We start from the raw sequence: 43,290 nt of genomic DNA, 5'->3' as shown, positions 1-43,290 counted from the left end.
CCGCGTTAGCGACCCCGCCCAAGCCGCTTTGAGCGGCTCACACAACTAAAGCCCCCGGCTTTGCCGGGGGATACTTACCCGGCGCCCAGGCGACCTTGGGTTTCGTAGTGCCCAACGGGTCGATGCATGCCAGCACCGTCAGCGCGCCTTGCGGCTCCGGCTGCGGCCAACCCAACACCGCGGCCACGTTCGACAGCAACGGCTATGTGGCCTCGACCACCGACTTCAACGGCAACGTCACGACGATGGTTCATGACGCCAATGGCTTGCTGGATCAGCAGGTTGACGGTTCGGGAAGCGCGGATCAACGCACCACCAACATTACCTGGAACACCACGCTGCGCGTTCCGCTGATCCGCACGGTGCTCGATGCCAAGGGCAACACGGTCGGCAAAACTGCCTGGGTCTATAACACCGTCGGCCAGCCATTGGCCCGTTGCGAGATCGATCCGGCCCAAGCCAGTAGTTACACCTGCGCCACTACCGGTACGCCACCGGCCGGCGTGCGCCGCTGGACCTACAGCTACTGCACGGCCGTCGACACCACCCAGTGTCCGATCGTGGGTTTGCTGCTTTCCGTGGACGGTCCGCGCACCGAGGTGGCCGACGTCAGCACCTATGCCTATTACCTGGCCGACATCGCCACCGCGCATCACGGCGACCTGCAATCGGTGACCGATGCTCTGGGCCACACCACCAGCTATCTGACGTATGACGGTGCCGGCCGCGTCACCAGCCTGCGGGACGCCAACGGCGTGGTTACTAACCTGACTTATACGCCTCGTGGTTGGCTCGCCTCGCGCAGCGTCGGTGGTGCCACCACGACCCTTAGCTACACGGCGTACGGTGCGGTCGCCTCGATCACCGATCCGGACGGCATCACGACCCGTTATGCCTACGACGCGGCCCACTGCTTGACCGACATCACCGATGCGCAAGGCAACGTCATCCATTACACGCTGGATAACGCCGGCAACAAGACCGGCGAGCAGATCCGTACTGCTACCGGCACTGTCGTGCACAGCCTGTCGCGCACCTTCAACATCCTGGGTCAGCTCACGGCAGTGGTCGATGGCCTGAACCACGCCGTCTTCAACGCCGGCACCAGTGGCAGCTACGATGGCAATGGCAATCTGGTGCAGTCCACGGATGCGCTGGGCATCCAGCGTCAGCAAGGCTTTGATGCCCTCAACCGGCTGCAAAGCACGATCGCCAACTACAACGGTCCCGACCCGGCCACCAAGAACACCCAGAGCGTGTTCGCCTACGATGCCCGCGACAACTTGGAGGGCGTCGGTGATCCGGACGGCCTCAGCACCACCTACGACTACGATGGCCTCGGCAACCGCACGGTGCTGCATAGCCCGGACACGGGCACCAGCAGCGATACCTACGATGCCGCCGGCAATCGCCTGACGCACACCGACGCGAAGGGCATCGTCAGCACGTCGACTTATGACGCGAACAATCGCCTGATCAGCACCGGCTACACCGACACCACTCTCAATGTCAGCTACGCCTACGACGAGGCCAATGCGGTGACCGGCTGCAGCGCATCCCTTCCGATCGGACGACTGACGCGCGTGGTGGAGGCCGGCGTCACTACCGTGTTCTGTTATGACGGGCGGGGCAACGTCATCCAGAAGCAGCAGGTGACATTGAGCCAGACGGACACCACGCGCTACGCGTATACCGCGGGAAATCGACTGAGCAGCGTGAGTACGCCCGACCAGACGGCGATCAGCTACGCGTATGACAGCGACGGCCGTGTCAGCAGCGTGCAGGTGGCCCCCGCAGGGGCGAGCGTGGTGTCACCGACCGTGGTCAGCAGCATCAACTACCTGCCGTTTGGGCCGATCAGCAGCTACACGCTGGGCAATGGCCAGGTCGTGACACGCACGTACGACGCGAACTACCGGTTGACCGACCTGACCAGCCCAGCGCTCAACCTGCACTTCAATCGTGATGCGTTGGGCAATATTACGGCCTTGGGCAATGCCTCGGGAGCCAATCCCGCCACGGAAACCTACAGCTACGATCCGCTGTATCGACTCACCGGTATCGCCGACAACGGTGCCGCACTGGAAAGCTACACCTACAGCCCGACCGGCGATCGACGGAGCAAGACGGCACTGGGCCTGGCTACCGGTGCCTATCTCTACACCGGCGGCACGCACCAGCTTGCCAGCATCAACGGTATTGCGCGCGCCAACGACGCCAACGGCAACACCACCGGCAGTGTGATCGGCGGCAACACCTATGGATTCGGCTACAACGGACGCAACCGCCTGACGATGGCACAGCTCAACGGCGCGACCGTAGGCATCTACACCTACAACGCGATGGGGCAGCGTATTGGTAAGGTAGTCACGTTCCTACAGGCGACGACTGAACGTTTCGCTTACAACGAAGCTGGCCAGCTGATCGGCGAATACGAGACAAGCAGCGCTGCGCTGGCAAAAGGCAAGGGAAAACACCGCGGCAGGTACCACCACCACGCTGGCACAGTGGCCACAAACAACCGAGACTACGTCTGGTTGGGTGACATTCCGGTGGTGGTGATCGACAACAGCATCAATGGTAGCGTCACCACCAGCGTGGTCAACTACGTGCACGCCGATGGCCTAGGCACGCCGCGGGCCGTCACTGACGGCGCTGGCACGATAATCTGGTCGTGGCCCTATGTAGGCAACCCCTTCGGAGAGCAAGCGCCAACGTCGACGACGGGCTATGTACTCAACCTGCGCTATCCGGGACAGTACTTTGATGCCGAGTCAAACACGGTTTACAACATCCATCGCACCTATGAGCCCTCGACCGGAAGATTTTTGCAGAGTGATCCGGCAGGATTGGCTGGGGGTATCAGTACCTATGCCTATGTCAACAACGCCCCTCTGGACCGAGTCGACCCCGATGGTTTGCGCGACATTTTTGTGGGTGGCTTCGGTGATGCCACCTCAGGGATTGTGCGGAGCTATTACAACAATTATCACCAGAACAATCCGGACTCCGCCTACTACTCGTGGACCGATCTCAATGGAATTTTGCAGGACATTGCCAATGCCAAACCAGGCGACCCAATCAATCTGATCGGCCACAGTTATGGTGGCGACACCGCGGCGAAGGCGGCCATGCAGTCATGCAAGAAGGTCAATCTCCTGATCACCATCGACCCTGTCAGCCGCCATTCGCCAGACTTGAATGCCCTCGCTGGTAAGGTGGGAACATGGGTGGACGTGGACGCCGAAGGCAATAAGGTCTTTCAACCTTCTAACTTCATCGCCGGCATCGGCGGTGGCTGGAATGACGAACCCAATGGCATCGCGGACTCTTACATCCAAGACAACCGTGTGAACCATGAAGACTTCGAGTCAATGATGAATGCCTCAGGTGCAGGTGTGAACAGCCCTGCCCAGGTTCTCGGGGGAGCGCCCCTTGCCAACCCGCCATTCTTGCCGAGGTATTGAACAATGACTCGACAGAGAAGCCTGATCACAGCCCTTGCTATCGCTTCATGCGGAATTCCCGTGGCCGCTTGTACGACTTGGCCATTCAGCGATGGCCCAAAGGACGTCCGAGTTACGTCCGTCACCGGCGTTGATTTCAAGGATCAACCGCAGCTCAAATGGGTTAGCCTGAAACCGCGCCCATCAAAAATCATCTTGCGCATCGAATTCACGACCGACACAGACCTGTTGGCGCTTGCTAAGAAGAAGGATTACAACGTGTCCTTTGCACTTGGCCCATGCAGCAAGGAGGGCGTGAAAGACATGGGCGTGGGGTATGGCTACGTCTACTGGAACACGCTGCGCATCTATTCGGATGCAAAGGAAACTTCAGACTACGCCACGGCCATCGCCAAAGGGCCGCCGTATAGCTATCAAGTATTTGCAACCCCGTGGCAGCCAGGCACAGTGCAAGGCCCGATGTGCTTCACCCTTGCCGGGGGCAACATGATCGGTGGCAAGCTGCGGTCCAATGACGCCATGATTCCGAATCAGGCGTTTTGATGGGCTTGTCACGTCTGCAGTACAATTCCGGCCAGACCTGAGCAGGAACCGCTGTGTCATTAGGTAATCCCCCCACTTTTAGTTGACAGCACAAGTGGAGCTAGGCGGCGAGGATCAGTTTCTGCATCGGCGTGATGCCGCCGAGCGCCATGTTCGGGCGCTCATGGTTGTAAGTCCATAGCCAGCGGGTGGCCATGTCCTGTACCTGTTCGATCGAGTCGAACAGGGTTCGGCCCAGCCAGGCGTAACGCACGGTTCGGTTGTAGCGCTCGACATAGGCGTCCTGCTGCGGCTTGCCCGGTTGGATGTGTTCGATCCGGATGCCCTGCTGCTCGGCCCAGGTCAGCAACACGCCACTGATGTACTCCGGACCATTGTCGCAACGGATCGCCCTTGGCTTGCCACGCCACTCGATGATCTGCTCCAGCGCCCGGATCACGCGACCCGAGGGCAGCGACAGGTCGACCTCGATCCCCAGTCCTTCGCGGTTGAAGTCGTCCAGCACATTGAACAACCGGAAGCTGCGCCCGTCGCTGAGCTGGTCGTGCATGAAGTCCATCGACCAGACCTGGTTGATCGACTCGCGCACGAGGCGCTTCCTCGGCTTGATCCGCAGGTTCAATTCCAGCTCCCGGTAGATGCGGTAGACCCGCTTGTGATTCCAGCCGAAGCCCTTCAAGGTTCTACCATTTTGCTGGCGTAAGCACGATTTCCCCGCCATAACTCCAAGAACGTGACGATGTCACGATTCAGGCGGTCGTGAAATGAAAAAATGTGAACAGCTTCACCCCTGTGTAGCTAATCCGCCGCAGTGAGGCGATTGTCCCGGCCATCCCCCGGCATAGATGGATCCAAGCCCGCTCTGGCGGGCTTTTCCATACTTGAACCCTGGTCTGCCGACCTCACCCAAGCTTCCACGACGCCCACAAAAGGACGCCAGCATGGTCAAGGAAAGCGGAATGCAATATCCGCTGCAGGCATGGATCGAAGGCCATTACGCACGCGATTGTGGCGAGCCGCAGGAAAAATGCCCGTATCCGAATGATTCCGCGATGGCGCTAGCTTGGCACGGGGGCTGGCGCAGCCGCGGGCAACTGGACGCTGGGAAAGACCCGGCAGCCAAGCTCGGCGACTGATCTTGCGCAGACCGTACCTCCCGCTGCATCCGGTTCCCCCGCCCACTATTGAAATGAAGCACACGAAGGGGGGGGGAGCGTCCGGCGGCGGTCGCTGGCGGGAAGTCACGTATGACGGGCTCTGACAACGTCGTTGCTGAAGTGGCGCTCTTGCGGGCGAAACGAGACGCGGCCCTCCCGCGAGCAACGCCGCCCCATACCAACCGTATGCAAGACCTTGTTTGCAAGGCCAAACTTGGCAAGGGCCCTCGGCGGCAAGCTGACACTTCGTAGGCGTGCAGGCTAGCGGACAAATTATGCTTTACGTACGCGGCCGCTACCACGACCGGTCATGGCTGAACCAGCAAACTATGCTTACGAGAAACCATAGTTCGCTCTTTCCGCTCAAACTATGGCTTCCCGAACACATGAACTGCGTGCCGCGGATGTCTGGTGGGCCCACCAGGACTCGAACCTGGAACCAAAGGATTATGAGTCCTCTGCTCTGACCATTGAGCTATAGGCCCGCAGGCGACGAATGGTAGAGGAGTTGCCGGGGGCGTGCCAGCACGGGCTTCTACGGAGGCGCATACGAAGAAACCCCACGTCGGCGGGGCTTCTTCGTCATGCCGGCGTCGCCGCTTACTCCACGTCGAGGAACGAGCGCAGCTGTTCCGAACGGCTCGGGTGGCGCAGCTTGCGCAGTGCCTTGGCCTCGATCTGGCGGATGCGCTCGCGGGTGACATCGAACTGCTTGCCGACTTCTTCCAGGGTGTGGTCGGTGTTCATGTCGATGCCGAAGCGCATGCGCAGCACCTTCGCCTCCCGCGGGGTGAGCCCGGCGAGCACATCGCGCACGGTTTCCATCAGGCCAGTCTCGGTCGCCGAGTCGATCGGCGAGCTGGCGTTGCCGTCCTCGATGAAGTCGCCCAGGTGGGAATCCTCGTCGTCGCCGATCGGGGTTTCCATCGAGATCGGTTCCTTGGCGATCTTCAGCACCTTGCGGATCTTGTCCTCGGGCATCTCCATTTCCTTGGCCAGCTCTTCCGGCGTCGCCTCGCGGCCGAACTGCTGCAGCATCTGGCGGGAAATGCGGTTCAACTTGTTGATCGTCTCGATCATGTGCACCGGGATGCGGATGGTGCGGGCCTGGTCGGCGATCGAGCGGGTGATCGCCTGGCGAATCCACCAGGTAGCGTAGGTCGAGAACTTGTAGCCGCGACGGTACTCGAACTTGTCCACCGCCTTCATCAGGCCAATGTTGCCCTCCTGGATCAGGTCGAGGAACTGCAGGCCGCGGTTGGTGTACTTCTTGGCGATCGAGATCACCAGGCGCAGGTTCGCCTCGACCATTTCCTTCTTGGCGCGGCGGGCTTTCGCCTCGCCCGAAGCCATGGCGCGGTTGATGTCCTTGATGTCGATCAGCGGCAGGAATAGCTTGCGCTCGATCGCGGCGAGCTTTTCCTGCTCGGCGTCGATCGCCTCGCGGTGGGTCTTGATGTTCGGCGACCACTTCTGGCGCTTGCGGCTGAGCTCGGCCACCCACTCGGGGTTGCCCTCGTTGCTGGGGAAGGCCTTGATGAACTCGGCCTTGGGCATCTTCACCTGCTTGACGAAGATGTCCATCAGCACGCGCTCGTGGTGACGGATGTCGTTGACCACCTCGCGCAGCTTGCGCACGAAGCCGTCGATCAGCGCGGATGGCAGCTTGAGCTTGAGGAATTCCTCGGCCATCTGGTCGCGCAGCTTGACGATCTTCTTGTCGGTGATGCTGGCGGCCCTCGGCGCGGCCTTCTGAAACTTGGCGTAGTGCTCGCGCAGCAGCTCCATGCGGCGCTTGACCTCTTCCGGGTCGGGACCGCTGGGGCCGGCTTCTTCCTCGTCCTCGGTGGCGGTCTCGTCGTCGTCCTCGTCGCCTTCCTCGCTGTCTTCGACTTCCGGGGCCAGCAGCGCGGCGGCTTCCTTCTCCTTGCGGGCGAGGTCGGCGGCTTCCTCCAGATCGAGGAAGCCGGCCAGGATCTCGCTGAGGCGGCGCTTGCCGTCCAGGTGCTGGTCGTATTCCTCCAGCAGCAGCTCGATGGTCAGCGGGAAGCTGGCCAGCGCGGTCTGCACCTGGCCCAGGCCTTCCTCGATGCGCTTGGCGATGGCGATCTCGCCCTCGCGGGTGAGCAGCTCGACTGTGCCCATCTCGCGCATGTACATGCGCACCGGGTCGGTGGTGCGGCCCACCTCGGAATCCACCGCGGAGAGCAGCGCCACGGCTTCCTCGGCGGCGGCTTCGTCGTCGGTGCTGCTGCCGGCCTTGTCGGCCAGCGGGTCGGTATCCGGCGCGGCGTCGTGCACTTCGATGCCGACGCCCTTGAGCACCGCCATGATGTCTTCGATCTGCTCGGGGTCGACGATGTCGTCGGGCAGGTGGTCGTTGATCTCGGCGTAGGTCAGGTAGCCCTGCTCCAGGCCCTTGGAGATGAGCGCCTTGATTTCAGACTGTTGCTCGTGGGGAGCTTTGCTATTCATTCACCGACCGCCGCAAGGTTCAAGAACCGGACATTATAGCGATGTGCTGCTTTTTTGACCAGTTTTCAAGTGGAAAAAGGCTGCGATGGGGTACGCAAAAATCGCGCCAAATCGCGGTGTTGCCGTGTCTTTGCCCGCACCGGGCCGTGCATCGCGCGCCGGCGTCCGTTCAGCCGGTGTCGAGCCAGAAAGTCACCGGGCCATCGTTCACCAGCCGGATCACCATATGGGCGCCGAAGCGCCCGGTTTCCACCCCCGGATGCGCGGCGCGGGCCAGCTCCAGCAGCCGCTCGAACCAGCGCCGGCCATGCTCGGGCGGCGCCGCGCTGGTGAAGCTGGGGCGCATGCCGGAACGGGTGTCGGCGGCCAGGGTGAACTGGCTGACCAGCAGCAGGGCGCCGCCGGTGTCGGCGAGCGAGCGGTTCATCTTGCCGTTGGCATCGGCGAACACGCGGTAGCCGAGCAGGCGCTCCAGCATGCGTTTCGCCTGCGCCTCGCCGTCGTCGGGCTGCACCGCCACCAGCGCCAGCAGGCCGGGGCCGATCGCGCCGACCGTTTCATCGCCGACACTGACGCTGGCGGACAGTACGCGCTGGATCAGGGCAATCATGGATTCGGGATTCGGGATTCGGGATTCGGGATTCGGGATTCGCATGAGCATAAGCGAAGGAGGGCTGGCGGCGGTGCGTGTCCTCTACACTTTCGGCCATGCGCCCGGACATCTACCTGATCTATCTGCTGCTGCGACTGCTGGCGCTGCTGCCGCTGCGCATGCTGCATGGCCTGGGTGCCGCCCTGGGCCGGCTGCTGCTGTGGTGCGGCGGCCGCACGGTGCACAACACCGCAGCGAACCTGGCAATCGCGCGCCCGCAGCTGGATGACAAGGCGCAGGCCGCGCTGCTGCGCGAGGTGCTGGCCGAGAGCGGCAAGTCGGCCTGCGAGATCGTCAAGGTCTGGGGCGCCGGCGCCGGGCGCGCGCTGGCGCTGGTGCGCGAGGTGCGTGGCGAGGCGCTGCTGGATGCTGCGCTGGCTGCCGGCAAGGGGGTGATCATCGCCGCGCCGCACCTGGGCTGCTGGGAGCTGCTCAACTACTGGCTGTGTGGCAAGACGCCGATGGCGATCCTGTACCGGCCGCCGCGGATCGCCGCGGTCGAGGGCCTGCTGCGCAAGGTGCGCGGCGCGCTGGCGCCGGAGCAGGTGCGCGCCGACGGTGCCGGCGTGCGCACGCTGTACAAGCGGCTGGCCGCCGGCGGCACGGTGGGCATCCTGCCGGACCAGAAGCCACGCGCGGGCGAGGGCCAGATCGCGCCGTTCTTCGGCCGCGAGGCGCTGACCATGGTGCTGCTGCCGCGGCTGGCCGCGCGCACCGGCGCGACCGTGCTGTATGCGTTCGCCGAGCGGCTGCCGCGTGGCACCGGCTACCGCATCCATCTGTTGCCGGCGCCGCCGGAGCTGACCGACCCCGCGCTGGAGGTGGCCTGCGCGGCACTCAATCGAGGCGTGCAGGCATGCGTGGAGCTGGCTTTCACGCAGTACCAGTGGCAATACAAGCGCTTTTCTGCCGACGGCCTGGTCAGCCCGTACGACCGCCAGCACGGCTAGCCGTGCATCGGACTGGCGCTCCGGCGCCGCGCCAGGCTGCGCGGCGCCGCTCATACCGACAACGTGCGACCGCCGTCCACGCGGATGATCTGCCCGGTGACGTACCGCGCATCGCGCAGCAGCCACAGCACGGTGCCGGCGACGTCGTCCGGCGTGCCGGCGTGCTGCAGCGGCGTGCGTGCCAGCATCGCCTGCTGGTCGGCGTAGGGCTTGCTGTCGCTGGGCCACAGCACCGCACCGGGCGCCACGCCGTTGACGCGCACCTCGGGCGCCAGTTCCAGCGCCAGCGAGCGGGTCATCGCAGCCAGCGCGGCCTTCGCCATGCAGTACACCGCGTGTTCCGCCAGCGGCCGTTCGGCGTAGATGTCGACCATGTTGACGATGCCGCCACGCGCTTCGCGCAGCGCCGGGATCGCCGCCTGGCTGAGGAAGAACGGCGCCTGCGCGTTGGAGGCAAACAGCGCGTTCCACTGTTGCGGCGTCGTCGTGCCGAGCGGGGTGGGAAAGAATGCCGAGGCGTTGTTCACCAGCGCGTCGAGCCGGCCGTAGTGCGCCAGCAATTGTTCGATCAGCGTCGGCAGGGCCGGCAGCTCGGCCAGTTCGGCCTGCAGCAGCAGGGTGCTGCCGTTGCGTTGCCGCTCCAGTTCGTCAGCCAGCGCGCGGGCGTCGTCGGCGGAATGGCGGTAGTGCAGCGCCAGGTCGTAGCCGGCCGCATGCAGCGTGCGTGCGGTCACCGCGCCGACACGGCGACCGGCGCCGGTGATCAGCGCAACGGGACGATCGCGGCGTGGCGACATGTGCTGGCTCCGGCAGGGATGCAGCGCACAGCTTGCCGCAAAGCGACGATGACGTCATGAGTCGTCGCCGTCGTCATGGTGTTTTCGGCTTGCGCGGTCGGCGGGTTGCCTTGCGCGCGGCAGCGGCCAGCGTGCGTGCAGCGCCGGTCACGGCCTTGCCGGCCAGCCGGTCCGTCGCGCGGCGCGTGGGCGTCGCCATTGCCGTGGGCGTGGGTTGCGGGCCGCTGCTGTCGGCGGTGTCTTCCACCGCGATCTCCCCTTCGAACAGCTCGATTGCGGTGCCGGCGACTTGCCCGGTGTCGTAGTAGGCATACGCGCCGACGCCCAGCGCGCCGATCAGCGGCAGCCAGCGCGAGACGCCCTTGCCGAGGGTGCGCCCGGTCAGTTTGATGCCGACCTGTTTCGCTACGCGTTCGAGCACGGTGTAGGACATGCGCCGGAACAGCAGCCGGTCGCCCATGCGCACCACCAGGTCGCGGAATGCCTGCGCCGCGGTGTGGCGGAACAGGCACCACATCATCTGCTCGCGCCCGAGGCTGGCGTGGCGGCCGTAGGCGGCGGCGATGTCGCTGACCATCTGCGCCTGGATCTTCCAGATCGCGATCATTTCCGGCAGCAAGGTCAGCCAGCCCAGCGGCCCCGGCGGCAGCGCCAGTGAGCCGGCGGCGAGCGCGGCGCGCTGGGCCGCGCGGCTGGCCAGCCGGCGGGCCTCGCTGGCGGGGTCCGGGGTGTTGCCGATCCTGCTGTCGGGCACCTGGCTGACGAAATCCAGGATCGCCTCGGCGATCCGGCCGTGGTCGGCCGGCGCGATGACAGCGGGTACCTGCTGGCTGCGCTGGGTCATGCGTGGCTCCGTGGGATGTCGCCGGTCGCGACATGCGTCCTTGCAGTCTAGAGACGTTGCATGAAGCGGGGATCAATGATTTCGCCGGAAGGCATGACTTCTGGCGCAGGCCGGGCGGAAAATTTATCAGTAATGTTATAACATTACAAAATAAGCGCCCTCATCTACCTCTGCCGGAATTGCCGATGAAACCTTCCCTGCTTGCCGTGAGTCTTGCCGTTGCCCTGGGTACGAGCATCGCGCATGCCGCCGACACGGCGTCGGCAATGGCTGCCCCCGCCGTCACTGCGATCGGGGGCGGTCCGACCGACGACGGCAGCCGCAACAAGCAGCCGGTCGAGGTGCAGAATCTGGGCGAGATCTCGGTCTCCGGCGCGCTCGACCAGGCACGCAACGCGCTGTCGCCGGATACCGGCAGCAGCCAGTACGTGATCGATCACAAGGCGATCGCACGGCTGCCGCTCGGAGCGTCCACGCCGCTGAACCAGGTGCTGCTGCAGGCGCCCGGCGTGGTGCAGGACTCCTACGGCGGCGTGCACGTGCGCGGCGACCACGCGAACCTGCAGTACCGCATCAACGGCGTGATCATTCCTGAGTCGATCGGCGGCTTCGGCCAAAGTCTGGACGCGCGCACGATCGACAGCGTGAAACTGCTCGACGGTGCGCTGCCGGCGCAGTACGGCCTGCGCACGGCGGCGGTGGTCGACATCACCACGAAGAGCGGCCACGACCTCGGCAACGGTGGCAGCGTCGGCCTCACCGGCGGCAGTAACGGCACGCTCAACCCGAACGCGTCGGTGTGGGGCAGCAACGATCGCTGGAGCTGGTTCTTCACCGGCAACTACATGAAGAACGACGCCGGCATCGAGAATCCCACGCCGAGCAAAAAGCCGATCCACGACCACACCAACCAGGTGAAGGGCTTCGGCGACATCAGCTACCTGATCGACAACGACACCCGCCTGAGCTTCCTGTTCGGCGTCGCCAACAACCGCTACCAGATTCCCAATAACTCCGGGCAGGTACCCGCCTTCGGCTACCACGACACGGTCGATTTCAACTCCGCCGACCTCGACGGACGCCAGCGCGAGAACACCCGCTTCGGCGTGCTGGCGCTGCAGGGCAAGCTGGGCGCGACCGACTACCAGGTGTCGGTGGGCCAGCGCTACAGCAGCCTCGCCTATGCGCCGGACCGGATCGGCGAGCTGATGTTCAACGGGGTCGCCTCCGACGTCAGCCGCAGCAACCGCGCCAGCACCCTGCAGGCCGACTTCGCCACCCCGCTGGGCGACCGCCACACGTTGCGCTACGGCGTCTACGGCAGCTTCGAGCGTGCGGTCAGTGGCAACGACGCATGGGTGTTCCCCGCCGACGCCGACGGCAACCAGACCAGCACCATGCCGATCAATATCCTCGACGGCAGCCGCCTCGTCGCGAAGACCTGGTCGGCCTACGTGCAGGACGAATGGGGCATCGGCGAGAACTGGACGCTGAACTACGGCCTGCGCGGCGACCGCTACCAGCTGGTGCGCGCGGAGAGCCAGCTGAGCCCGCGCCTGGGCCTGGTCTGGCAGGCCACCGGCAGCACCACCGTGCACGCCGGCTATTCGCGCTACTTCACTCCGCCGGCGACCGAGATGATCGCGAGCAGCAACATCGCGAAGTTCGAAGGCACCACCAACGCGGTGGCGGACAGCGGCAACAACACGCCACTGGCCGAGCGCTCGGACTACTTCGACGTCGGCGTCTCGCAGAACATCGGTTCGGCCTGGACCGTGGGCGTGGACGCCTACTACCGCAAGGTGCAGCGCCTGCAGGACGAGGGCCAGTTCGGCTCCGCGCTGGTCTACTCCACCTTCAACTACGCCGCCGGCCGGGTGAAGGGCCTGGAATTCACCGTCAACTACGAGCAGGGGCCGCTGTCGGCGTACTTCAATGCATCGCTGGGCAAGGCGATCGGCAAGCGCATCATCACCAGCCAGTACAACTTCGCGCCGGACGACCTGGCCTGGGTCAACCGCCACTGGATCTTCCTCGACCACGACCAGAAGCTCACCTCGTCCGGCGGCGTCAGCTATGCGCTGGACGCCACCACCCGGGTCGGCGCCGACTACCTGTTCGGCAGCGGCCTGCGCAAGGACGGCGCGGTGCCGAACGGTGCGTCGCTGCCGGCGTACTTCCAGCTCAACCTCAACGTCGCGCACGACTTCGCCTTCGATCGCTTCGGCAAGCTGCACGCGCAGCTGGCCTTGATCAACGCGCTGGACCGCACCTATGAACTGCGCGACGGCAGCGGCATCGGCGTCGGCGCACCGCAGTTCGGCCCGCGCCGCGGCGTATACCTGAGCCTGCAGAAGGATTTCTGAGGGACGGGAATAGGGAATGGGGAATAGGAACGGCAAGAGCGGCGAGTGGCGTCCCCAGCCCTTGAGTCGCAACCCTGAACTTGCAACGGCGTAGGGCGGGCACTGCCCGCCAGCTTTTGATCTTGCAACGCACAGCGGCGGGCAGTGCCCGCCCTACAATTGCAGGCTGTGAGCTGCGGCCCATCCGCTATGCTTGCCGCGTTTTCATGACCGGCAACCGCCATGCCCTCCCGCCTCCCCGAACCCAGCGCCGACGAGCGCGCCCATTCCGACCGCCTGCTGCAGCTGCTGCGCGAGCAGATCGTCTCGCACGGGCCGATGCCGTTCTCGCAGTACATGGAGCGCTGCCTGTACGCGCCGGGACTGGGCTACTACAGCGCCGGGCGCACCAAGTTCGGCGCGGCCGGCGACTTTGTCACCGCACCGGAACTGGGTGAGCTGTTCGCCGGCTGCGTAGTCAACGCGGTGCAGCCGGTGCTGGCGATGCTGGGCGAGCAGGCGGATTTTCTCGAACTGGGCGGCGGCAGCGGTGCATTTGCCGAGGAGGCGCTGAAGGCGCTGGCGGCTGGCGGCACGCTGCCGCGGCAGTATCTGATCCTGGAGCCCAGCGCCGACCTGCGCGAACGCCAGCGCGAACGCCTCGTCGCGAAGCTGCCGGGTGAACTGCATGCCCGCGTGCAGTGGCTGGACCGTCCGCCCGAACAGGACTGGCGCGGGGTGCTGTTCGCCAACGAAGTGGTCGACGCGTTGCCGGCCACCCGCTTCGCGATGCGCCAGGGCGAGGTATACGAGGAGTACGTGGCGCTGGACGGCGAGGGCCGCCTGATCCGCGTCGACCGCCCCGCCGACGCGCTGGTGGCCGGTGCGGTACGCCATGTCGAGCGCGACCTCGGCGTCGAGTTCGTCGACGGCTACCGCTCGGAAATCCTGCCGCAGCTGCCGTACTGGATCCAGGCGGTGGCCGGCGCGCTCAGCGCCGGGCTGTTGTTGTTCGTCGACTACGGCTACGTGCGCCGCGAGTACTACCTGCCCGAGCGCGACGACGGCACGTTGATGGCGCATTACCGCCACCACACGCACAGCGATCCGCTGTACCTGCCCGGGTTGAACGACCTCACTGCCTCGGTCGATTTCACCGCGTTGGCCGAGGCCGGCAACAGCGCCGGCTTCGGCGTGGCTGGCTACCTGCCGCAGGCCCAGTTCCTGATCGGCGCCGGCTTGCAGCAGGTGTTCGAGCGCGAGCACGCGGCGACCGCCGACGAGCACGGCCGCTACCGGCTGGCGCAGCAGGCCAAGCGGTTGATGCTGCCCGAGCAGATGGGCGAGCGCTTCCAGGCCATGCTGCTGGCGCGCGGCCTCGACGCGCTGCCATTGCCGGCCGAACTGCTCGCCGCCGACCAAAGCCGGCGGCTCTGACGCCATGGACGTCCAGACGTCCACCCCGCTGCGCTGGCATCGCGCCTGGGTCACCCTGGGCGGTGCGATCATGCTGTGGGTGCTGTGGATGGCGCTGACGCCGGACCCAGGCATCACGCTGGAGTTTCCGTATGGCGACAAGCTGCTGCACGCCATCACCTTCACCTGCCTGATGGGCTGGTGGGGCAACGTCTACCGCGCTCGCCGCCCGCGTGGCTGGGCCGCGCTGGGATGCCTGGCCTTCGGCGTGTTCATCGAGTTCGCGCAGTGGCTGGACCCGCCGCGCGACGCCGATGTGCTGGACGTGCTGGCCGACGGCGTGGGCATCGCCATCGCGCTACTGCTGTTGCGCACGCCGCTCGCCAGCGTCCTGGCTGGCGTGGAGGCGTGGTCAGTGCGCCGGCGCGGCGGCTGAAGCGGCCGCTGCCGGTGCCGCGGTCGAGCCGGCCGGCGCGAGCGCCGAACTGGCTGCGGCAGGCACCGCGGACGCTGCTGCCGGCAGCGGCTCCACTGCCGTCGCGTCGGTCGGCCGGCGCACCAGCTGGCCGCGCTTGAACAGCTCGCTGGCGACCTGGTAGTAGGCCACCGTCTGCGCAATCTCCTCCTCGTCCTGCGGCTGCAGCGGCACCGCGTCGTCGGTGGCGTAGTCCGGCTTCATCTGCTCCAGCTTGCGGCCGGGTTCCAGCACGGTGAGCACGTCGCGGTGCAGGTAGCCGAGCTTCTCGTAGGTGGCCGGGAACGCGCGTTCGCGGCCGGGTTCGAGCTGGAACAGGTCGTAGCCGAAGAAGCGCGAGCGGTAGCTGAAGTTGAGCAGGCCGAGCAGGGTCGGCGCGATGTCGACCTGGCCCATCAGGCGGTCCACCCGCCGCGGCGCGACGTGCTTCGGCGCGTAGATCCACAGCGGCACGTGATAGCGGTTCACCGGCACGCTGGTCTTGCCCGCGCTGGAGGCGCAATGGTCGGCGGTGATCACGAACACGGTGTCGTCGAAGTACGGCTTCTGGCGCGCGCGCCGGATGAAGTCGCCGATCGCCCAGTCGGTGTACGCCACCGCACCCTGGCGGGCGCCATTGGCCTGCTTCACGCGGCCTTCCGGGAAGGTGTACGGGCGGTGGTTGGAGGTGGTCATGACGTGCAGGAAGAACGGTTTTCCTTCCGCATGGATCTGGTCCATCTGGCCCATCGCCAGCGTGTACAGGTCTTCGTCGGCCACGCCCCACACGTTCTCGCTGTGGATGGTGGCGCTCTTGGGGATGTCGCGCCGGTCGACCGCGCGGTAGCCGTTGTGGCCGAAGAAATAGTTCATGTTGTCGAACTCGCCGTAGCCGCCGTAGACGAAGTCCGACTGGTAGCCGCGGTCGTTGAACACGCTGGCCAGCGAGAACAGGTTCTCGTTGTTGCGCTCCTTCAGCAGCGAATCGCCGGGCGTGGGCGGCACCGACAGCGCCAGCGCCTCCAGCCCGCGCACGGTACGCGTGCCGTTGGCGTACAGCTGGTCGAAGAACAGGCTCTGGTCGACCAGCGAGTCGAGGTACGGCGTGAGGTGGTTCGGGTTGCCGAAGGTGCCCAGGTAGTCGCCGGACAGGCTCTCCACGCTGATCAGCACCACGTTGAGGCGCTGCTCCGGACCGACCCGGCGGATCGCGCGGGTGAGGTCGCGCGGGTCGTCGCTGACGTAGCTGGCCTCGGGCGTCTTCAACATCTCGCGCACGCGGCGGAATGCCTCGTCGTCCGGCAGCGTGCGGTAGAACTTCGCGTAGTCGAGGTGGCTGCTGCGGAACGCGTTGAAGAACTGGTAGATGCCGTTGCCGGCCAGCTCGTTGACGTAGTTGTTGTCGACGCGGTCCTTCATGCCACCGTTCACCGCGGCCACCGAGATCACCGTCAGCACCAGCCACAGCAGCGCCACCTTGCTGCGCTGCCAGAAGCGGCTGCCGTCGTCGCGCACGCGCAGCGCGCGCCGGCCGAGCGCAAACAGCACCAGCGTGATCGCCGCCAGCAGCGCCAGCCACAGGCCGATCGGGTAGGACTCGCGGATGTTGCCGATCACCTCGGTGGTGTAGACGAGGTAGTCCACCGCGATGAAGTTGAAGCGCACGCTGAACTCGTTCCAGAACACCAGCTCGGACGCCGCCACGAACAGCAGCCCGTACAGCAGCAGCAGGGCGAAGCCGTACAGCACCCACTGGCCGGCACGCGAGGTGTAGGTGAACGCGGTCAGCGGCAGTATGAACAGGAACGGCAGCAGCGCCGGCCAGGTGGTCTTGAGTGTGGCGTGGTACATCAGGTGCAGCGCGACCAGGCCGAGCGCACAGGTCAGCAGCAGCGCGACGGCAGACAACAGCCAGCGCCACAGTCCGGACAGGCGCCCGGATCGCGTCGGCACGATCCACAGCAACAGCACCAGCGGCCATGCCACATAGACGCAGGTGACCAGGTCGTAGCCCAGCCCCACGCCGAACGCGTACAGCAGGTTCAGCGGCGTGTGTGGCACCTCGCTGCCGGACATCACCAGCAGCACCACGCGGGTGGCAAGCGAGATGAGCAGGAAGGTGACTACCAGCCACCACAACGGGCGGAAACGCTGACGCAAGGGAGAGGTCGGGGTGAACGCGCTCGACACGGGCAACTCCAGAAAGGGGATCGACGGGTGCCCGGGCGGGCGTTGTCATACGGGCTTTATACCGCGGATCCGCTTGGCGAAGGCTGAGTTCTCAGCGCGGCGATGGCGTGGATCCGCGCCGCCTCCATCGCCTGGCCGATCGCCGGGCCGGCCAGGCCGCGGGCGATGAAGTCGGCGGATTCGACCGCGGCGGCGGCGGTGCGTGCCGCGCGCAGGTAATCCGCCTGGGGGTAGGCGTCGTACTCGTGGCCGCGCCGGCCGCGCTGGTCCGCCTCGCAGGCGGCGAGGAAAAGCTCCAGCCGCGCCGGCCGGCGCAGGGCATCCAGTGCGCCCAGCAGCTTCAGCACGGTGGTGGGTTTCAGCTCGAGTGCGCGATGCACGTTCAAGTGCTCCCGGCAGACCAGCTCGGCCAGCGTGGCGTGCTCGGTGGGTACCTTCAGTCGTGCCGCCAGCGCGCGCAGCGGCGCCACGCCGCGATGCTCGTGGCCGATGTGGCGCGGCAGCTCGGCGACCGGGGTCAGCGCCTTGCCGAGATCGTGGGTCAACGCGCAGAAGCCCACCACGTCGTTGTCCGGCGCCAGCCGCGCCGCCGCGTCCAGCACCAGCTCCATGTGCACACCGGTGTCGATCTCCGGATGGAACTCGGCGCGCTGTGGCACGCCGTACAGCGCATCGACCTCGGGAAACAGCACGGCCAGCGCGCCGCACTCGCGCAGCACGCGCAGGAACATCGACGGCTGCGGCTCGCCCAGCGCCTTGCGTGTTTCCGCCCACACCCGTTCCGGCACCAGGTGGTCGACCTCGCCGTCGGCCACCATCTGCCGCATCAGCGCCATGGTTTCCGCGGCCACCGTGAAACCCAGCGGTGCAAATCGCGCGGCGAAACGCGCCACCCGCAGCACCCGCACCGGATCCTCGACGAACGCCGGCGACGCGTGGCGCAGCAGGCGCGCCTCGAGGTCGCGCACGCCACCGAACGGGTCGGTCAGCACGCCGTGCTCGTCCTCGGCGATCGCGTTGATGGTGAGGTCGCGGCGGGCCAGGTCCTGCTCCAGCGTGATCGTCGGGTCGGCCTGGAACACGAAGCCGTGGTAACCGCGCCCGTTCTTGCGCTCGGTGCGCGCCAGCGCGTATTCCTCGTTGGTCGCGGGATGCAGGAACACCGGGAAATCCTTGCCCACCGGCTTGTAGCCCAGCGCCAGCAGCTGCTCCGGTGTCGCGCCGACCACCACGTGATCGCGGTCGACCACCGGGCGCTTCAACAGCTTGTCGCGGACCGCGCCGCCGACCAGGAAGATTTGCATGCGGGGATTCTGCCATGCGTGGCCGGATCGGGAGCGAGGTCGCTTTATGCCGCCGCAGCGCTCACGTAAGCTGGGGAACCGGAATCCACGGGCGGGCAGGGGGCCTCCGACGATGGTGGCAAGGCAGGCGCATCCGCTGCTGCGCAACCGTACCGTGGGTCTGCCGGCGGAGGCGGTGCGGCGGCTCGACGAAGCCAGCGGCGCGATGGCCGGCGGCGACCTGGTGAGTGCCGAAGCGGCCCTGGCCGCGGCCCTGGCGCTGGTGCCCGGCAATGTCGAGGCGTTGCGCCTGTCGGCCCAGCTGCAGCAGTTGCACGGCGAGCACGCGCAGGCGGTGGCGATCCTGCGCCAGGCGCTGGCGAAGGATCCGCGCGATGCCCTGCTGCACATCGGCCTGGGCGTTTCGCTGCAGGCCCGGGGCGAGAACGAGGCGGCGCTGTCGGCGCTGCAACGGGCCTGCGAGTTGGCGCCGGACTTCGCCCCGGCGTGGTTCAACCTGGGCCGGATGTTCCAGCTGCTGGGGCGCCCGGCGGGGGCGATCACCGCGCTGCACCGCGCGCTGGATCTCGACCCGGAGCATCTGGCGGCGCGCCTGCTGCTGGCCGCGGCGCAGGCCAGCCTCGGCGCCGAGGTACAGGCGGCAGCGAACTACCGCGAGGTACTGCGGCGCGAACCCGGCCATCCGGAAGCCTGGAGCGGGCTGTCCGCGCTGGACGCCGAGCGTTTCGGCAAGGACGACGTGGCCCGGCTGCAGCAGGTGCTGCAGATGCCGCAGCCGACGCCGCATGCGCGTATCCAGCTCGGCTTCGCGCTGGCCCGCGCGCTGGAGGACCAGGCCGATTACCGTGCCGCCTTCCGCGCCTTGCGCAAGGCCAATGCATGGCGACACCGGCAGCTGAACTGGAACGCGGCACGCATGCGGGCGCATGTCGACGCCGTGCTCGCGGCGTTCGCCGAACCGTTGGCCGGGGCCGCAGACGCCGCGCTGGGCGAGCAGGTGGTCTTCCTGATGGCGCTGCCGCATGCCGGCGCCAGGCTCACCGGGCAGGTCCTGGCCGCGCATCCGTACGTGGGCGGCGTTGACGAGTCGGCCCACCTGCAGCGGGTGGTCAGCGAGGAGTCGGCCCGGCGCGGGAAGCCGTTGCTGCAGTGGCTGGGCGCGGCCACGCCGGCGGACTGGGCGCGCCTGGGCGCCGACTACCTGGCACGCATCGGGCCGGTGGCCCGCGGCCGGCCGCGTCTCGTCGATGCGCACCGGTTGAACTGGCGCCTGGTTGGCGTGGCGATGGCGATGTTGCCCGGCGCGCGAGTGGTGCACTGCCGGCGCGACGCGCTGGAAACCTGCTTCGCCTGCTATCGCGAGCTGTTCGCCAGCGGCCACGACTTCAGCTACGACCTGGACGACCTCGCCAGCTACTGGAGCGACCACGAACGGCTCGGCTGGCATTGGCAGCAGCTGTTCCCGCAACGCTTGCTGGTGCACGACCACGAGGCGCTGCTGGCCGAACCCGACGCCACGGTGCGCCGCCTGCTGACGTTCTGCGGACTCGACTACGACGAGGCTTGCGTCGGCTTCCAGCACGAGCCGGCGGATACGCGCATGGCGCTGCGCACGCGCCAGTCCTGGTCGCGCGAGCCGGCAATGGCAGCACGCTACGGCGCCGAGCTGGATCGCTTGCGCCTCCTGTTAGGCGCGCGCTGATCCGCCGGCCTCTCCCTCAGCGCCGCAGTGAACGCGCCGCGGCCTGCCGGCGGTGCCGCGGCGGCTCGCCCGGCCAGCTCGACAGCCAGCGCGTGAGCGCCTGCGGCACGATGCCCAGCGCGGCGTAGCCGTCCACCGTGCCGACCGAGTCGGTCAGCAGCGAGCGGAAGTTGTCCAGCGAAAAAGGCTTGCCGGGCAGCAGCCCCGCAAACTGCGCCTGCAGCCGGCCGAGACTGTCGGGCAGCGCGATGATCGGCGTGCGCAGGCCGGCGGCGGCGCGGATCGCGCGCACGATCTCGCCCAGCGTGAGCACCTCGGGGCCGTACAGCTCGAAGCTGCGCCGTACGCCGAGCTTCGCGTCGCCGACACAGCGGGCGATCACCTCGGCCACGTCGCCGACGAAGGTGGGCGCCATCCGCGACGGCGCGCGCGCCAGCGGCAGGGCCGGCAGCTGCCGCAGCAGCTTGGCGAAGCGGCTGACCAGGCCGTCGCCGCGGCCGAAGATCACGCTGGGCTGGTAGATGGTCCAGTCCAGTGCGGAGGCCCTGACCAGCGCCTCGGCCTCGCCGCGGCTCTTCAGGTATTGCGACAGGCCCTGGCCCGCCTTCAGCGAGCTCATCTGGTGCAGGCGATGCACGCCGCCAGCCTCGCACGCAGCGAGCAGCCGGCGGGTGAGTTCCACGTGCACGCGCTGGAAGCTGTCGCGGCCGCGCGGGTTGAGGATGCCGACCAGGTTGATCACCGTGTCGGCCCCGGCCAGTTGCCGGCGCAATACGGCGTCGTCGTGGACGTCGGCGCTGCGCACGCTCACCCCGGGCAGCACGCCGAACTCGCGGTGCCGCTCGCGGTTGCGGCTGAGCAGCACGATGCGGTGGCCATCGGCGACCAGCCGCGGCACCAGGTGGCTGCCGACGAAGCCGGTGCCGCCGAGGATGACGAGTTGCTGTGCGGCCATGGGAACGACCCTCGATGGACCTTCAGGGCGAGACGCTGCCGGCGCCGGCCGGGGTCGCCGCCGCCTCGGCGGGGCAGGCCACCGTCCGGCGCGCCGCGGCGGCGGTGGGCAGCGCGTACGGCTGGCCGATCGCGCCCAGGCGGCTGGCCATCGGCATCACCGTGTCGCCGCGCAGGCGCCAATCGTAGATCACGCTGAACGCCATCACCCGCGCCACGTACTCGCGGGTTTCCTTGTACGGAATGGTGGCGATGAACAGGTCCGGCGCCAGCGTGCCGCGTGCGGCCAGCCACTGCTCGACCTTGTTCGGCCCGGCGTTGTAGGCGGCGCTGGCCAGCCACGGCGAGCCGCCGAAGCGCGCGGCCATCTGCGCCAGGTAGCGCGTGCCCAGCGCGATGTTGGTGACCGGGTCGTACAGCGTGTCGCCGCCGCCCCAGTCGAGGCCGTTGCGCTTCGCCACCAGCGCGGCGGTGGCCGGCAGCAGCTGCATCAGGCCGCGCGCGTCGGCGCCGGATTGCGCGTCGCTCATCCAGGCGCTTTCCGCGCGCAGCAGGCCGTAGGCCCAGGCCGGCTCGATCCCGGCCTGTTCGGCCTGCGGCACCAGGCCGTCCTGGCTGGCCAGCGGGAAGCGCAGGTCGTACAGCCGCAGCGCATCGCCGCTGCTCATGGTGAACACGGCGCGGTCGTACCAGCCGCGGCGGTTGGCCATGTCGGCGGCGACCCGTTGGGTTGCCGGGTCGGCATCCTGCAAGGCGCGCGCCCATTCGCGCCGGGCCAGCTTCGGCAGGTTCACCGCGTAGAGCTCGAACGCACGCAGCAGGCCGGGGTTGGCCAGCAGGGCTTGTTCGCGTTGCGGGTCGTCGGCCAGGGTCAGCGGGCAGATCGCGTACGGCTGGTCGAGCCGGTCGGCGGACAGGAAGCCGAAGAAGGTGGGCTTGTCGGCCTGGGCGTCGAACAGCCGGCGCGCCTCGTCGTCACGGCCCAGTGCGGCCAGCGCGCGGCCGCGGAAATACTGCCATTCACCGTCCTGCTGCTGGCTGGCCGGCATCGCGTCGAGGCCGGCCAGCACCGCGTTCCAGTCCTGCTGCGCCAGCGCCACGCGTACCCGCCACTCGCGTGTGCCGTCGGTCTGTGCGGCGGCAGGCAGGGCGATCAGCCGGGCCAGTGCGCCGCCGTCGAAATCGGTGGCGTGGTACAGCGCCAGGGTCTGCAGGATCTGGTTACGCTGCGCCTCGCTGAAGCGGAAGCGGGAGCGCAGCTGCTGCCAGGCGGCGTCGGCGGCGTCGGCATCGTGCCGGGCCTGGCGGGTCAGCGCCAGCGTGGCCGCCTGGCGCTGCCGCGGCTGGTCGGGCCAGCTGCGCGCGGCGTTCAGCGCGGCGGCCGGGTCGCGCAGTGCCTGCGCCAGCTGCCGCGCGCTGGCGCGGTCGGGTTCGGCGAGCCAGCCGGCCAGGTTGGCGATGGTGCCGGCCTGACCGGCGTCGGCGGCGCGGTCGATCCGCGTCCACAGCCGCGCGTCGGTCAGCAGGCCCTGGTCGTGCGCGGCGGCGAGCACCGGGTCACAGGCGTCGGGCAGGCTCGGCCGGGTCCACAGCGTGGCCAGGTCGCGTTCGAACTCCAGCGTGCCGCCGCCGGCCAGCCGCGCCTGCAGCGCGTCGCAGGCCAGCGTGTCGCCGAGGCCGGGCTGGTACAGCGCGAGGAACGTGCTCCAGTCCTGCCGGCGCGCCAGTTCCAGCAGGAACGCGCGGCGCAGGTCGGCGGCGGGGATCCAGTCCGGGTACTGCGCCAGGTACGCCTCCACGCTGGCCCGGTCGAGCTGCCGGATGTCGTGTTGCAGGGCCGCCGCCTGCAGGTACGGGTACAGCGGGTAGTCGCGCAGGCCGCTGGCCAGCGATCGCCAGCCATCGCCACCTTGCTGGGCGGCGGCGTAGGCCTGCCTGAAGGCGGCACGTTGGGCGGCGTCGGGTTCGGCGGCGTGCGTCGGCACGCCCGCCAGCAGCCAGCCGGCGAGCAGCAGCCCGACGAGCAGGATGCGCCGCGGCGAGAGGAAGACGGACATGCAGACTCCTGCGCTGGATCGCGGGCAGTGTAGTCGATGCGCCTGAACCGCTTGTCGCGATTCGGTGAGCGTTGGCCCCCCTGCTAAGCTGGCACGCTTCGTCTCCATGCATCCACGGAACCGGCATGTCGCCAGCAGCTTCGCCCGTCTTTCGTCGCGCCTGGCCGGCGTGGCTGGCGCTGCTGCTGGCCACGCTGGCCGGGGCGAGCTGGTGGTGGTCGGTCGGCCGGCCGGTGGCGCTGCCGGACGCGCCGTCGACGCGGATCGCCTGCGTCTCGTACGCACCGTTCCGCCTGGCCGGCGAGACGCCGCTGGACGCGAGCGCCTTCATCAGCCCCGAACGCATCGACGCCGACCTGCGCGCGCTGTCGCAGCGCTTCGACTGCGTGCGCACCTACTCGCAGGGGCAGGGCCTGAGCGCGGTGCCGGCCATCGCCGAGCGCTACGGCATGAAGGTGCTGCTGGGCATCTGGCTGAGCGGCGATGCGAAGGCGAACGCGCAGCAGATCGCGCTGGGCATCGCCACCGCGAACAAGTACCCGCAGGTGCTGCGCGGGGTGATCGTGGGCAACGAGGTGCTGCTGCGCGGTGAGCTGACTTCGGCGCAACTGGCCGGCTACCTGCATCAGGTGCGCGCGGCGGTCGGCGTGCCGGTGACCTATGCCGACGTGTGGGAATTCTGGCTGCGCCATCCCGAGCTGGCCGGCTCGGTGGACTACCTCACCATCCACATCCTGCCGTACTGGGAAGACCAGCCAGTGCCCCCCGAACGCGCGGTACAGCACGTGGCGACGGTGTACGCGAAGGTGCAGCAGGCATTTCCCGGCCGCCGCGTGATGATTGGCGAGACCGGCTGGCCGAGCGCGGGACGGCCGCGCCAGGCGGCCAGCGCCAGCGTAGTCAACGAGGCGCGCTACCTGCGCGAGTTCCTACGCTACGCCGCCACCGTGCACATGCCGTACAACGTGATCGAGGCATTCGATCAGCCGTGGAAGCGCGCGCAGGAAGGCACTGCCGGCGGCTACTGGGGCATTTTCGACGCACAGGCGCGGCCGAAGTTCGCCATGCAGGGGCCGGTGACCGAGGAGCCGCACTGGTGGGCCGGCTGGCTCGCCGGCGCCGCCGGTGCGGCCCTGTTCTCGCTGGTCGGCGGCTGGCGGCGACGCTGGCGCGGGGGGCGCGGTTGGCTGGCGTTGGTACTGGCCGGCGCGGCCAGCGGCGGCGCGCTGGCGTGGCAGTTCCGGCAGATGCTGTACGCCTGCCGCGACGGCTGGGAGTGGGCGCTGTCGCTCGCCGCCAGCGCGCTGGCCCTGCTCACCGCGTTGCGGCTGGCGCGCTGGATCGCCGCGCGGCTGGCCGGCGAAGCCGCGCCGCCTGCGCCGCCGCGCTGGCTGCGTGCGGGCTGGGCGTTCGCGTTGGCCTACTACGGCCTGCTGCTGGCGGTCGACGGCCGCTATCGCGATTTCCCGCTGGGCCTGTTCTGGCTGCCGTGCCTGGGCTACGCATTGCTCGGCTGGCTGGGCGAGCGCCACGCGCCGGCGCTGCCGCTGCTGGAGGAGCGCTTCCTCGCCCCCTGGCTGCCGCTGCTGGCGGTGGCGGTGCTGCTGCAGGAAGCCGGCCTCACCGTGGTGGCGTGGCTATGGCTGGGCTTGAACCTGCTGCTGGCCGTGCCGGTGCTGCTCGACTGGCAGCGCGCGCGGCGCCTGCAGCCGCAGCAGGCGTAGGCTGCCCAGCAACAGGGCCAGCGCGCCGCTCTCGAAGCAGTACAGCAGCAGCGCGAACATGCCCAGCGCGGCGGCCAGCCAGGCCAGCCAGGCGCGCTTCTGCAGCAGCGCCAGCGCAGTGGCGGCGAGCGCCGCGATGCCGTAGACGTCATAGAGGAAGCCGAGCACCAGCCACTGCCGCCAGCGGCACCACCACGGCGTGTGGCCGGCGCTGCACAGCTGGCCGATCGCGCTGGATTCGACCAGGCCGTAGCGCAGCCAGGCGGCCAGCGCCGCTACCGCCAGCAGGGCCAGCCAGGCCAGCGCCTGCTTCGCCATCGGTGCGCTCATCGGCGTGTGGTCGGCAAGGGCTGGCCGCCGACGTGCGCCGGCAGGCTGATCTCCGCCGCCAGCGGCAGGTGGTCGGAGAACGCCTGCGGCAAGGCCCAGGTTTTCTCCAGCCGGATCGCCGGCGAGGTGAGGATGTGGTCCAGCGCGCGCCGCGGCTTCCAGCTGGGAAAGGTCGGCGTCGGTTGCGCAGGCGGCTGCAGGGTGGACTTGGCGAACAGCTGGCGCATCTCGGTGCTGCCGGGCTCGGTGTTGAGGTCGCCCATCAGCACCGCGTGCGGGAAGTCCTGCAGCAGCTCGGCGATGAAGCCGAGCTGGCGCGCACGCGCCGGCGCGCTCAGCGACAGGTGCGCGATCATCACCGCCAGCGCGTGGTCGCCTTCGCCGAACTGGGCCAGCAGCGCGCCGCGGCCGGGGATGCGGCTGGGCAGCGGGTAGTCCAGCACCGTGTGCGGTTCCAGCCGGCTGATCAGGCCGTTCGCCGAGTGCGCCAGCCGGGCCATCGCGCGGTTCGGCTGGTGGCTCCAGAACGGCAGGCCCGCGGTCTCGGCGAGGTAGCGGGTCTGGTTGAGGAAGCCCGAGCGCAGGCTGCCGGCGTCGGCCTCCTGCAGGCCGATCACGTCGAACTGCGCCAGCACCTCGGCCAAGCGGTCGAGGTTGTCCATCTTGCTGCGCCCCGGCAGCACCGCGTTGAGGCTGCGGGTGACGTACTCGCTGTAACGCTGCACGCTGGCGCCGGCCAGGATGTTGCAGCTCAGCAGGCGCAGGTGGCGCTCGGCAGGGGCGGCAGGGGAAGTGGCGGCACGGGTCATCGCGACACACTACACGGGAAGGGGACGCCGGCGCGCATGCGCGGGCGCCGGGCACTGCGCCCAGCATGATCCAGCGCAGATGAACGGCGCGTCAGCCGGCGCCGCCGGTCGTGCCTACTTGCCGGCCAGCTCGCGCTTGACCAGCCACTGCGTCACCGCCAGCATCTCATCGAACGAGTGCACGGTGGCCACGCGGTACTTGCCGTTGACCACGATGGTCGGGGTGCCGTCCACCTGCCATTTCTGGATCAGCGCGAGGTCTTCCTTCATCTTCGCGGTGGCCTCGGGCGAGGTGGCCAGGCGCATGAAGGCGGCGCGGTCGACGCCCTCGGCGGCGTAGAAGTTGGCCAGTTCGTCCAGCGAGTTGATCGGGTAGTGCTGGGCGAACTTGGCGTCGAACAGCTTCAGATGGGTGCGCGCGACTACGCCCAGCTGCTTTGCCGCGTAGTAGGCCCGCGCATACGGCAGCCACTCCGCGCTGAACGGTGCCGGCACCAGCTTGAATTCGACTCCGGCCGGCAGCTGCTGGCGCAGCTTCTCGGCGGCCGGCGCGAACTGCGCGCAGTGGATGCAGCCGTAGGAGAACACCTCGACCACCTCCACCTTGCCCTCGCTGCTGTAGCGCTGGTGCGGAGCGGGCAGGGTGACGTACTCGCTGCCTTCGGTATACGGCGCCGGCGCGCCGGACTGCGCGGTGCAGGCACTGGCCAGCAGCAGGCCGGCGAGCAGGGTGAGCACGCGCAGGTGGGGAAATCGCTTGAACATGCAGGTCTCTCTTCGCGGGTAGGCGGTGGGGTCGCCGTGCGGGCCAGATTAACCGAACAGGCCTGACCAGACCGGCTTACTTACCGGCGGCTTCCTTGGCCACCAGCCACTGGGTCAGCTCGATCGACTGCGCGTAGCCGCCGGCGGAGCTCGCCGTGAAGCGGTACTTGCCGTTGACGATCATGGTCGGCGTGCTGTCCACCCCGTAGGCCTTCACCAGGTCGTCGGCACGCTTCATCTTGGTGTTGACGGTGAACGAGTTGGCGACGCCGACGAATTCCTTCGGGTCGACGCCGTACTTGGCGTAGAACTTCGCCGCGTCCTCGATGGTCGGCCATGCCGAGCGCGGCTTCAGCCCGCTGGCCTTCAGGTTGTAGGTGGACAGCTCGCCGCCCTTCCACACCGCGTCGTACATCGCGTCGTGGGTCTTGCCGACCAGGTCCAGCGCCTGCGCCGCGTAGAACGCGCGCTGGTACATCGGCCAGTTTTCGTCCGGACGGAACGAGGCGGCCAGGTAGTTCATCACCGCGTTCGGCGGCAGGCTACTGGCGATCTGCTCGACGGTGGAATGGAAGCCGTTGCAGGCCGGGCAGCCGTAGGAGAACACCTCGGTCACCTCGATCTTGCCGGGATGGCTGGTCGGCTGCGCCGGATCGATCAGGAAGTAGTGCTTGCCCTCGACCCACTTGCCGTTGTCGACGAACGGCGCCGCGGCCACGGCCGGGGCGGTCACGGCGGGTGCGGGCTCGCCGGGTGCGGTCGCCGTGCCGGCGCTGGCGGGCACCGCGCTGCCGGCGGTTGCCGGCGCGGTGCTGCTCGCGGGGCTGGCCGGCGCGGCCTCGGCGCTGCGGGCGGCGGCCGGTGCCGCGGGCTGGGCGGTGTTGCCGCTGTTGCTGTCATGGCTGCACGCGGCAAGCGCGAGCAGGGCGGCACACAGGAACGGCAAACGCTGCAGCATGGCGAACCTCGAAAAGGCGGAACGTGAAACGGCAGCGCCGGGATGGTGCCCGGCGCGTTTCGATCAGGGTGCGCTGGCCGGCTGGCTGGCGGCACTGTGCAGGCCCTCGATGTAGCTGGCCAGGGCGGCGATGTCGTCGGCGCTCAGCTGCTTGGCGATCGCCGGCATGACCTGCGCGTGGGCGTCGTCGCCCCAGGTGGTGCCGTCGTGCCAGGCCTTCAGCGTGGCCTCGACGTACTGCGCATGCTGGCTGGCCAGCTGCGGGTACATCGCGCCCGGGTTGCCGCGGCCGTCGATGCTGTGGCAGGCCATGCAGGCCGGAATGCCGCGCGTGGCGTCGCCCTGGCGGAACAGGGTCTGGCCGTGTGCCACCAGCGCCTGGTCGGCTACACCGGGCAACGCGGTCTTGCTGGCGAAGTAGGCGCCGAGATCGTGCATGTCCTGCTCGGACAGCGGCGTGGCCATGCCCATCATGATCGGGTTCTGCCGCTTGCCGGCCTTGAAGCTGGTCAGCTGGCGCGCGATGTACTGCTCGCTCTGGCCGGCCAGCTTCGGGTACTGCGCGTCAGCCGAATTGCCGTCCATGCCGTGGCAGGCGCCGCAGACCGCGGCCTTGGCCTGGCCGGCCGTGGCGTCGCCGGGCTTGACCGCGACGCTGGCGGCGGGCGCCGGCGCGGCAACTGCAGCCGGCGGGGTTGCCGCGGTGCCGGCGGCGGCCGGCTGGGCGTCCTGTGCAAGCAGTGCAGTGCTGGTCAGCGCAAATACCAGGGCTACGGCGGACCTGAGGACAGCGGGCCGAAAACCAGCGGACCGAAAACTCATACACTTGACTCCCGAGAGACTTGCGAACACTGCCAGGGATGATGGCCACGCGGCCTGCGACAGGCAGAAGCCGCAGAATTATCCCCGTGCCACCATAGCTTGGTCAAACCACCCCCATGTCCAATCCCCTGCAAGGCGCGCAGTTCGTACTCGCCGCCCATCGTGTCAGCCAGCTTCCCGCCGACCGCGGTGCCGAGGTGGCGTTCGCCGGGCGCTCGAATGCCGGCAAGTCCAGCGCGCTGAATGCATTGACCGGGCACAAGGGCCTGGCGCGCACATCGAAGACGCCGGGGCGTACCCAGCAGATGGTGGCGTTCTCGCTGCCGCCGTACAAGGATGTACCAGTGTCGCGGGCGCAGGATGCGCAGGAGCGACCACCGCTGGCGCAGGCCGAGGGTGAGCCGCCGCTGGAGGTGCGCCTGGTCGACCTGCCCGGCTACGGCTACGCCAAGGTGCCGCAGGAGCTGCGCGAGCACTGGCGGCAGGAGATCGATCGCTATCTGCACCAGCGGCGCAGCCTGCGCGGCGTGGTGCTGATTGCCGACATCCGCCATCCGCTGAAGGAGTTCGACCGGATGATGCTGGACTTCTGCTTCGCCACGGGCCTGCCCTGCCACCTGCTGCTGACCAAGGCCGACAAGCTCTCGCGCAACCAGGCCGCGCAGGCGCTGGCGGCGATGCGCAAGAGCTTTCCCGATGGTCTGCACGCCACCGCGCAAGTGTTCTCCTCCACCGCCGGCAGCGGTGTGGACGAGGCGCGCGCCGCGGTGGTAGCGCTGTTGCGGCAGCCGCGCGAAGGCACGCATCAAAATCGCGAAGGCTAACGCGTAGGAGCCCGCTCGCGGGCGATGCTCTGCTTTTGCAAATCCCGAATCCCGGCTCCCGGCTCCCGGCTCCAAGAGCATCGCCCGCGAGCGGGCTCCTACGCTCGGACGCGAAGGGTGGTCAGCGGCATGTGGCATCCATGAACACCGCGCACAGCGCCTCCATGCCGGCGCGGTCGTCCTCGTCGAAGCGGTCGGTGACCGGGCTGTCCACGTCCCACACGCCGAGCAGGCCGCCGTCGGCCTTCACCAGCGGCACCACGATTTCCGACTGCGAGGCGGCGTCGCAAGCGATGTGCCCGGCGAACGCATTGACGTCGCGCACCAGCTGGGTCTGCCGCGTCTGTGCGGCGGTGCCGCAGACGCCGCGGCCGAGCGCGATGCGGATGCACGCCGGCTTGCCCTGGAACGGGCCGACCACCAGCTCGGTGCCGTCGTACAGGTAGAAGCCGGCCCAGTTCAGCTGCGGCAGGCTGTGGTAAACCAGCGCACTGAAATTCGCCGCGTTCGCGATCAGGTCGCGCTCGCCGGCGAGGATGCTGCGTGCCTGCCGCAGCAGGTCGTCGTAGTGTTCGCGCTTGCTGGCGTAGCTGTGGGTTTTCAGATCGAACATGCACCGTGGCCTGCAGCAAAACCCGTATTATGCGCCGGCCACCAGCATGGAGATGCATGATGAGTCTGACCGGGCAGGGCGAGGGAATCGAGGCGGGACGGCTGGACATGTTCGTGGATGGCGCGTTCGCGTTCATCCTCACCCTGCTGCTGATCGGCGGCGAGTCGATTCCCAGCTTCATGTACGCGCTGCTGTTCCTGATCGGTCCGGTGACGAATCGTTTCAACCGGCGCTACGCGCAGCCATGACGGCCGCGGTGTTCATCGCCGGCACCGACACCGGCATCGGCAAGACCCATGCCGCCTGCACCCTGCTGCATGCGTTGCGTGCGGCGGGCCGCGATGCCTGCGGCATGAAGCCGGTGGCCAGCGGCTGCGCGGAAACGCCCGACGGCCTGCGCAACGACGACGCGCTGGCGCTGCTGGCGGCCGGTGGCGTGGAACTGCCGTACGCGCTGGTCAATCCGGTGGCGCTGCGTGAGCCGCTGTCGCCGCACCTGGCGGCGGCGCACGACGGTGTGGCGATCACGCTGGCACCGCTGCGCGTGGCCTTCGAGCGGCTGCAGGCGGCGCATGGCACGGTGGTGGTGGAAGGCGTCGGTGGCTGGCTGGTGCCGCTGGCGCCGGGGCTGTTCGCCGCGGACATCGCCAAACAGTGGCAGCTGCCGGTGATCCTGGTGGTCGGCCTGCGGCTGGGCTGTCTCAACCACGCCCAGCTCAGCGCGCGCGCGATCGTGGCCGACGGCTGCCGCCTGCTCGGCTGGATCGGCAATGGCGTCGACCCGGCGATGGACGTGCCCCAGGAGAACCTGGCCACCTTGCGTGAGCTGTTGCCAGCGCCATGCCTGGGCGTGTTGCCGCACGGCGTGGCGCCGGCGCAGGCCGTCGGCTATCTGCGTGCCGCGGTGGCGGCGTTGGACTGAACTTCACGTGCGGCGTGCTGGGATGGATGTCCGTCTGGCATTCCGGAGTCCCCATGGCCCGCAACCACTATTACCTCTCGATCGCCGACCTGGCGCATGCGCGCGGTGACGATCCGCGCTTCGCCTACGACGGTGCTGGCCCGAGCGACTTCGCTGCGGCGCTGCAGCAGGCCTTGCGCGACGACGGCCTGTTCCAGCGCTGGCGTGCGGCGCAGCCCGACCCGGATGCGGTTGACGCCAGCCTTGGCGCGACCGACCCGGCGGCGCAGGTGCGGGCGAAGGTCGCCGACCTGCGCACCGACGTGGACCTGCTCACCGATCTGCCGATGAGCGTGGTGCGTCACCGGTTGTACCTGCTGATCGGCGCGGCGTGGCAGCTGCGCGACCTGCGCGCGGCCTGAGGTGGCGCGCAGGCGCTGACGCGGGATCCCGCGGTTTGGAAACTCGCCGCGCTGTCGCTACAGTCGACGGTCACGACTTGCCCTGCCCGCCGACGGGCACATCTCAACCCGGGAGACCGCATGCTTCGCCTGCGCATGATCATGATCGCCACCACCATGGCCCTCGCCGCCTGCTCGCAGCCGCCGCACGGGGCCGCCAATCCACCCGCGCAGGCCGCTTCCGTCGCCGCCGCCAGCAGCACCACCGCCATGACCAGCAACCCGTTCTACAGCGCCAGTACGCTGCCGTTCCAGGCACCGCCGTTCGACCAGATCCATGACGCCGACTACCAGCCGGCGATCGAGGAAGGCATGCGCCAGCAGCTGGCCGAGATCGAGAAGATCGCCAACGACCCGGCCGCACCCACGTTCGAGAACACCTACGTGGCGATGGAGAAATCCGGCGCGATGCTGCACCGGGTGATGGCGACGTTCAGCGCGGTCACCGGCGCCAACACCAACGACACGCTGCAGAAGGTGCAGGAAGAGGAAGCGCCCAAGCTGGCCGCGCACGAGGACGCGATCCACCTCAACGGCAAGCTGTTCCAGCGCGTGCAGGCGGTCTACGACCAGCGCGATACGCTCAAGCTCGACCCGGAATCCGCCCGCCTGGTCGAGGTGGTCTACAGGAACTTCGTGCACGCCGGCGCGAAGCTCTCCGACGCCGACAAGGCGAAGCTGAAGGAGCTCAACAAGGAAGCGTCCACGCTGAGCACCGCGTTCACCAACAAGCTGCTGGCCGCCACCAGGGACGCCGCGCCAGTGATCGCCGACAAGGCGAAGCTGGCCGGCTTGTCCGACGCCGAGCTGGCTGCCGCCGCCCAGGCCGGCAAGGATCGCAAGCAGGAAGGCAAGTACGTGCTGAGCCTGCAGAACACCACCCAGCAGCCCGAGCTGCGGGATCTTGCCGACCGCGCCACTCGCCAGGCGTTGTTCGAGGCCTCGTGGAACCGTGCCGAGCGGGGCGACGCCAACGACACCCGCAAGACCATCGAGCGGCTGGCGCAGATTCGCGCCGGACAGGCGAAGCTGCTCGGCTTCCCGAACTACGCGGCGTGGAAGCTGGACGACCAGATGGCGAAGACGCCGGAAACGGCGTTGAAGTTCATGCACGACCTGGTGCCCGCGGTCACCGCTCGCGCGAAGACCGAGGCGGCTGACATCCAGGCGGTGATCGACCAGCAGCACGGCAGCTTCAAGCTCGCCCCGTGGGACTGGAACTTCTACGCCGAGCAGGTGCGCAAGGCGAAGTTCGACCTCGACGAGAACCAGATCAAGCCGTACTTCGAGCTCGACGACGTGCTGCAGAACGGCGTGTTCTACGCCGCCAACCAGCTGTACGGACTGACCTTCAAGGAGCGCCACGACATTCCGGTGTACCAGCCGGACATGCGCGTGTTCGAGGTGTTCGACCAGGACGGCAAGTCGCTGGCGCTGTTCTACACCGACTACTTCAAACGCGACAACAAGAACGGCGGCGCCTGGATGGACAACCTGGTCAACCAGTCGAAGCTGCTCGGCACCAAGCCGGTAGTTTTCAACGTGTGCAACTTCAGCAAGCCGGCCGCGGGAGCGCCGGCGCTGCTGTCGTTCGACGACGTGATCACCATGTTCCATGAGTTCGGCCATGCGCTGCACGGCATCTTCGCCGACGAGCAGTACCCGACCCTGTCCGGCACCAACACGGCGCGCGACTTCGTCGAGTTCCCCTCGCAGTTCAACGAGCACTGGGCCACCGACCCGAAGGTGTTCGCCCACTACGCCAAGCACTATCAGACCGGCGCGCCGATGCCGCCGGCGCTGGTCGACAAGATGAAGAAGGCCGGCAAGTTCAACAAGGGCTACGACATGACCGAGCTGGTCGCCGCCGCCTTGCTCGACATGAACTGGCACACGCTCGGCGCCGACGCGCCGCTGCAGGACGCCGATCAGTTCGAGGCCGCCGCGTTGAAGAAGGACGGTATCGACCTGTCCTACGTGCCGCCGCGTTACCGTTCCAGCTACTTCCAGCACATCTGGGGCAACGGCTACGCCGCCGGCTACTATGCCTACCTGTGGACGCAGATGCTGGCCGACGACGCCTTCATCGGCTTCAAGGAACACGGTGGCCTGAGCCGCGAAAACGGTGACCGCTTCCGCGCGATGGTGCTTTCGCGCGGCAACACCGAGGAGCTGGCGAAGATGTACAAGGACTGGCGCGGCCACGACCCCGAGACCGAGCCGATGCTGGAGAACCGCGGGCTGAAGGACGCGCCGAAGAAGTAAGTCGTAGGCTCAGGGTGTGAAAAAGGCCGGTATTGCCGGCCTTTTTCGTGGTTGGAGTCTGAAGTGGGGACTCCTCTCGATGGTTTGTGGTGATCTAACCGCCACAGACCGACATCAAGACCGACCATAGCAACGCTCGAAGACGCCACCAGTTTGCCCCGCGCAGTCTGCTTCTTGGCCGCGTGGCCATTGCTGGCGGCTAAGCGTAAGAACGGCGGCAGAATCCCGATGATCGTTGTGTCGGTGGTCGGGATGGGGCTGTCGCGAAAGGTATTGTCGATGACAGCTTGGGTTTCCCCGGGCTTGAGCGCTTCCTTCGTAAGGAGTTGTACGACCCCTTAACCGCTCAAAGAACGAAAGTCCGTTTGGACGGAAACTTCTAGCAACACAGCATCCCCAGGCAATTGCCTGGGGATGCAATCTAGTGCGCGTCGTGCGGGGACTTACCCTTCGAAGTCACCGACGCCGCAGGCGTCAGTACACAGTCGTTGCAGCGTTGGCAAAAGTCGTGATCGCGGCGACGTCTGTGATCGGCACGGCTTGGACGGCCGCGGTGCCGCGAAGATCATTAAGGATCTCCTCGACGGCAGCATGGACGCGCTCGTGTTTCGCATCAGGCATGCTGACTGCGAAAAGCAGACTTTCCGGCAGCAATTGATGCCGTTGCAACAAGCGCATCTGGCCTACCCAGCGAGCGCCAATGCCGTATACCAAATTCGGTTCGTCCTTGGCCAAATCGAGCGGTTTGATGGCGAGCTGTGGCCGGCCTTCCCTCTGATGAAGGAACGGAACGTGGATGTGCAGATCCTGATTGCCGATGTCGCCCGGCTGGAAGTAGTCGCGCAACTTAGCCTTGCGCAAGGTCTCCCTCACGCCACGCTCCAACCATTGGTCGTGGTAGGCCTTGTCCGCAAAGTCACGTTCGACCATCGTGGCGAACAGTTTGTGCAAGGTGTCCGCCGGCTGCTCGGCTAGAATCACGCGAGTCTCGCTGAATCGCAACAAGGCCTCGCGCGGGCGAACCAACCCGGCAAAGGCCTGCTGTGCGAACGTCGGGTTGCCATGGCCGCGATCGGCCACCAGCTTGCCGACCCGCGTCAGCTCTTCCTTCAGGTAGTCCATGGCCTCGCGATAGATGCGTCGGTCCAACTTCTCGAAGAAGCCGGTGATGCGAGCCGTCCTGCGGGGCAGCATCAGACGCGCTTCCAGGTAGCCCGTAGCCGGGCACGCCAACACGACGCCCACGTTGGCGAACTCGCCCGTCTCCGCGTAGGGCAGGAAACGGATGATGGCGTATTGGCAGGCGTACCTGTTCATGGCGCGAGCCTCCAGAAATCCTCGTGCGTGCAGCGGTTCAGCAGCGCCAGTGCGGCGTCGGGGTCGACGCTTGCAGGAACCGTGCGTTCCTCGTCTGCGAACCACCACTCGTCGGGCACATTCTGGCAGGCCGTCGGCCACGCCGCCAGCGCCGAACGGAGTCGCTGGGTATAGCTCAGCCGCTCCACAAGGTCATGAAACGTATCGTAAATCACACCAGCGAACACATGCGTCTCGCTGAACGCGCGGGCATCGAACGCCGTATCGAAAGCCACGTTGTGGTCGATCACCACCAGTTGGCCGTTGTCGGTGTCCCACAGCAGGTTCGGGTTGCCGCTTTGCGTGGTCAGGGTGCGATCCGGGTTGTGTATCCACTAGTCGCATACCAGTACGTCCCGTTGCAAGGGCATGGGCACGTCATGCAGGTGGGAAACAGTCAGCTCCTGCGTATGCGCAACCACCCGGGAGCCGAAGGCTGGCCGAGCGCCAAGGTCGCTTCCTTCCGGATGCAGCTCGACCAGTTCCCGCGGCGCCTGCACGATGGCGAATGGCGGCAGCGGCAGACCCAATGCTTGCGCGAGATGGCCGGCGAACCACTCGCATAACAGACTTCGCCGGCCGGCGCCCTGACCCTTCACGTAGTAGAGCTGGTCGTCGTTGCATCGACAGAGGAACGGGCGGGTCACACCCTGCTCGCTGCGCTCCAGTATCTCGACAATCTGCAACGGCTGAATCGGCATGGTCTGACCTCAACGCTCCGTCCAGTGGCTGTTTTCGTCGTAATTGAAGGATCGTTCGTAGCCAAAGGCATTCCAAACCATATCGAACAGGGGCCGCATGGCTTCGGCGGATTCGATCGACTAGTCTTCGACCAGAAGCTCCGGCAGAATCAGTGCATCGCGGTCGGCGTAGTAGGCCCTGCGTGTGAATCGGTTGTCTCCGGCCAAGACACACCCTGTCACACCAAGCAACGAGAAGAAGATGTATGCCGGCGCTGCCAACCCAAGGTCCGGCAACGCCTGCTGATAGGAACGCAAGGCGTTGATGATGTCGCGCTCATAGAGTTGGCTTGGCAGGACTTTCTCACCCTGCCATTCAGGCCAAACTTGTACAGCCTCAATCATGCCGCTGCGATATAGCTGAGCATAGGCTCTGGCCATTCCATCGCGCTCATTGTCGTACTTGACGCGGCCGTCCAGATTGACTCGTTGACTCCACCCACCCGCCCCAGGCGGCTCGACTCGATTTAACGCCTGCATCTGTTGCTGAGTACGTGGACTGATATCCACGAGAAACTCACTGGTCAGGCTCTGCAGTGGAACAATGTGCAGGACAACCCGCACACCGGGTACGAGCGGAATCGGTACTTCGCCATTGCCTAGTGCCAGCAATCGTTTGGCACGGAAGGCGCGAATGCGCTCAGCCACCGACTCTGAGAGCGTGAATGCCTGGCGCAGTTCGCCAACGTCCAACGGGTAGCTGCCTGCTGCATTGCGTCCATAGAAGTGCGCATGCCCTCCCGCAGTGACCCGATGAGGCGCGTTCCAGCTCTTTTGGATCCGGATTACTAGCACCTCGCCACCACCGGAGAGCGGCACGAAGCGGTACTGGACGCCAGCCAATCTCGGTGAAACGCCGTCGGCGCAAAGGCTTTCCAGCCGCTGCAGGACTTGATCGGCAGATGGCATTGTCAGGGCGCATAGCTGTTGAGGAATGCCGTCCGACGCCTCCATGCCGTAGATCAAGTCGCCGCCTTGTGTGTTGGCCAATGCGGTCACCGGCCTGAGGAACTTCACTCTGCCCGAGTCGCCGCCGTCAGGCAGTGTGCGTTTGTACTTGATGTGCTTGCTCTCCGGCGTACCCGCCTGGATCAATTGCAACAGATCGGCTTCCGTGATGGATCCGATGGGCTTGGCAATCACCGTAGCGGCATCCTTCCAGCTCAGGCGAACAGGCGTTCGAGGGTGGCGGGTAGAACGGTGGCGTTGGCTTCGTGCAAGATTCTGTGATGAGCCTTGAGGGCCTTGACGCGCTTGCTCAACTCGCGGGTCTTGAGTTGAGCTTCCATCGGTGACGTGGGCATCCTGTACGCCAGAAATGCCGATGGTTGCAGGCGTCGGCGGCGCAGGTTGGTGCCGCCACTCAACGCCGACAATTCGGGCCACACCGATGGCGTGCGGGAGCAGGCATCCAACGCTTCCGGTAAAACCAGTTCTTCACCTTCGGTCAGGATCAGGCTTTCGTCCATGCGCATCGCTCGTCGGGCGGCGACAGCCTGAACAATCCCGATATACGGATGCTCACTGTCCCCTGTAGCTCTGAACTGTGTCACGGCCAGCCAGGCAGGGCAATTCCGCGAGTCTAGCCATTGGCGGCGATGGTGTCGTTGGGCACCAGCCGGGCGTAGTGCTCCGCATCGCTCACCTTGGCGTACGAGACGAGCTCCCGGTCCGATCGCCCGCCGAGTGACGGCGGTGGCGCGCACGGCTTCGACCGCGTGGAATAATCGAAGCTCCCCGACCGGAGCCGCCAGCGCTTGGACAGCCATCATTTCCTGCAGACCGCGGTGGTGTTTCTGCTCGCCACCGTGATCGTGGTGCCGCTGACCAAGCGCTTCCGGCTGGGTGCGGTGCTCGGCTACCTGATCGCCGGCGTGGTGATCGGGCCGCAGCTGCTGGGCCTGGTCAGCGACACCGAGGGGGTGGCGACGATCTCCGAGGTCGGCGTCGAGCTGATGCTGTTCGTGATCGGCCTGGAGCTGTCGCCGCAACGCCTGTGGGTGATGCGCCGCTCGGTGTTCGGCACCGGCCTGCTGCAGGTGCTCTCGACCAGCGTGGCGATCGCGGCGGCGGGCTATTTCCTGTTCGGCCTCAGCGGCAAGGGCGCGGCGATCGTGGGGGGCAGCCTGGCGCTGTCGTCCACCGCGTTCGGCCTGCAGATCCTGGCCGAGCGCAAGGAGGCCGGTTCGGCCTACGGCCGCCAGGTGTTTTCGATCCTGTTGTTCCAGGATCTGGCGGCGATCCCGCTGATCGCCGCGGTGCCGCTGCTGGCTTCCTCCACCGCGCAGGATTTCAACCTGCTCGCGGTGCTGCGTACGGTCGGCGTGATCGTGGTGGTAATCGTCGGCGGCCGCTATCTGTTGCGCCCGGTGTTCCGTTTCGTGGCGAAGGCCGATTCGGCGGAGGTGTTCACCGCCACCGCGCTGCTGGTGGTGTTGGGCGTGGCGCTGCTGATGGAGATGGCCGGCGTCTCGGCCACCCTGGGCGCGTTCCTGGCCGGCATGCTGCTGGCCGACTCGGAGTACCGGCACGAGCTGGAATCGAACATCGAGCCGTTCAAGGGTCTGCTGCTGGGGCTGTTCTTCATCAGCGTCGGCATGTCGATGGACCTGTCGCTGCTGCTGCACCGGCCCGGGCTGATGTTCGGCCTGGTCGGCGCGCTGCTGTTGTTGAAGAGCGTGCTGCTGTGGCCGCTGGGGCGGCTGCTGGGCGGGCTCAACCGTTCCGACACGCTGCGCCTGGTGGTGCTGCTGGCCTGCGGCGGCGAGTTCGCCTTCGTGGTGTTGCGCCAGGCGGCCGAACAGCGATTGATCGACGCGGTCCAACGCGACGCGCTGGTGCTGGCGATCACCTTGTCGATGGCGCTGACCCCGTTGCTGGTGGTGCTGGCGGCGAAGGTGCTGGAAGTGCGGCCGAACAAGCCGTCGCGCGAGTTCGACGCGATCGACGCCGGCACGCCGCGGGTGATCATCGCCGGCTTCGGTCGAGTGGGCCAGATCATCGCCCGCGTGCTGCGCGCGCAGAACATCCCGTTCGTGGCGCTGGAGCATTCGGCCGACCAGGTGGACCAGTCGCGCCGCTTCGGCAGCGTCAACCTGTTCTTCGGCGACCCGGCGCGGCCGGAACTGCTGCGCGCGGCGCGGGCCGACAAGGCCGAGGTGTTCGTGCTGGCCACCGACGACCCGGAGGCGAACCTGCGCACCGCGCGGCTGGTGCGGCGGCAGTACCCGCACCTGAAGATCATCGCCCGCGCACGCAACCGCCAGCACGTGTTCCGGCTGATGGACATGGGCGTGGAGGAGCCGGTGCGCGAGACCTTCCACTCCAGCCTCAAGATGACCCGCAAGACGCTGGAGGCGCTGGGCCTGCCGCACGAGCTGGCGGTCGACCGGGTCGAGCGCTTCCGCCGCTACGACGAGGAGCTGCTGAAGAAGCAGGCGCTGGTCTACGACGACGAGGCCAAGCTGATCCAGAGCACGCGCGAGGCGATGGTCGACCTGCAGCAGCTGTTCGAGGCCGATGCCGAGCGCAGCGCGGAACGCGAGCGCCAGCGCGACGCGGATACGCCGCTGGCCGGCGAGGAAGGGGAGTAGCGGAGGCTCAGAGCTTGTGAAGAAAACCACTTCCTGTGGTTTTCTTCGATCGCGAGTCCGGTACACGCCCGGACTCGCTCACATGAAACACCCACTTGAGTGACTGTTTCATGTCTGGCCATCGGGCAACTGCTCCTGCGTTGCCTCAACTCGGGCATCCATGCCCTCGCCATGCCCCTCGCCGTGGCCGGCCTGAGAGGTTGAAAAAATCACAACCTCTCAGTCCGACGGCTGCGCCGGCTGGCGCAGGGTCTGCCGCACGCTGGGGATCGCGCTGCTGCGCGCGGCCAGCTCGTGGGCGATGTCGACATAGCCCAGCTGCCGCGCCACGTCGGCCGCGGTGCGCCCAAACGCATCGGCCGCGTTGCGGTCGGCGCCGCGCGACAGCAGCACGCGCGCCGGCGGCAGCAGCGCATGCATGGCGCAGGCGTGCAGCGCGGTGACTCCGCGCTGGTCGGCGGGTTCGACCTTGGCGCCGGCCTCCAGTAGCAGCGGCACCAGCGCGCCCAGATGGGTGGCGTCGCAGGCGCTGCCCGGGCGCAGTTGCGCGCCGAGCAGCAACAGCAGCGGCGTCTTGCCCTCGTGGTCGGCGTGGTTGATGTCGGCGCCGTGCTTGAGCAGGCGGTCGAACAGGCGCCGTGCGCGCAGGCTGTCGTTGTGCTCGAAACCGAACTGCGCCGCCGCATGCAGCGCGCTGCGGCCGGCGTCGTCGACCGCGTTGACCGCCGCGCCGGCGTCCAGCAGTTGCTCGACGATCTCCGGGTAGCCCATCGCGGCCGCCACCATCAGCGCGGTGGCCTGGTTCGGCAGGCGCTGGTCGACGGCAACCTGGTGCTGCAGCAGCAGGGCGACCAGCGCCTCGCGGCGCGCGGCCACCGCGGCGGCCAGCGGGGTGACGCCGCTGCGCGCGGGCAGTGTGGCGTCCGCGCCGGCGCCGAGCAGGCAGGCGGCGATGTCGCGGTGGCCGGCGCCGCAGGCGTGCAGCAGCGCGGTGGCGCCCTGATCGTCGCGGGTGTCCACGGCGAAGCCCAGTTCCAGCAGACGCTGCACGCTGGCCAGCGCGCCGGCCTTGGCGGCGGCGGGCAGGTCGTCGGCGCGCAGCGCGCGGTTCGGCCGCGGCCAGTCGCGCCAGTCCAGCCAGCGCTCCACCGCCGGGTGCTCCAGCGCCAGGCCCAGCGGGGTCTCGCCGTTCGCGTCGGTGGCCTCGGGGTTGGCGCCGTGGGCGATCAGCGCGCGCACCAGCGGCAACGCTTGCGCACCGTGCTCCAGGGCGGCGAACAGCGGCGTGCGGCCGTCGCGGTCGCGGGTGTTCGGGTCGCCACCGCGCGCCAGCAGGGCCTGCAGCAGCGGCAACTGCGCGTTGGCCGCGGCCAGCTGCAGCGGCGTGCGCTCGCGGGCGTCGGCGCCGAACGGGTCGGCGCCGCGTTCGAGCAGGTTCAGCGGCAGCGTGGCGCCCTCGGCGGCCCCGTTCAAATGCGCCAGCGCCTGCGCCAGCAGGCCGGCGCCGGCCGCGCTGGCGCCGGCCTGCAGCAAATCATCCAGCGCCTCGGTGGCGTCCGGCAGCTGCGGCAGCAAGGCGTCGAACAGGCGCTGGCCCAGCGGCGGCAGATGCGGTGCGTCGGCGGTTTCGGCGTCGTCGATGCGCGGCGCTTCCAGCCGGGCCTCGGCATCGAGGCCGTGGTCGAGCAGCCAGCGGCGCGCCGCGCCGTGGCCCGCCCCGGCCAGTTCCAGGTACAACCGGGCCAGCTCCGCCTGCGGCCAGTCGCGCACCCGCTCGGCGAAGCCGGAGGCGATCGCCCAGTGGCCGAAGCGCAGCGCGTCCAGCAGATGGGCGGGGGTGTCGTTGCCTTCGGCCAGCACGTCATGGCTGAGGCTGGCCGGCAGCGGCGTGTCGGGGTCGAGCAGGGCGACCAGATCCCAGCGCCCGGCCCCGGCGGCATGATCGAGCGCGCTGCGGCCGTCGCCGCCGGCGGCCTTCGCATCGGCGCCCAGTGCCAGCAAGGCGCGCACGGTGTCGGCGTGCGCGCGCGGCGACTGGCAGGCCAGGGTCAGCGCGTCGCGGCCGTGGCTGTCGCGCAGGCCGGCGTCCGCTTGCGCCTCGGCCAGCAGCTGCACGATGCCGCCGGCGCCGGCACGCGCCGCTTCCATCAGCGCGCTGCTGCCGTGGCGATCGACCAGGTTGACGTCGGCGCTGGCGGCGCACAGCACGCGGGCAATCTGTTCATGGCCTTCGGCGGCGGCGGCGAGCAGGGCATGCCGGTGCCGTGCGTCGACCGCGTTGACCGCGGCGCGCTGCTTGAGCAGCAGCTTCACCCCTTCGGCGTCGTCGTCGGCGATGCCGGCGGCGGCGACCAGCGCCGGTTCGCCGTCGGCCGGGGCTGGCTTGGCGCCGCGTTCCAGCAGGAATTTCACCAGTGGCCAGTTGGCGGCGCGGCAGGCGGTGGCCAGCGGGCTGACGCCGGCCTTGTTCAGGGCGTTGATCGGCGCGGCCGCGTCCAGCAGCATCGCGGCCACGCCGGCATCGCCGCTGAGCACGGCGCCGTGCAGCGGCGTGTTGCCCTCGGCGTCGGTGACCAGCGGGCTGGCGCCGTTGGCAAGCAGAGTCAGCACCGCCTCGGCGCGGCCATGCCAGCTGTCGCGGGTGACGGCCAGCAGCGCGGTGATGCCGCCGCTGGCGCGGTTGACGTCGGCACCCTTGGCGATCAGCGCGCGCAGCAGGCGGGTGTCGGGCAGCAGGGCGGCCAGCATCAACACCGGGCGCTGGTCGCGGTCGTCGCCGGGGGGCGCGGTGTCGGGGGCGGCGCCGGCTTCGACCAGCGCCAGCGCGCGCTCGATGTCGCCGTCGCGGGTGGCGGCCAGCAGCGCGGCGGCCTGCTCCGGCGTGCCGGCGGTGCGTTCCTGCTCGCTCAGCACCGGGCGCGGCGCGGTGTCGACGCGCGGGTCGGGGTCGCCGCGGCGACGCGGCTGCTGGCGTTCGCACAAGAGCGCGCGCAGCGTGCGGTTGGCGATCACCAGGCAGCCCAGCGGCAGCAGCACGGCGCCGTAGATTGCCAGCGCGGCGACGCGCGGCTCCGGCGGCAGCACGCCGTACAGGCCGGTCAACGCGATCGCGCCGAAGGCCAGCACCAGCAGCGCGAACGCGGCCGGCAGGAAGTGGCTGAAGAAGCGCTCCTCGCGCGACAGGTGGCGGCTGAACGCGATGCTGCGCAAGGTGGCGGTGAAGATCCACGAGCCGTCGCGCTGGCTCGGATAGGCGTCGTCCCACACGAACACCAGGCCGAACGCCGGCCACAGCCGCCACAGCGCGACCAGCGCCAGCACCAGCGCCGCGGCCAGCACCAGCGCCGCGCCGAGGCTGGGTTCATGGGTCAGCTGCAGCATCGGCCAGGCCACCAGCACGAACACCAGCACGGTGTAGCCGGTGAACATCACCAGGTGCGCAGCGCCACGGCGCAGCACGGTGCGGCCGAAGCGCGGCTCGGGGTCGAAGCCGATCGCGTGGCAGGTCGCCGCCATGGTCAGCGCATTGGCCAGCAGCAGCGGAACCAGGGTCAGCGGGTGCGTGACCAAGCCGGCGACGGCGACCGCGAACCATCCGGGAATGAACCAGGCCAGGGCGTGCAGGAGGGGCGGGCGGCGGCGCGATTTGGGCTGGGTCATGGGGGGCAGTATAGAAATCGTTGGCGGCGCAGGCGGTAACCAGGCGTTAACGCGAGCCGATGATGCGCGATTCATTCGTCCCGATCATCCCGCGGCGCGTGGGTATAGGCGGGGTGGTTGGCGGCGGCCAGAGTTTCCTGGGGCGGCAGCTGCAGGTGCCAG

At 67.9% G+C, this 43,290-nt stretch carries 34 protein-coding genes, 1 tRNA gene and 2 pseudogenes (1 of these 37 cut by a window edge); 15 read left to right on the top strand and 22 right to left on the bottom strand.

Going from position 1 to position 43,290, the window contains the following annotated elements; genetic code table 11:
- Positions 1-122: 122 nt before the first annotated feature.
- Both AC3WTD_RS07720 and AC3WTD_RS07715 read left to right on the top strand, forming a co-directional pair.
- The gene (locus tag AC3WTD_RS07720; protein ID WP_492613433.1) at positions 123-3,467 is read left to right on the top strand and encodes an RHS repeat-associated core domain-containing protein; all 3,345 of its coding nucleotides are present in this window, start codon (positions 123-125) and stop codon (positions 3,465-3,467) included.
- 60 nt (positions 3,468-3,527) lie between these two features.
- Positions 3,528-4,010, top strand: coding sequence for a hypothetical protein (locus tag AC3WTD_RS07715; RefSeq protein WP_185754550.1), 483 nt, complete (start codon positions 3,528-3,530; stop codon positions 4,008-4,010).
- 100 nt (positions 4,011-4,110) lie between these two features.
- Here AC3WTD_RS07715 and AC3WTD_RS07710 read toward each other — a convergent pair.
- Positions 4,111-4,695, bottom strand: a pseudogene (locus tag AC3WTD_RS07710) (IS3 family transposase); the annotation flags it as partial.
- 256 nt (positions 4,696-4,951) lie between these two features.
- Here AC3WTD_RS07710 and AC3WTD_RS07705 point away from each other — a divergent pair.
- Positions 4,952-5,146, top strand: a complete 195-nt coding sequence (locus AC3WTD_RS07705; RefSeq protein WP_081666518.1) for a ribosome modulation factor — start codon at positions 4,952-4,954, stop codon at positions 5,144-5,146.
- Positions 5,147-5,576: 430 nt separating this feature from the next.
- Here AC3WTD_RS07705 and AC3WTD_RS07700 read toward each other — a convergent pair.
- The 3 genes from AC3WTD_RS07700 to dtd all read right to left on the bottom strand — a co-directional run bounded on the left by AC3WTD_RS07700 (position 5,577) and on the right by dtd (position 8,252).
- A tRNA-Ile gene (locus AC3WTD_RS07700) sits at positions 5,577-5,652 on the bottom strand.
- A gap of 115 nt (positions 5,653-5,767) precedes the next feature.
- Complete coding sequence (gene rpoD / locus AC3WTD_RS07695; RefSeq protein WP_027491209.1) at positions 5,768-7,642, bottom strand: RNA polymerase sigma factor RpoD; 1,875 nt, start codon at positions 7,640-7,642, stop codon at positions 5,768-5,770.
- Between the two features lie 169 nt (positions 7,643-7,811).
- Complete coding sequence (gene dtd / locus AC3WTD_RS07690) at positions 7,812-8,252, bottom strand: D-aminoacyl-tRNA deacylase (protein WP_492613432.1); 441 nt, start codon at positions 8,250-8,252, stop codon at positions 7,812-7,814.
- A 98-nt stretch (positions 8,253-8,350) separates the two neighbouring features.
- Between dtd and AC3WTD_RS07685 the strand changes: the two genes are divergently transcribed.
- On the top strand, positions 8,351-9,244 hold the full coding sequence (locus AC3WTD_RS07685; RefSeq protein WP_027491207.1) for an LpxL/LpxP family acyltransferase: 894 nt from the start codon (positions 8,351-8,353) through the stop codon (positions 9,242-9,244).
- Positions 9,245-9,294: 50 nt separating this feature from the next.
- Here AC3WTD_RS07685 and AC3WTD_RS07680 read toward each other — a convergent pair whose 3' ends face one another.
- The gene (locus AC3WTD_RS07680) at positions 9,295-10,041 is read right to left on the bottom strand and encodes a pteridine reductase (protein WP_492613431.1); all 747 of its coding nucleotides are present in this window, start codon (positions 10,039-10,041) and stop codon (positions 9,295-9,297) included.
- A gap of 73 nt (positions 10,042-10,114) precedes the next feature.
- Positions 10,115-10,885 carry a hypothetical protein gene (locus AC3WTD_RS07675; RefSeq protein WP_492613430.1) on the bottom strand — a complete coding sequence of 257 codons (771 nt, stop codon included), beginning with the start codon at positions 10,883-10,885 and terminating at the stop codon, positions 10,115-10,117.
- A gap of 185 nt (positions 10,886-11,070) precedes the next feature.
- Here AC3WTD_RS07675 and AC3WTD_RS07670 point away from each other — a divergent pair, with 185 nt between their 5' ends.
- The 3 genes from AC3WTD_RS07670 (at position 11,071) to AC3WTD_RS07660 (ending at position 15,082) form a co-directional block, all read left to right on the top strand.
- Positions 11,071-13,251: a TonB-dependent receptor gene (locus AC3WTD_RS07670; RefSeq protein WP_492613429.1), complete on the top strand. Its 2,181-nt coding sequence runs from the start codon at positions 11,071-11,073 to the stop codon at positions 13,249-13,251.
- A 222-nt stretch (positions 13,252-13,473) separates the two neighbouring features.
- Positions 13,474-14,667 (top strand): class I SAM-dependent methyltransferase, encoded by a 1,194-nt coding sequence (locus tag AC3WTD_RS07665; RefSeq protein ID WP_027491663.1) that lies wholly within the window; start codon positions 13,474-13,476, stop codon positions 14,665-14,667.
- A 4-nt stretch (positions 14,668-14,671) separates the two neighbouring features.
- On the top strand, positions 14,672-15,082 hold the full coding sequence (locus tag AC3WTD_RS07660; RefSeq protein WP_492613428.1) for a VanZ family protein: 411 nt from the start codon (positions 14,672-14,674) through the stop codon (positions 15,080-15,082).
- On the opposite strand, the gene AC3WTD_RS07655 is transcribed toward AC3WTD_RS07660, so the two are convergent.
- Both AC3WTD_RS07655 and AC3WTD_RS07650 read right to left on the bottom strand, forming a co-directional pair.
- Entirely contained in the window at positions 15,059-17,290 is a 2,232-nt protein-coding gene (locus AC3WTD_RS07655; RefSeq protein WP_492613427.1) for an LTA synthase family protein, read from the bottom strand. The two genes, AC3WTD_RS07660 and AC3WTD_RS07655, sit on opposite strands and share 24 nt — an antisense overlap.
- Before the next feature lie 56 nt (positions 17,291-17,346).
- A complete protein-coding gene (locus tag AC3WTD_RS07650; protein WP_492613426.1) occupies positions 17,347-18,594 on the bottom strand; it encodes a multifunctional CCA addition/repair protein in 1,248 nt (415 codons plus the stop codon).
- Between the two features lie 112 nt (positions 18,595-18,706).
- Between AC3WTD_RS07650 and AC3WTD_RS07645 the strand changes: the two genes are divergently transcribed.
- A complete protein-coding gene (locus AC3WTD_RS07645; RefSeq protein ID WP_492613425.1) occupies positions 18,707-20,296 on the top strand; it encodes a sulfotransferase family protein in 1,590 nt (529 codons plus the stop codon).
- Between the two features lie 16 nt (positions 20,297-20,312).
- Here the strand turns inward: AC3WTD_RS07645 and AC3WTD_RS07640 are convergent, their stop codons facing one another.
- On the bottom strand, positions 20,313-21,251 hold the full coding sequence (locus tag AC3WTD_RS07640) for a complex I NDUFA9 subunit family protein (protein ID WP_492613424.1): 939 nt from the start codon (positions 21,249-21,251) through the stop codon (positions 20,313-20,315).
- 22 nt (positions 21,252-21,273) lie between these two features.
- Positions 21,274-23,307, bottom strand: a complete 2,034-nt coding sequence (locus AC3WTD_RS07635) for a transglycosylase SLT domain-containing protein (RefSeq protein ID WP_492613423.1) — start codon at positions 23,305-23,307, stop codon at positions 21,274-21,276.
- A gap of 125 nt (positions 23,308-23,432) precedes the next feature.
- Between AC3WTD_RS07635 and AC3WTD_RS07630 the strand changes: the two genes are divergently transcribed.
- Positions 23,433-25,031, top strand: coding sequence for a glycoside hydrolase family 17 protein (locus AC3WTD_RS07630; protein WP_492613422.1), 1,599 nt, complete (start codon positions 23,433-23,435; stop codon positions 25,029-25,031).
- Here the strand turns inward: AC3WTD_RS07630 and AC3WTD_RS07625 are convergent.
- The 5 genes from AC3WTD_RS07625 to AC3WTD_RS07605 form a co-directional block, all read right to left on the bottom strand.
- The gene (locus AC3WTD_RS07625) at positions 24,945-25,361 is read right to left on the bottom strand and encodes a hypothetical protein (protein WP_492613421.1); all 417 of its coding nucleotides are present in this window, start codon (positions 25,359-25,361) and stop codon (positions 24,945-24,947) included. The two genes, AC3WTD_RS07630 and AC3WTD_RS07625, sit on opposite strands and share 87 nt — an antisense overlap.
- On the bottom strand, positions 25,358-26,170 hold the full coding sequence (locus tag AC3WTD_RS07620; protein WP_492613420.1) for an endonuclease/exonuclease/phosphatase family protein: 813 nt from the start codon (positions 26,168-26,170) through the stop codon (positions 25,358-25,360). The genes AC3WTD_RS07625 and AC3WTD_RS07620 overlap by 4 nt, the downstream gene beginning before the upstream one ends.
- A gap of 114 nt (positions 26,171-26,284) precedes the next feature.
- A complete protein-coding gene (locus AC3WTD_RS07615) occupies positions 26,285-26,935 on the bottom strand; it encodes a thiol:disulfide interchange protein DsbA/DsbL (protein WP_492613419.1) in 651 nt (216 codons plus the stop codon).
- Positions 26,936-27,011: 76 nt separating this feature from the next.
- Positions 27,012-27,893: a thiol:disulfide interchange protein DsbA/DsbL gene (locus AC3WTD_RS07610; protein ID WP_492613418.1), complete on the bottom strand. Its 882-nt coding sequence runs from the start codon at positions 27,891-27,893 to the stop codon at positions 27,012-27,014.
- 63 nt (positions 27,894-27,956) lie between these two features.
- Positions 27,957-28,715: a c-type cytochrome gene (locus tag AC3WTD_RS07605; protein WP_492613417.1), complete on the bottom strand. Its 759-nt coding sequence runs from the start codon at positions 28,713-28,715 to the stop codon at positions 27,957-27,959.
- Positions 28,716-28,831: 116 nt separating this feature from the next.
- Between AC3WTD_RS07605 and AC3WTD_RS07600 the strand changes: the two genes are divergently transcribed.
- Positions 28,832-29,539 (top strand): GTP-binding protein, encoded by a 708-nt coding sequence (locus AC3WTD_RS07600; RefSeq protein ID WP_027491463.1) that lies wholly within the window; start codon positions 28,832-28,834, stop codon positions 29,537-29,539.
- A gap of 121 nt (positions 29,540-29,660) precedes the next feature.
- Here the strand turns inward: AC3WTD_RS07600 and AC3WTD_RS07595 are convergent, their stop codons facing one another.
- The gene (locus AC3WTD_RS07595) at positions 29,661-30,152 is read right to left on the bottom strand and encodes a GAF domain-containing protein (RefSeq protein ID WP_492613416.1); all 492 of its coding nucleotides are present in this window, start codon (positions 30,150-30,152) and stop codon (positions 29,661-29,663) included.
- Positions 30,153-30,211: 59 nt separating this feature from the next.
- Between AC3WTD_RS07595 and AC3WTD_RS07590 the strand changes: the two genes are divergently transcribed.
- The 4 genes from AC3WTD_RS07590 to dcp all read left to right on the top strand — a co-directional run bounded on the left by AC3WTD_RS07590 (position 30,212) and on the right by dcp (position 33,779).
- Entirely contained in the window at positions 30,212-30,400 is a 189-nt protein-coding gene (locus AC3WTD_RS07590; protein WP_492613415.1) for a hypothetical protein, read from the top strand.
- Positions 30,397-31,074, top strand: a complete 678-nt coding sequence (gene bioD, locus AC3WTD_RS07585) for a dethiobiotin synthase (protein WP_027491460.1) — start codon at positions 30,397-30,399, stop codon at positions 31,072-31,074. Before AC3WTD_RS07590 ends, bioD begins: the two co-directional genes overlap by 4 nt.
- Before the next feature lie 53 nt (positions 31,075-31,127).
- Entirely contained in the window at positions 31,128-31,475 is a 348-nt protein-coding gene (locus AC3WTD_RS07580; RefSeq protein WP_027491459.1) for a hypothetical protein, read from the top strand.
- Positions 31,476-31,595: 120 nt separating this feature from the next.
- On the top strand, positions 31,596-33,779 hold the full coding sequence (dcp, locus tag AC3WTD_RS07575; RefSeq protein ID WP_492613414.1) for a peptidyl-dipeptidase Dcp: 2,184 nt from the start codon (positions 31,596-31,598) through the stop codon (positions 33,777-33,779).
- 474 nt (positions 33,780-34,253) lie between these two features.
- Here dcp and AC3WTD_RS07570 read toward each other — a convergent pair whose 3' ends face one another.
- The 4 genes and pseudogenes from AC3WTD_RS07570 to AC3WTD_RS07555 form a co-directional block, all read right to left on the bottom strand.
- Positions 34,254-35,096 carry a DUF3037 domain-containing protein gene (locus tag AC3WTD_RS07570; protein ID WP_051257476.1) on the bottom strand — a complete coding sequence of 281 codons (843 nt, stop codon included), beginning with the start codon at positions 35,094-35,096 and terminating at the stop codon, positions 34,254-34,256.
- Positions 35,093-35,836 (bottom strand): annotated as a pseudogene (locus AC3WTD_RS07565) (HipA family kinase). The gene AC3WTD_RS07570 and the pseudogene AC3WTD_RS07565 overlap by 4 nt, the downstream one beginning before the upstream one ends.
- Before the next feature lie 120 nt (positions 35,837-35,956).
- The gene (locus AC3WTD_RS07560; protein ID WP_492613413.1) at positions 35,957-37,018 is read right to left on the bottom strand and encodes an AlbA family DNA-binding domain-containing protein; all 1,062 of its coding nucleotides are present in this window, start codon (positions 37,016-37,018) and stop codon (positions 35,957-35,959) included.
- Positions 37,019-37,038: 20 nt separating this feature from the next.
- Positions 37,039-37,344, bottom strand: a complete 306-nt coding sequence (locus AC3WTD_RS07555; protein WP_492613412.1) for a hypothetical protein — start codon at positions 37,342-37,344, stop codon at positions 37,039-37,041.
- A 288-nt stretch (positions 37,345-37,632) separates the two neighbouring features.
- Here AC3WTD_RS07555 and AC3WTD_RS07550 point away from each other — a divergent pair, with 288 nt between their 5' ends.
- Positions 37,633-39,468, top strand: coding sequence for a monovalent cation:proton antiporter-2 (CPA2) family protein (locus AC3WTD_RS07550; protein ID WP_492613411.1), 1,836 nt, complete (start codon positions 37,633-37,635; stop codon positions 39,466-39,468).
- Positions 39,469-39,687: 219 nt separating this feature from the next.
- On the opposite strand, the gene AC3WTD_RS07545 is transcribed toward AC3WTD_RS07550, so the two are convergent.
- Positions 39,688-43,128, bottom strand: a complete 3,441-nt coding sequence (locus AC3WTD_RS07545) for an ankyrin repeat domain-containing protein (protein WP_492613410.1) — start codon at positions 43,126-43,128, stop codon at positions 39,688-39,690.
- 71 nt (positions 43,129-43,199) lie between these two features.
- Positions 43,200-43,290, bottom strand: the final stretch of a protein-coding gene (locus tag AC3WTD_RS07540) for a YcgL domain-containing protein (protein WP_008436685.1). It continues 203 nt past the right edge of the window; only the last 91 of its 294 coding nucleotides appear in the window; its start codon lies off the right edge, out of view; its stop codon occupies positions 43,200-43,202.

Source organism: Rhodanobacter sp. FW106-PBR-R2A-1-15, assembly GCF_058789735.1.
Note: the sequence above shows the minus strand (reverse complement) of the source record. Positions and strands in the feature narration are given on the sequence as shown.

What these genes read in the sequence shown, in the direction of transcription:
- AC3WTD_RS07665 (WP_027491663.1), top strand. Translation starts at nt 13,474, where the DNA reads ATGCCCTCCCGCCTCCCCGAACCCAGCGCCGACGAGCGCGCCCATTCC.
- AC3WTD_RS07640 (WP_492613424.1), bottom strand. Translation starts at nt 21,251, where the DNA reads ATGGCCGCACAGCAACTCGTCATCCTCGGCGGCACCGGCTTCGTCGGC.
- AC3WTD_RS07660 (WP_492613428.1), top strand. Translation starts at nt 14,672, where the DNA reads ATGGACGTCCAGACGTCCACCCCGCTGCGCTGGCATCGCGCCTGGGTC.
- AC3WTD_RS07570 (WP_051257476.1), bottom strand. Translation starts at nt 35,096, where the DNA reads ATGAACAGGTACGCCTGCCAATACGCCATCATCCGTTTCCTGCCCTAC.
- AC3WTD_RS07630 (WP_492613422.1), top strand. Translation starts at nt 23,433, where the DNA reads ATGTCGCCAGCAGCTTCGCCCGTCTTTCGTCGCGCCTGGCCGGCGTGG.
- AC3WTD_RS07595 (WP_492613416.1), bottom strand. Translation starts at nt 30,152, where the DNA reads ATGTTCGATCTGAAAACCCACAGCTACGCCAGCAAGCGCGAACACTAC.
- AC3WTD_RS07705 (WP_081666518.1), top strand. Translation starts at nt 4,952, where the DNA reads ATGGTCAAGGAAAGCGGAATGCAATATCCGCTGCAGGCATGGATCGAA.
- AC3WTD_RS07680 (WP_492613431.1), bottom strand. Translation starts at nt 10,041, where the DNA reads ATGTCGCCACGCCGCGATCGTCCCGTTGCGCTGATCACCGGCGCCGGT.
- AC3WTD_RS07625 (WP_492613421.1), bottom strand. Translation starts at nt 25,361, where the DNA reads ATGAGCGCACCGATGGCGAAGCAGGCGCTGGCCTGGCTGGCCCTGCTG.
- AC3WTD_RS07635 (WP_492613423.1), bottom strand. Translation starts at nt 23,307, where the DNA reads ATGTCCGTCTTCCTCTCGCCGCGGCGCATCCTGCTCGTCGGGCTGCTG.
- AC3WTD_RS07720 (WP_492613433.1), top strand. Translation starts at nt 123, where the DNA reads ATGCATGCCAGCACCGTCAGCGCGCCTTGCGGCTCCGGCTGCGGCCAA.
- AC3WTD_RS07670 (WP_492613429.1), top strand. Translation starts at nt 11,071, where the DNA reads ATGAAACCTTCCCTGCTTGCCGTGAGTCTTGCCGTTGCCCTGGGTACG.
- AC3WTD_RS07580 (WP_027491459.1), top strand. Translation starts at nt 31,128, where the DNA reads ATGGCCCGCAACCACTATTACCTCTCGATCGCCGACCTGGCGCATGCG.
- AC3WTD_RS07645 (WP_492613425.1), top strand. Translation starts at nt 18,707, where the DNA reads ATGGTGGCAAGGCAGGCGCATCCGCTGCTGCGCAACCGTACCGTGGGT.
- rpoD (WP_027491209.1), bottom strand. Translation starts at nt 7,642, where the DNA reads ATGAATAGCAAAGCTCCCCACGAGCAACAGTCTGAAATCAAGGCGCTC.
- AC3WTD_RS07545 (WP_492613410.1), bottom strand. Translation starts at nt 43,128, where the DNA reads ATGACCCAGCCCAAATCGCGCCGCCGCCCGCCCCTCCTGCACGCCCTG.
- AC3WTD_RS07650 (WP_492613426.1), bottom strand. Translation starts at nt 18,594, where the DNA reads ATGCAAATCTTCCTGGTCGGCGGCGCGGTCCGCGACAAGCTGTTGAAG.
- bioD (WP_027491460.1), top strand. Translation starts at nt 30,397, where the DNA reads ATGACGGCCGCGGTGTTCATCGCCGGCACCGACACCGGCATCGGCAAG.
- dcp (WP_492613414.1), top strand. Translation starts at nt 31,596, where the DNA reads ATGCTTCGCCTGCGCATGATCATGATCGCCACCACCATGGCCCTCGCC.
- AC3WTD_RS07610 (WP_492613418.1), bottom strand. Translation starts at nt 27,893, where the DNA reads ATGCTGCAGCGTTTGCCGTTCCTGTGTGCCGCCCTGCTCGCGCTTGCC.
- AC3WTD_RS07675 (WP_492613430.1), bottom strand. Translation starts at nt 10,885, where the DNA reads ATGACCCAGCGCAGCCAGCAGGTACCCGCTGTCATCGCGCCGGCCGAC.
- AC3WTD_RS07590 (WP_492613415.1), top strand. Translation starts at nt 30,212, where the DNA reads ATGAGTCTGACCGGGCAGGGCGAGGGAATCGAGGCGGGACGGCTGGAC.
- AC3WTD_RS07615 (WP_492613419.1), bottom strand. Translation starts at nt 26,935, where the DNA reads ATGTTCAAGCGATTTCCCCACCTGCGCGTGCTCACCCTGCTCGCCGGC.
- dtd (WP_492613432.1), bottom strand. Translation starts at nt 8,252, where the DNA reads ATGATTGCCCTGATCCAGCGCGTACTGTCCGCCAGCGTCAGTGTCGGC.
- AC3WTD_RS07620 (WP_492613420.1), bottom strand. Translation starts at nt 26,170, where the DNA reads ATGACCCGTGCCGCCACTTCCCCTGCCGCCCCTGCCGAGCGCCACCTG.
- AC3WTD_RS07600 (WP_027491463.1), top strand. Translation starts at nt 28,832, where the DNA reads ATGTCCAATCCCCTGCAAGGCGCGCAGTTCGTACTCGCCGCCCATCGT.
- AC3WTD_RS07605 (WP_492613417.1), bottom strand. Translation starts at nt 28,715, where the DNA reads ATGAGTTTTCGGTCCGCTGGTTTTCGGCCCGCTGTCCTCAGGTCCGCC.
- AC3WTD_RS07685 (WP_027491207.1), top strand. Translation starts at nt 8,351, where the DNA reads ATGCGCCCGGACATCTACCTGATCTATCTGCTGCTGCGACTGCTGGCG.
- AC3WTD_RS07555 (WP_492613412.1), bottom strand. Translation starts at nt 37,344, where the DNA reads ATGGACGAAAGCCTGATCCTGACCGAAGGTGAAGAACTGGTTTTACCG.